Annotated in this window: 32 protein-coding genes, 1 tRNA gene and 1 pseudogene (1 of these 34 cut by a window edge); 11 read left to right on the top strand and 23 right to left on the bottom strand. The window is 69.3% G+C overall.

Features of this window, described 5'->3' with window-relative positions; translation table 11 throughout:
• From PLE19_02245 to PLE19_02265, 5 genes are all read right to left on the bottom strand, one after another.
• On the bottom strand, positions 1 to 15 hold the beginning of the coding sequence (locus PLE19_02245; GenBank protein HPD13741.1) for a hypothetical protein. It extends 2718 nt beyond the left edge of the window; only the first 15 of its 2733 coding nucleotides appear in the window; it begins with the start codon at positions 13 to 15; the stop codon falls past the left edge of the window.
• 8 nt (positions 16 to 23) lie between these two features.
• A complete protein-coding gene (locus PLE19_02250; GenBank protein HPD13742.1) occupies positions 24 to 1952 on the bottom strand; it encodes an aldehyde ferredoxin oxidoreductase family protein in 1929 nt (642 codons plus the stop codon).
• 32 nt (positions 1953 to 1984) lie between these two features.
• Positions 1985 to 2650, bottom strand: a complete 666-nt coding sequence (locus PLE19_02255; protein HPD13743.1) for a type II toxin-antitoxin system VapC family toxin — start codon at positions 2648 to 2650, stop codon at positions 1985 to 1987.
• 279 nt (positions 2651 to 2929) lie between these two features.
• Positions 2930 to 3967: a Gfo/Idh/MocA family oxidoreductase gene (locus tag PLE19_02260; GenBank protein ID HPD13744.1), complete on the bottom strand. Its 1038-nt coding sequence runs from the start codon at positions 3965 to 3967 to the stop codon at positions 2930 to 2932.
• Between the two features lie 38 nt (positions 3968 to 4005).
• Positions 4006 to 4809: a DUF3592 domain-containing protein gene (locus PLE19_02265; GenBank protein HPD13745.1), complete on the bottom strand. Its 804-nt coding sequence runs from the start codon at positions 4807 to 4809 to the stop codon at positions 4006 to 4008.
• Between the two features lie 326 nt (positions 4810 to 5135).
• Between PLE19_02265 and PLE19_02270 the strand changes: the two genes are divergently transcribed.
• A complete protein-coding gene (locus PLE19_02270) occupies positions 5136 to 6320 on the top strand; it encodes a Gfo/Idh/MocA family oxidoreductase (GenBank protein ID HPD13746.1) in 1185 nt (394 codons plus the stop codon).
• Between the two features lie 89 nt (positions 6321 to 6409).
• On the opposite strand, the gene PLE19_02275 is transcribed toward PLE19_02270, so the two are convergent.
• The 13 genes and pseudogenes from PLE19_02275 to PLE19_02335 all read right to left on the bottom strand — a co-directional run bounded on the left by PLE19_02275 (position 6410) and on the right by PLE19_02335 (position 27351).
• The gene (locus PLE19_02275) at positions 6410 to 12226 is read right to left on the bottom strand and encodes an MG2 domain-containing protein (protein HPD13747.1); all 5817 of its coding nucleotides are present in this window, start codon (positions 12224 to 12226) and stop codon (positions 6410 to 6412) included.
• Positions 12227 to 12396: 170 nt separating this feature from the next.
• Positions 12397 to 14490: a DUF748 domain-containing protein gene (locus PLE19_02280; protein ID HPD13748.1), complete on the bottom strand. Its 2094-nt coding sequence runs from the start codon at positions 14488 to 14490 to the stop codon at positions 12397 to 12399.
• A 45-nt stretch (positions 14491 to 14535) separates the two neighbouring features.
• The gene (locus PLE19_02285; protein ID HPD13749.1) at positions 14536 to 15378 is read right to left on the bottom strand and encodes a hypothetical protein; all 843 of its coding nucleotides are present in this window, start codon (positions 15376 to 15378) and stop codon (positions 14536 to 14538) included.
• Positions 15375 to 17345, bottom strand: coding sequence for a DcrB-related protein (locus PLE19_02290; GenBank protein ID HPD13750.1), 1971 nt, complete (start codon positions 17343 to 17345; stop codon positions 15375 to 15377). Before PLE19_02290 ends, PLE19_02285 begins: the two co-directional genes overlap by 4 nt.
• 45 nt (positions 17346 to 17390) lie before the next feature.
• Complete coding sequence (locus tag PLE19_02295) at positions 17391 to 18755, bottom strand: Gfo/Idh/MocA family oxidoreductase (protein ID HPD13751.1); 1365 nt, start codon at positions 18753 to 18755, stop codon at positions 17391 to 17393.
• A 169-nt stretch (positions 18756 to 18924) separates the two neighbouring features.
• Positions 18925 to 20025 carry a ketol-acid reductoisomerase gene (ilvC, locus tag PLE19_02300; GenBank protein HPD13752.1) on the bottom strand — a complete coding sequence of 367 codons (1101 nt, stop codon included), beginning with the start codon at positions 20023 to 20025 and terminating at the stop codon, positions 18925 to 18927.
• 36 nt (positions 20026 to 20061) lie between these two features.
• On the bottom strand, positions 20062 to 20457 hold the full coding sequence (locus tag PLE19_02305; GenBank protein ID HPD13753.1) for a MerR family transcriptional regulator: 396 nt from the start codon (positions 20455 to 20457) through the stop codon (positions 20062 to 20064).
• 94 nt (positions 20458 to 20551) lie between these two features.
• A complete protein-coding gene (locus PLE19_02310) occupies positions 20552 to 21298 on the bottom strand; it encodes a DUF4405 domain-containing protein (GenBank protein HPD13754.1) in 747 nt (248 codons plus the stop codon).
• A gap of 95 nt (positions 21299 to 21393) precedes the next feature.
• Positions 21394 to 22587, bottom strand: a complete 1194-nt coding sequence (alr, locus tag PLE19_02315) for an alanine racemase (GenBank protein ID HPD13755.1) — start codon at positions 22585 to 22587, stop codon at positions 21394 to 21396.
• Positions 22588 to 22601: 14 nt separating this feature from the next.
• On the bottom strand, positions 22602 to 23861 hold the full coding sequence (locus PLE19_02320) for a mechanosensitive ion channel family protein (GenBank protein ID HPD13756.1): 1260 nt from the start codon (positions 23859 to 23861) through the stop codon (positions 22602 to 22604).
• A gap of 12 nt (positions 23862 to 23873) precedes the next feature.
• Positions 23874 to 25733, bottom strand: coding sequence for a cobalamin-binding protein (locus PLE19_02325; GenBank protein HPD13757.1), 1860 nt, complete (start codon positions 25731 to 25733; stop codon positions 23874 to 23876).
• Positions 25734 to 25746: 13 nt separating this feature from the next.
• Complete coding sequence (locus tag PLE19_02330; protein HPD13758.1) at positions 25747 to 26877, bottom strand: NAD/NADP octopine/nopaline dehydrogenase family protein; 1131 nt, start codon at positions 26875 to 26877, stop codon at positions 25747 to 25749.
• Between the two features lie 57 nt (positions 26878 to 26934).
• Positions 26935 to 27351 (bottom strand): annotated as a pseudogene (locus PLE19_02335) (PTS sugar transporter subunit IIA).
• Between the two features lie 212 nt (positions 27352 to 27563).
• Between PLE19_02335 and PLE19_02340 the strand changes: the two are divergent.
• Together PLE19_02340 and PLE19_02345 are read left to right on the top strand one after the other, a co-directional pair.
• Positions 27564 to 27639: transfer RNA gene (locus tag PLE19_02340), tRNA-Thr, on the top strand.
• A 120-nt stretch (positions 27640 to 27759) separates the two neighbouring features.
• On the top strand, positions 27760 to 28611 hold the full coding sequence (locus PLE19_02345; protein HPD13759.1) for a rhomboid family intramembrane serine protease: 852 nt from the start codon (positions 27760 to 27762) through the stop codon (positions 28609 to 28611).
• Between the two features lie 165 nt (positions 28612 to 28776).
• Here PLE19_02345 and PLE19_02350 read toward each other — a convergent pair whose 3' ends face one another.
• The 3 genes from PLE19_02350 to PLE19_02360 all read right to left on the bottom strand — a co-directional run bounded on the left by PLE19_02350 (position 28777) and on the right by PLE19_02360 (position 34994).
• Entirely contained in the window at positions 28777 to 29877 is a 1101-nt protein-coding gene (locus tag PLE19_02350) for a hypothetical protein (protein HPD13760.1), read from the bottom strand.
• A 678-nt stretch (positions 29878 to 30555) separates the two neighbouring features.
• Positions 30556 to 33051 carry a right-handed parallel beta-helix repeat-containing protein gene (locus PLE19_02355; protein HPD13761.1) on the bottom strand — a complete coding sequence of 832 codons (2496 nt, stop codon included), beginning with the start codon at positions 33049 to 33051 and terminating at the stop codon, positions 30556 to 30558.
• The gene (locus tag PLE19_02360) at positions 33048 to 34994 is read right to left on the bottom strand and encodes a right-handed parallel beta-helix repeat-containing protein (protein ID HPD13762.1); all 1947 of its coding nucleotides are present in this window, start codon (positions 34992 to 34994) and stop codon (positions 33048 to 33050) included. Before PLE19_02360 ends, PLE19_02355 begins: the two co-directional genes overlap by 4 nt.
• A gap of 240 nt (positions 34995 to 35234) precedes the next feature.
• On the opposite strand from PLE19_02360, the gene PLE19_02365 reads away from it, so the two are divergent.
• From PLE19_02365 to PLE19_02375, 3 genes are all read left to right on the top strand, one after another.
• The gene (locus PLE19_02365) at positions 35235 to 38084 is read left to right on the top strand and encodes an MMPL family transporter (GenBank protein HPD13763.1); all 2850 of its coding nucleotides are present in this window, start codon (positions 35235 to 35237) and stop codon (positions 38082 to 38084) included.
• Positions 38085 to 38147: 63 nt separating this feature from the next.
• Entirely contained in the window at positions 38148 to 38933 is a 786-nt protein-coding gene (locus PLE19_02370) for an outer membrane lipoprotein-sorting protein (protein ID HPD13764.1), read from the top strand.
• A complete protein-coding gene (locus PLE19_02375) occupies positions 38930 to 40237 on the top strand; it encodes a hypothetical protein (GenBank protein ID HPD13765.1) in 1308 nt (435 codons plus the stop codon). The genes PLE19_02370 and PLE19_02375 overlap by 4 nt, the downstream gene beginning before the upstream one ends.
• Here PLE19_02375 and PLE19_02380 read toward each other — a convergent pair.
• Positions 40210 to 41445: a mechanosensitive ion channel gene (locus PLE19_02380; protein HPD13766.1), complete on the bottom strand. Its 1236-nt coding sequence runs from the start codon at positions 41443 to 41445 to the stop codon at positions 40210 to 40212. The two genes, PLE19_02375 and PLE19_02380, sit on opposite strands and share 28 nt — an antisense overlap.
• Positions 41446 to 41703: 258 nt before the next feature.
• Between PLE19_02380 and PLE19_02385 the strand changes: the two genes are divergently transcribed.
• From PLE19_02385 to ruvB, 4 genes are all read left to right on the top strand, one after another.
• Positions 41704 to 43110, top strand: a complete 1407-nt coding sequence (locus tag PLE19_02385) for a hypothetical protein (GenBank protein ID HPD13767.1) — start codon at positions 41704 to 41706, stop codon at positions 43108 to 43110.
• Positions 43091 to 43579 carry a crossover junction endodeoxyribonuclease RuvC gene (ruvC, locus tag PLE19_02390; protein HPD13768.1) on the top strand — a complete coding sequence of 163 codons (489 nt, stop codon included), beginning with the start codon at positions 43091 to 43093 and terminating at the stop codon, positions 43577 to 43579. The genes PLE19_02385 and ruvC overlap by 20 nt, the downstream gene beginning before the upstream one ends.
• Positions 43580 to 43674: 95 nt before the next feature.
• Complete coding sequence (locus PLE19_02395; protein ID HPD13769.1) at positions 43675 to 44328, top strand: Holliday junction ATP-dependent DNA helicase RuvA; 654 nt, start codon at positions 43675 to 43677, stop codon at positions 44326 to 44328.
• Between the two features lie 124 nt (positions 44329 to 44452).
• Positions 44453 to 45481, top strand: a complete 1029-nt coding sequence (gene ruvB / locus PLE19_02400; protein ID HPD13770.1) for a Holliday junction branch migration DNA helicase RuvB — start codon at positions 44453 to 44455, stop codon at positions 45479 to 45481.
• A gap of 58 nt (positions 45482 to 45539) precedes the next feature.
• On the opposite strand, the gene PLE19_02405 is transcribed toward ruvB, so the two are convergent.
• Positions 45540 to 46337, bottom strand: coding sequence for a site-specific DNA-methyltransferase (locus PLE19_02405; GenBank protein HPD13771.1), 798 nt, complete (start codon positions 46335 to 46337; stop codon positions 45540 to 45542).
• Positions 46338 to 46643: 306 nt separating this feature from the next.
• Here PLE19_02405 and PLE19_02410 point away from each other — a divergent pair, with 306 nt between their 5' ends.
• Positions 46644 to 49229 carry a heparinase II/III family protein gene (locus tag PLE19_02410; protein HPD13772.1) on the top strand — a complete coding sequence of 862 codons (2586 nt, stop codon included), beginning with the start codon at positions 46644 to 46646 and terminating at the stop codon, positions 49227 to 49229.
• The last annotated feature ends 439 nt before the right edge of the window (positions 49230 to 49668 follow it).

Genomic DNA, 49668 nt, shown 5'->3' on the forward strand with positions numbered 1-49668 from the left:
CCGGAAAAGAAGCATGGGCGGGGCTACCTCAGGGGTTCGAGATCGGCGGCAACATCGTCGAGGCCGAGGCGGCGCAGCGTGTCGCGCGTGGGGAAGCCGCGCTCGTCCCAGCCACGCAGGGTGTAGTACTCGGGGAGGAGGCGGGCCATGTCGGGCAGGCTGCCGGCGGCGCCGCCCGTCTGGCGATCCAGGCTCGTGAAGCGACCGGGCAGGCGGTCATCCGTGCCGCGAATGCCGCAGCGGAGGTTGTAGGCGCGCTTGAGGTTGAACAGGCGCTCGCCTGCCGCCATCAGGTCGTCGGCCGATACGACCCAGCCTGTGGCCAGCGAAAGCCATTCGGCCAGCCTGCTCGGCCCCGTGCCGTTGCGGGAGACGAACTTGCACATGCCCAGGGCGTCGTAGGCGGCCATCAGGTTCTGCATGAGCGCGGCGTGACGGGCGGCGCCGTCGTGCTCGTGGGGCTCGACGCTGCCGCGCTCGATGCCGAAGTCGGGCATCGGCCCGCCGAATCCCTGCATGTAGCTGAAGCTCTCCATGTGGCAGGCCCCGCGGCTGCCCGTCGCGTAGTCGGCCGCCATCGAGATGAACGCGCGCGGGTCGTGATAGGGGAACTCGAGCCCCTTGGTCTGGATGGCGAAGGCGGCCGTCTCGGGGCCGAGGGCCTCGGCCGCGCGGCGCACCCCCTCGCCGAGCAGGCGGCCCAGCCCCTCGCGGCGGGCGATCTGGTGGACGAGCGCCAGAATGGCGGCGCCGTTGCCCCAGGCCGGCGCGTGGCAGGAGGACGCCGCAGCGGACTCGTCGGGCCGGTACGACTGGTCCGACTGGCGGCGCGAGAGTTCGGCCCGCGTGGGCAGCAGCCCGCGCTCGGCAGCCTCGAAGGCGAACGCAATCGCGCCCGAGGTCGAGATCGTGTCGAGGCCGTAGCGATTGCACAGCTCATTCGCCGCGGCGATGGTGTCGGGGTCGTCGTTGAGGCACAGCGGCCCGAAGCCGGCCACGGTTTCGTACTCGGGTGCGTGGCCTTCGAGGCCGGCGAACGGCCCGTCGGGGATGCGGATGCGCTTGCCGCAGCGGATCGGGCAGGCGAAGCAGGCGTAGTGGCCCCTGAGGGTGCGGGCGAAGGTCGTTTGCGGCGCGATCCTCCTCGCCCCCTCCTCCCACGAGCCGAGCTGCCAGTTCTTGATGGGCAGGTCGCCGGCCACCTCGACCACGGGCACGCCGCCCGCGGTGCCGAACTCGCGGAGACGCCCCGCGTCGTCGCGGGCCTTGGGATTCTCTGCCCGCATTGCGGCCCGAAGCCCATCGGGCCTTGCCACAGCAATGCTGCCCGTGCCGCGCGCCACGATGGCCTTGAGGCGCTTCGCGCCCATCACGGCGCCCATGCCCGTGCGACCGGCGGCCCGGGCGTCGCGCCCGCCGAACATCACGCAGGCGAATCGCACGAGGGCCTCGCCCGCTGGCCCAATGGCGCCCACTTGAGCCTTCGGGTCGGTCTCGGCGCGGAGCATCTCCGCCGTCTCGAACGTATCCTTGCCCCACACGTGTGTCGCCGGCCGCAGCTCCGCCTGGCCGTCGCGGAGCCACAGGTAGACCGGCTCTTGCGCCTGGCCGCGGAAGAGGATGCCGCCGAGGCCCGCTCGGGCCAGCTCGGCCCCGAAGAACCCGCCCGCCCTCGATTCGCCCCAAATCCCCGTTAGCGGCGAGCGGGCGCACAGGCACACCTTATTGCAGCACAGGACGGGCGTGCCCGTCAGCAGCCCGTTCATCACCACCAGCGGGGACCCGGGAGCAAGCGGGTCAATCGCGGGGTCCAGCTCATCGTAGAGCAGCCTTGCCGCCAGGCCGCTGCCGCCGAGATAGCGGCGCAGGATCTCCTCCGGCACCTCGCGCGGCGCGATGGCGCCTGTGCTCAGGTCAATCTCAAGCAATTCCCCGTGGCGAGTGGGCGGCACCCGTCTCTCCGTGCCTCTGCCTTTGGGCTGTCCTACTTGGCCTCGACAGCCCGCCTCTTGCGGCGCAGGGGCTTGGGTAGAAGGCGACCCTTGCGCCTCGTCTGTGCGGCCATGAGTCGGTCGAACAGCTTGTCGAAGTCGCCCCGGCACTCTGCCAGCATCTGCCGCCTGATCTGGTGGACCTCTTCCACTATGGGGTCTCGGGCCATGGGGTTCCTCCTGCGCATGATTTGCAGGAAGGCTTCCGGTGTAACGATTAAGGGCATGAAACGGTCCTCCTCCCTGTTCACCTCGGCGATCCGGCGGATCACCTTCTCATTCGCGATGTGCGCGCAGTTCCAGGTCACCAGGTAGTCAATCGCGTGAACCACCGGCAGAGCGACGTGCATCAGGTCCACCCGCGCATCGGACGGCAACTCGGTTCGTCTTTGGTAGAGGTCCGCCAGCGTTCGCACGTCCTCGGTCAGGTCGAGGAGTAGCACCCCCTTGATCAGCTCGAGGCGTTGTGCCGCGGCTTCGGGGTCGCCTTTGCGAGCCTCCTGAGCGACCAAATCGGCGGTACAGACCGCGAACCGCTCGTGGGCCACGGCCCACCACTCATGCGTCACCTGCTGGTGGGCGGCGATCAGCAGGTCGCGGCTCGGGCGCGCCGTGAGGTAGCTGAGGACCGAGGTTTCCACGTAGACCCGTGTCTTCATCAGTGGGCATCCCTTGGCTCAGCGGGCGAGAACCGTGCGGGCGCTCTCAATGGCCTTACTTGAGTATACCCGAGGCCCCCCGCTGCTGCAACTGGTTGGGTGCGGGGCTTGCCGGGAGCGGCCCTGGGGCACCAGTTCGCCCGTCGTAGGGCAACATCGGGGGGAGTTGATCTACAGTGGCGCAACTGCCCTGGACGAGCGCTATTGGCCAAGGCGCCCATTGTGGGTCAGGCGCGCGGAGACACGCGGGTTGACCCACAATGGGGGAATGGGCGTTTGTCATAGCGGCAGGTAGACGGCCTTGCCGGTGCGGGAGGATTCGTAGGCGGCCTGGATGATCTCGACGCAGTGGCGGCCTTCGGCGGCGGTGACGGGGGGCTCGGTGCCGTTGGCTACGGCGTCGGCCAGGGCCTCGACCTCTTCGCGGAGGAAGATGGTCGGGTTGTCGGCCTCCTTCCAGGTGAGTTCGGAGAGGGTCTTCCAGTCGTCGCCGTCCCGCCCGTTGCGGAGGGCGAGTTTCTGGTAAGGGCGGAGGAGCATGAGGCCGCGCTCGCCGATCAGCTCGTTGACCTCGTGGTAGTCGGGGAAGGGGGGCCAGGCCTTGAGCTCGTTGGGCATCGAGCAGACTTCCATGAAGGTGCTATAGGCGCCGCTCTCGAAGTCGAGGAAGAGCGCGCCGCAGTTCTCGATGGGGCTGTCGGCCCAGTAGTTGCCGAAGCGGGCCATGACAGCGCGAACCCGCGAGCCGACGAGGTGGAGTGTCATGTCGAGCTGGTGGCAGCCGTAGCCGATGAAGAAGCCCATGGAGAGGCGCGGGTCGCTCATCCAATGGCCTTCCTTGGTGCCGAACGTGCGGGCGTTGTGGCTGAAGAGCTGCCGCAGCATGAGGATGCGGCCTATCGCCCCTTCGTCGAGGAGGGCCTTGGCCTGCTTCACGAGGGGGAAGAAGCGCCGGGAGTGGGCGACCATGAGTTTCACGCCCGCCTGGTCGGCCGCCTTGATCATCTGGTCGCACTCGGCCACGCTCGTGGCCATGGGCTTTTCGACAAGGATGTGCTTGCCATGCTCGGCGGCGAGGACGGCGTGCCGCGCGTGCAGGCCGTGCGGCGTGGCGATGACCACGAGGTCCACGTCCCTTGCCTCGCACAGAGCGCCCACGGTGGGCTCGTGGCGGATGCCGAGCTTCTCGGCATAGGCCGGGGCGCGGCTGCCGCCGGCGACGGCCACGAGCTTGACCTTCTTGGACTCCTGAAGCGCGGCGCCGTAGCGTCCCGCCCATCCGCCCGAGCCCAGGATGCCAACGCGTGTGACAGCCATCGAGGGACCTCCAGGAAGGGGATGCCAGCGCGGCCCGGTCAATGGAAGTGCTTCCGCCACCGCTCGTTGAAGACGGTGCACTGGTCGGGCCTCTCGGGCAGGTAGATCGCCCCGATCGGCGTGCCCGGCTCCAGCCGTTGGGCGAACTTCATGTCGGTGATGAGCGCCCTGCCCGCAGCGGCCGTGCCATCGGCGAGCGAGAAGCGGAAAGCGACGTCGTAGGGGTGGCGATCGTTGATCGTGATGCTCGTGCGCTCTTCTTTCGACTCTACGACGCCGCGCGTCAGGATGCCGTGGGCCAGGAGGCGGGCGGTGCGCCCCGCCGTGCGCGCACACACGAGGAGCAGAATCAGCCCCACGCCGGCGAACAGGAGCGGGAACAGCACGAAAAGCCACGCCAGGCCGCTCGTGCGCTCGCCCAGAAGGCGATTGGTCGCGGGAGACGACGCCAGGTATTGCACCTCGATTGGGTCGCCCGGCTTCAGTGGCTCCCAGCGTTCCTGTGTCGTCTCGCCCCGGCCGCTGTGCGTCGAGCCGTCGGGTGCCGTGAACGTATAAGCCACGCGGTAGTGCGTCGTGCTGATATTGGAATCGCTCGACCGGGTCGCATACGTATCCTTGTCGGTCACGCGGCCGGCTGCCGTCTGGCCCTCGCGGTTGTAGCGGACCTCGAGCAGCACGTAATACCCCGCCACGCCGCCGGCCACCACGCCGATGGCGGCGAAAACGACGCCCATCAGGGTGAGCCACTTCCAGAAGCCGTCGAACATCAGGCGCAGGCGCAGCAGGCTCTTGGGGCGAAGCGCCGCGAGATTCAGCACGCCATCCTGGGTTGCCGCCATCGGGTCTTTCTCCTGCTGCGCGTAAGTCGCTGCTCCGGCCGCGAATCTGTATGCAGCGGCCAGAGCCAGACTGCGTGGGTCAAGGGTTCAGGCGTAGCCGCGGGCGTCCCGCTTGCGGTGGTTTTCGGCAAGCGAGACACTCGCGGCTACGCCGGAGCCTGCAAACAGATTCGCGGCCGGAGCGCCGGGTTGCGCGCGCCTCAGGATATGCGAAAAGGCTGCGGCGCGCAAGGCCGCCTGTGCCTTGACGCTGCCGCGCCGCCCGGGGTAGAATCGCGCTGGCGTCGCACGCGGGCTTCGCACAACCCTTGGCAGGAGGAAGAGCGATGGCCGAGACGACAGAGCGGGCATCGCGTCGCGAGTTTCTGGGCGCGGCGGTGGCGGCGGGCGCACTGGCCGCGGCCACGGCGTCGGGTGCCGAACCGAAGTCCGACCGCAAGATTCGCATGGGCATCGTGGGCGGCGGCTTCGGCTCGGGCTTCCAGTGGCATCTCGACCCCAATTGCCAGGTGGTGGCGGTGAGCGACCTCCAGCCCGGCCGCCGCGCCCACCTCCAGCGCACCTATCGGTGCGAGACGGCCTACGAGTCGCTCGAGAAACTCGTGCTCGACGCCAAGGTTGAGGCGGTGGCCGTCTTCACCGGCGCGCCCGACCACGCGCGCCACGCCATCGAGTGCATGAAGCACGGCAAGCACGTAATCTCGGCCGTGCCCGCCTGCCTCACGCTCGACGAGGCCGCCGCGCTGAAAGAGACGAAGGAGAGGACCGGCCTCAAGTACATGATGGCCGAGACCAGCTATTACCGCGCCCCCTGCATCTTCGCCCGCGAGCTGTACGCCGCCGGCAAGTTCGGCCGCTTCCTCTACTCCGAGGTCGAATACTACCACCACAACGTCCAGCGTGTCGGCGGCGCCAAGGCCACCTGGCAGGGCAAGGAGATCGCCAACTGGCGCTGGGGCCTGCCCCCGATGTTCTACCCCACGCACTCGACCGGCTTCCACATCGGCGTGACCCGCGAGCGCTTCACCGCCGTCAGTTGCCTCGGCTGGGGCACGCCCGACGACCCGATGCTGAAAGACAACCCCTACAACAACCCCTTCAACAACCAGGTCGCCCTCTTCCGGTGCAGCGGCGGCAACATCTGCCGCTGCAACGTGCTGTGGTGGATTCACGCCGACGGCGAGCGCGCCCAGTGGCTGGGCGAGACGCTCTCGCTCTACATGCCCCACTCAGGCGGCCAGGCATTCGCCGTCAGGACCGCCGACAAGAGCGTGCCCACGGCTATGCCCGACTACAACCAGCGGCTGCCCGCCGCGATGGTGGGCGACGGCGGCCACGGCGGCTCGCACCCCTTCCTCACCCACGAGTTCATCACCGCCCTCGTCGAGGAGCGCGAGCCGGCCGTGGACATCTACGAGTCGCTGGCCATGACCGTGCCAGGCCTCGTCGCTATGGAGTCGAGCCGTAAGGGCGGCGAGCAGCTCAAAATAGCGAGCTTCGACAAGGGGTAGTCGGCCACGACGAAGCGGGCGGGCGGCTGGAGAAGCCGCCCGCCCGGGGTGTGCAGGGAAGACCGCCTGAAGGCGGGACTCCAAACGGGTTAGCGAAGCATGCCGACGACGGGGGCCGGACGCTCGCCGATCTTGACCTTCCACTCGTCGCTAAGTCCGCGAATGTCAGGCACATACATCGCATAGCCCGTGGTGGGCAGGGCGTTGAAGGTGCCCGGGACCTCGGCCCGCAGAACGTAGGTGAGCTTGTGCTTGCCCTGGGGGAGGTGGCTGACGAAGAAGGCGGTCTTGACGTCGCGGACCTCCATGTAGGCGCTCAGGCCGCCACCCCAGTGCCAGCCGCTGCGAATCTCGACCGGCTCACAGCCGCTGGCCTTGGGGTCCTCGAAGACCAGGTACTCGTAGTCGTTCTTGGCCTCGATGTCGAGGGTGACCTCGATGCGGTCGCCGCTGGCAAGCTGGGCGCCGTAGTCGAGCGGGGTGCGGACCTCCTTGTTGTCCTTGTCGAGGGTGAGCTTCGCGTAGGTGCGGTTGACGAAGAGTTCGTGGCCGGCGCCGGTGATCTTCTCCTCCTTGGTGTAGAAGTACATGCCGGTGGTGTAGTAGAGGTTGCCGGCGCCCTCCTTCACGATGCGGATCTTGTTCTCGCCGCTCTTGAGGTCGGAGTCGCCCAGGGTGATGCGGCCGTCGAGCTTGAGGGCGTTGTCCTTGTTGACCACGAGTTCCTTGACCGGCTTGTCATTGACGAAGACGGTGACCTTGTAGTTGGGGTCGAGCTCGCGGGTCTGCTGGACGTAGTCGGAGAGGGCATAGACAGCCTTGGCGGTGTCGCGGGTGGACTTCCACTGGTTGCCCTTGCGGTTGTAGACGAGCCATTTCATGCCTTGCTTGACGAGGGGGTTCTTGGGCTCGATGGCGAGGTAAGCCTTGAGGGCGTAAGAGGTTGCCTCGACGGCGTCGTCGCTCCAGTGCCAGTAGCCGTGGGTCTTGCCCCAGCGGGCGGTGCCGTTCTCCTTATCGAGTTCGAGGCGGTCTTCGAGGTTTCGGAGCATGATGCGGGCGCGCTCGTGGTCGCCCAGGTTGTGGAACGTGAGCGCCGCGAGAGCGCGGGTGTAGGCGTTGAGGTTCTCGCGGCGGTTCCACACAGCATCCAAGCGCTTGGCATCGCTGATCTTGTGTTGTGAGAGGACGTAGAGGGCGTAGGCCATCACGTCGTCGCGCTTGTCGAGTTGTACGAGGTTGGCGCGCAGGGCGCCGATGCCGCGCTGGAGGCGACCATCGTCCACGTTCACGCCGGCCTGCTTGGCGAGGGTGAGCGCGTAGCTGGCGTAGGCGGTCATCCAGGGGTCGCTGTCGGGCGCGCCGCCCCACCAGCCCCAGCCGCCGTCGCTGCGCTGGGCGCCATAGATTCGGTCGAGGCCCTTGGTGATCATGTCGGGCAGCTTGGCCTCGAGGGCGGGGTTGCGCACGCCGAGGTCGCGGAGCGTCTTGGCCGTGACGACGGCGGGGACGAAGCGCGAGAGGGTCTGTTCCACGCAGCCATAGGGATACTGCGCCAGGTAATCGAGGGCGCCCAGCATCGTGGAGGCGATGGAGGGGCTGAGGTCAATGTTCAGAACGGTGGCCAGGTTGTTGCGCTCGGCGGGGAGGGTGAGGGTCTCGACCGCCTCGCTCTTGAGCGGCGGGCTCTTCGCGGGGTCGGAGTCGGCGGCGGCCACGGGCTCGCCTACGCTGCCGCTCTTGGCCAGGAACTTCTCGATGCCGTGGGGCAGGACGGCGAAGGTCTTGCCCATCGCATCGGATTCCACATCGGTCTGGGCCATGACTTGTATCTTCGCCTCGCCCGGCTCGGTGACCTGGGCGAGCCAGTCCACCCGCTGCTCGCCGCCCTTGGGGACTTTGACGGTGACGACGGGGGCCTGGGTGATGCTCAGGCCGCTCTGTTTCATCGTCACCTTCACGTCCTTATCCACGTCCAGGTAGTTGTGCACGATGGCCGACAGGGTTACCGAGTCCTTCTCCTGGAAGAAGCGCGGGCACTGGAGGCGCACGATGATGTTCTTCTTCGTCTGCGTGCTGAAGGTCACGTTGCCCACGGCAGTGTCGGGGGTGACGGCGCGGGCGGTGGCGGTCCAGTCGGTGAGCGAGTCGGGGAACTTCACCTGGACGATGGCCTTGCCAGCGGCATCGGTCTTGATGGCGGGTTGCCAGAAGGCGGTCGCGCGGAAGTCCTCGCGCATCACGGCTTCGGCGAGGTCCTCCGGCCCGCCGGCCGGGCCGCCGTCCTTGTCGAAGCTCTTCTTCTCGGCGCGGTCCATGGCGCGGCCGGCCATCGCCCCGTTGGCCGCGAACTCGGCCTCGGGTGCGCCCGGCGCCGCGGCGGCCTTCGCCATCATCGGGGCTGCCCGGCGGGCGTCGGCATAGCCGAATTGCTCATCCATGCCGCCGCCGCCCCAGCCGCCGCGGAGGCGTTGGCCACCCTCCTGAAGCTCGCGGCCGGCCGCCGGCTGCGACTCGGGCTTTTCGTCCTCTTCCCCCACGCGCTTGTGGCGGATCCAGGAGAAGCTGGAGTTGGTGTTGATGGCCAGTTGGCGCTTGCGCCCGTAGAAGAACTGGCGGATGTCGGGGGCATACTCGCTCTGGATGTAGTAGACCGAGCTGTCCACCAGGCCGAGCGACAACTCGGCGGAGACCGGCTGCCCCTTGTGGTTGGTGGCCGTGACCTCGAACTGCGCGGTCTCGCCGGGCAGATAGGTCTTCTTCGCCGTGGTGATCTTCACGTCAATGAAGCGGTCCTCAGGCGGGACCACGATTTCGCTCTGGTGGCGCCAGAGCATGGCGTCCTTCACCAGGTTGGCGGTGAGAAACACGTTGGGCGAGTACTCATCCTTGATCGGCACCGTGATGAGTTTCGAGCGCTCGCGCACGGGCACGAGCTGGCTGTCGTAAATCTGGTCGCCCTCGATGCCCAGCCACACGTGGGCGTCGGGGAACTGCGACACGAGGAGCACCTGGGCGGTCTCGCCCTTCTTGTAGGTCTGCTTGTCGGGGATCACCTGGACGCCGCTGAGGCGGACGCCGAGGTATTGGTCCTTCTTGGAGGCGACCCAGGCCCAGCCCGTGCCGATGACCTTCTCTTCCTTCTCGGTGAGGGCGGTCATCTCGAGGAGCAGATAGCCGGGCTCATCGGGGGTGAAGGCGACTGTGGCCGTCCCGTCGTCCTTCGTGGCCATCTTCTCGGCCTGGAGCTCCTTGAGGTCGTAGACGTCGCGGACGTCGTACGGTTTGCCTTCCTTCTGGAGCTGCTTCTCCTTGGCCTCGTTGTAGGTGGCGCGGAAGACGCGGAACATGCCCTCGGTCTTCACGGGCGCGTCGTTGGCGTTCTTCGCCACCACGTCAATCTCCACGCGGTCGCCGGGCAGGTAGACGTGGTTCTTGGGGTTCACGTAAACGTAGAACGGTTTGACAGTTACGCGGATGCTCTTCGAGCCGGTGATCTCGCGGCGGCTCTTGTCCACCACGCGGGCCTCGACGCTGTAGGTGTAGTCGCGCTGCTGCGCCGGGTCCTCGGGCAACGCGGGCGTCTCGACGGTGAGGGTCGCCACGCCGTGGGCGTCGGTCTTGAGCTTCTCGGTCTTCACCACGGTTTCGCCGCCGCCCCAGCCGCGGCCCCAGCGCCCGCGCCGCATCGCCATCGCGTCCTCGTAGTACCAGGCGTACTTGCGGTAGGGCTGATAGAAGTGCCAGTACTGGCCCTGCTTCACCACGGCCTCGACCTCGGCCTCCTGCACGGGGCCGCCGAAGTAGTAGTTCGCGGCGATCTTCAGCTCGAGCTTGTCGCCCACGCGGTAGGTGTCCTTGCTCGTGGTGATCTCGACCTTGTACTCGGGGAGCTTATACTCCTCGACGCGGAACGCGGCGCTGCCCACATTGCCCTGGTTGTCGGGGCGGCGGATCTGGACGTTGTACTGCCCGAGCTTGGGCTCCTTGGCCAGCTTCACGCTGTCGGCCAGGGTGCCCATGTCGTTCGTGGTGAGCACTTTCTCATAGAGCTTGCCGCCCTGGGGCTCGTGGATGATCACGCGGTACTGCTGGCCGGCAGCGTTCCGGAACACGTTGCCGTCGTAGTTGCGGACGACGAACTTGAAGTGGACCTCTTCCTCGGGCCGGTAGGCGGGCCGGTCGGTGTAGCCGTAGAACCAGAGGCCCGGCTGCATCGGCTGCCACCAGCCGCGGTAACTGGTCGAGAAAGCATACGAGCTGCCCTTGCGGGCGAGCAGATAGTACTGGTGGTGGCGCTGCGGGTCGCCGTGGACGAAGGTGTAGAAGCCGCCGTCGTTGCTCGTGCCCTTCGCGTCGGCCCAGCGCTGGGCGTTGTTCTCCCACCAGGTCCAGGCGATCTGCGCGTCGGCGCCGGCCACGGGCTCGCCGCTCAGCGCGTCGGCCACATAGGCCATCGTCTTGTCGCTCGCGCTCTTGGTCACCACGGCCAGACGGGTGATGAGCACCAGCGTGTCGGCGTGCACGCCGCCGCCGTCGGCGGTGACGAGATAGGCGCCTTCCTCGGCCAGATCGAGCGTCTGCTCGGCGTTGTGATACTCGTGTTCCTTCTTGTTCTCGAGGGGTACCTCCCAACTCTTGACCTCCGCGCCCTTGCCCGCGCGGGCCATCTCGAGCAGGCTCGTGTGATGAGCCTGGCCGAACGGCTCGGTGCGGAAGACTCGGAACGTGGCCTTCTCCTGGTTCCGCCATGAGTAGTTGACGGTGGGCTTCATGCCGGGCATGCAGGCGTACTGGGCGTTGACGCTGAGGACGGGCTTGCGGATGTTCTCGGCCCGCTGCCGCGCCTGACGCGAGAAGCGGCTCTGCTGGTCGTTGAACCGCTCGGTGAGCTTCTCGTAGTAGGCCAGGGCCTCGAGGAACTTGCCCTGCCCCTCGCGGCGCGAGGCCACGTGGAACACGGCCTCGTCCCAGTACTCCGTATCCGCATATTTCTCAATGATTTGCAGCGCGTACTCCTCGGTGCCGCTGCGCTGGGCGACCGTCCATCGGGCCTTTGCCTCCAGGTCCTTGCCCGCGCCCAGAGCGTCAATCTTGGCGACCAGGGCGTCCACCCGCGCATACCATTCGAGGCGCTTCTTGAGCTGCTCTTCCTGCTCTGCGACGGGGCCGGGCCTGGGCCGCGGCGGCACGGGCGCCCGCAGGCCCTCCATCTGGGCCGCGCGACGCTGCGCCGGCGCGGGCGCCGGCGCGGCCGCGGGGGCGGCCGCGGGGGCGGCCACGGGAGCCGGAGCCGCCTGCGCGCCCTGCTCGGCCGCCTTCTTCGCGTCCTCGCGCTGTTTCATCATCTCCTTGACCTGGTCCGGGGACATGTAGCCCAGCTCATTCATCCCCGCCTGGATACGGTCTATGTAAACCTCAGCCAGCTCGCGCTTTAGGGCGACCGGCGAGTCCTTCTTCACCTCCCTCTCGAGGCCCGCCATCGCGGATTCGAAGAGGGCGTTCACCTTGTCGCGGTTGCCCCAGTAGTTCCACTGGGTGTGCAGGCGGGCGAGGCCCGCCTGGGCGCGGGCCTTCCACAGGTCCTCGGTCGGGGCCTCGGTGAGCACCTGATAGGCCTTATCGGCCTTCTCATACGTGGTCTCGCGCCCGAACTGGCGGGCGATGCGGTAGGCCTCGGCGGCGAGATACTGCACCTCGCGCGCGCGGGGCGACTTCGGGAAGCGCTTGAGCAGCTCCTCGAACGCCTCGACGGCCGGCTTGAAGGACTTTTCGCGGAAGCTCTGTGTTCCCTTGGAGTAGAGCTCGTCCTCCGAGGGCAATTGCTGCCCCACGGCCACCAGCACGATGCCTGTCGCAGCCAACAGGCCGGCTGCCTTCACCACCAGCTTGCGGATGGGTGACATTGCCTCCTGCTCCTTCCTCAAAACGGGGCTTGGGCCATGGCCGCGGCGCGGCCTCCTCCTGTCACCACCATTAGACGCGCCGCCGCCCGACCGGTTCCACTTCTCCCGCTCATTTGCCTCTCGCAGAGCGTGTCTGGCGTAAGGCATTAGAGAATAATCACTTACAGCTCTCACGGCCTCCTTCCGAGGCGAAAGGCCAGGATGGACTCAATCGGGATTCGGGCACTGGGCGCCTCCGCCGTGCCCCCGACGTGCATGATGGGCAGGCCCGCCTCGAGGTAATCGGCCAGGCCGGCGGGGATGAAGGCGACCTCCCGCGGCTTCCGCACGAACAGGCTGTAGTGCAACTCGCCGTCGAGGGTGCTGTGCCCTCGGATCACCAGCGCCCCGCCCCCGTGGGGGAACGTGGCGGTGGCCGTCACCTGCCCGCCTGCCAGGGTGAAGGGGACTCTCGAGCGGCCGAACTCCAGGGTGCGGATATCGGGCCTGCCCTTCGCCTCGGCAAGCAGGCGCAGCAACGGGGCTCCCACGACGCGGAGCCGGTCCAGCGACGCCTCGCCCGCGCCCGTCAGGGTGGAGGCGAGGTCGTCGGGCGCCAGGCCACCGGCGGCCAGGACCGCATCCAGGGACGCCACGAAATCCAGCGCCTCGGGCCGGCCGCCCGCCATCGCATAGAGGATGCCGAGGACCGGCACGGGGCTGGTCGCCAGCACGTCCTGGTCGAGCGGCACGCCGTCCATCGCCACGCGCGCGTCGTGGCGCCAGGCGCCGTCCAGGACGCCGCATGCGGCGGCCTCGACGCGGCCGGCGGCCGGGCGATCGCGCGGGAGGCCGACGAGCACCCGCAGGCCCTCGGGCCACTGCGCGAAGTCTGCCCAGCCGCTCAGAGCCGAGCCGCCCGCCATCACGGGGAGTTGGCCATCGGTGCCGATCGCCGCGCGCTGGCCCGCGGCAGGCCGGGCCTCGGCCCTCGCCTCGAACCGCAGGCCGGCCGTGCTCAGCACGCAGCGCGACAGCTCGGCCGAGAGGTCCGCGAGGGAGAACCGCCCGTCGAGGTCGAAGCTTATCGGGGGTACGGGGAGGCTCGAATCGGGGTCGAGCCGGGCCTCCGCCCCGTCGAGTCTGCCGCGCACGGCCACGGTGGCCGCATCCAGGTTGCCGTGGAGTGTGGCCTCGAGCGAGGCCCGGCCGGCGGCCAGGCGCGTGCCCGGCAGGCCGCCGCGGGCCAGATCGGCCGCGGCAGTCACGGTGGCATCGAGCATGTAGTTGCCCATGTGGAACGACGGCTCGCTGCCGTCCGCCACCATCTGCTTGAGCGAGGCAACCAAACGCACGCCATCGCCCGGCGCGGAGGCCGCCGTGAGGTCGAAGTGCGGGTGGAGTGCCGAGAGTTCGCCCGTGAGGGTCGCCGCGAGCGCCCGGGTCGGCCCCACGAAGCCCAGTGGCGGCGCCTCGGGCAGGCCCGTGAGGTGCAGCCGCGCCGTGCCCCGCACCAGCCGCTGGGTGCGCAGGTCGAGGTCGAGGTCCGCATCCAGAGCCGCGCCGCGCAAGGCAGCGGGCAGCGGGCGCTGCGGCATCAGCGCGGCGGCGAGCGGGCCCAGGGCGAGCGAGTGCACGGCCACGTCGAACCGCGCATGGTCAAAGGCCTCGGGCTCGGGCGTGAGATAGATGTCGCCCGCGACAATCGCGGCGCCGCCCGTGGTCACGCGCGCCCCGATGCGCACGGCGCGCTTGTGCCCCTCGAGGGGGCCGATGGCCACGTTGGTGAGGGTAAGCGAAGCCGCGCCGCCGCTGCCGAGGTCGGTGTAGCGCACACGCACATTCGAGGCCGCCAGGCGGCCGAGGCGGGTGGCCTCAGGCGGGCGCTCCGCGAGGTCCTGGGTGTTCAGGCGCCCGTGCCGGTCGCGCACGAGGAGGATTTCGGCGCCGTCGCCCACGAGGACGCTGGCCCCGCCAAGCGTCGCGTGCAACTCAGGGATTCGTGCGAAGGGGCCGTTGCCGAAGCCCGGGCGCTCCTGGACCGTGATGCTGCGCGCCTGGATGCCGGAGAGCAGGCTGAGGCGCGCCCCTTCGACGCGCACCTCGCGCCCGAGGGCCGCCGCCAGCCGGCCCGCGACCAGGCGCCCGACGAACGCCTCGGGCAAGAGGGGCGGCACCAGCAGTGCCCCCGCAATCAGGAGCACCAGGGCGGCTGCGGCGAGGCGCAACGCGCGCCGCGCGCTGGCTCTGGCCGGCCCCTGGTTCGGTGCATTGGCGCTTGACACTGGCTTCTGGCTGCTCAGGGTTGTGCGTGCCGTGGGCGACGCGGTTCAGCCGCTCGAGGCGCCGAAGCGGCGGGTGAGGGCCGCGCCCTCGGCCGCGTGGTCGCCGAAGCGCGGGAAGAAGCCCACGATCACGCCGTCGGTGGCCTTGAGGTTGCGGAAGGCGAATTCGTAGGCGCGCTCGGTCTGCTCGGGGCGCTCGGCCAGGCGGCCGCCACCGAGGATCTTGAAGGCTAGGCACGGGCGCTTGACCGCACGGATCACCTCGCACATGCGCACCGGGTCGCTGGGCAGGAACTCGCCCCAGAGCGGCACCTCGCCCAGCATGGCGTGCAGCTCCTCGGGCGTGCGCGTGAGGCGGTAGAAGCAGGCCATGTAGAGGTCGAGGTCCCACCCGCTGTCCTCCGCGTAGCAGAGGACCTCAGGATTGTGGGCCGACGTGCCGGCGAGCACGCCCAGGTCCTTCACCCGCTTCGTGAAGTCGCGCACCTGGTGGATCTTGCCCTCGCGCCAGAGGCGGTCCGTGACGCCGCCGTGGTGGACCACGGCGATGGGCCGGTAGCGCTTCACGGTGTCTTCGAGGGCCTTGGCGTCCTCGGTGTGGGGCGTGTTGGCCAGGAAGATCCACTGGATGTCGCGGCCCGCGTCGCGCAGGCGGCTGAGGGCCTGGCCGATCTTCTCGTGCCAGGACGTTTGCCAGGTGTTGATCCCCAGGTCCATGCAGTGCGCGATCAGCGCGACCGTGCGGTCGAGGGTGAAGTACTCGTGCATGAAGCGGCTCACGAGGCCGCCCATGTACGAGTAGCCGAGGATGGGGTTGGCGCCGACGACGAGCCGGCTCACGGTGTGCTTGCCCAGGCGAATCGAGGGGAGGGGCGGGGACGTGTTCATCGAGGTCGCACCTGTTCGAAGAGTTGGCGGGTGTTGATCTCCTGCATGTGCCGCGTGACGCTCTCGCCGTACGGCTCGCTGGTGATGCGGTTGCCGTCGGCCGTGTAGAGGCCCGAGGGGTCGCCGCGCACGTAGCCGGAGGCCCCGGCGAGGTAGTCGTACTCGCCCATGATCATGCGGGTGGTGAGGTACGACGTGTAATCCTGCACGCGCCCGCGCTCCATGTGCAGTGCGAGGTTCTCGCGGCGCATCTGCTCGGAGTTGGCGGCGATCTGCGCGCTCACGCGGCGGATGCCCTCGTAGTACCTCCGCAGCCCGTCGGCGATGTACTCGCCCACCTTCTCCTGGTTGAGGCGGTACGAGGTCATGACCTGCGCGAGCACGGGGAGCCAGGCGTCGAACTGGGCGGCGGGGGCCCAGATGGTGAGGTGGCCGAGGCCGAAGCCGGCGTCCATGTAGTTCCCCACGCACCAGCCGAGCGAAAAGCCCTTGTAGGGCGTGCCCTGGCGGTTGAAGGTGTAGACGAAGTGCTCGACGCTGCACGGGCGGCCGCCGGTGATGCCCGCGCGCATCTGCTGCACGAGGTCGGGGCGGTCGGTGACCTCGAAGCGGAAGTTGGTGCCGTGGCCCTGCTTGACGCAGGCCGTGGCCAGCGCCTGGTGCGGGCGGCAGAAGTCCGACACGAGCATCCCCGGCAGGCGCACGAGATGCGCATAGCGAGGGGTCATGAAATCGCAGGTGGCCGCAACGAAGTAGGCCTGTTGCGTGGGGTCGCAGGCGATCACCTGGCCCTTGCCGAGGTCCACCTGTTGCCAGTTCGCGGGCGCCGTGTAGCCGCCCCAGCCGCCGGCCAGGGCGCGCGGGACAAAGGGCGGCACCTGGACGGGTTGCGGGCCCGCCTGCCGGGCGGCTGCCACGCTGCCCTCGTCGAAAGCGAAGACGTTCTTGGCCACGCGCAGGTTGGCGAGGGTCTGGAGCAGCACGGGCGCGATCTGCGCCAGTTGCCCGTCGGGCGCGTCGAGGCGCTGCGTGAGCAACAGCCCTTCGCCGGCCGACACCAGGCAGCGCAACTGGCGCTTCTGGCCGTTGCGGGCGACGTAGGTGCCGTCGAACACCAAGGTCATCTTCTTGCCGGCGGTGCGGCAGCGCGCGGTGGGAGCGAGCTGGAGGTTGACCGTGCGTTGCGACAGGTCGGCCACGAACCACCGCGCCGCCGCCAGGCCGTCGTTGGCTACGGGCACCGCGCCGTGGAAGTTGGCGACCTCATAGAGGCCGTTCGGGGCGACCACGGTGAACGCCCACGCCGGCGGGTCCTGTTGCCAGAACTCGTCCACGCTCCACCCCGCGGGCTTCAGGAGGGTGAAGGTGAGGTGCTTGGAGACGTAGTTCTCCCACCGCACGGCCTGCGTGCTGGGCGGCGGCACGGGGACGGGGCGCGGCGCCGGCGAGGGCGCCGGCGCGGAACCCGCCCCGGCGGGCACTTGCAGGCTTGCCATGAGACGAGCGAACGTGTCCTGATACGCCGCCAGCTCCGCCTGCGGGCAGTTGCACGAGAGCATCACCTGGTGGCGTTCGCTCTTCAGGAGAAGATAGTAGGCGTGCATCGGCACGCCCTGCGTCGCGCTCGTGGCTGAGGCGAGCAGCGCCGGGCGGCCCGACACGGTGAGCGGCTCCGAGCCGACGAGCTTCCACCCGGGCACCTGCTGCTGGAGGACAGCGGCCAGAGACTGGAGCCACTGCTCGGCGGTGCCCGGCTCGAGCGGGCCGGCGAAGATCACTACGTTGGCCCGCGAGTTGGGCGACGACACCATGGTCATCCGGCCCGCGCTCTGCGTCGTCCAGTCCGACGGCGCCGACACCCGCCACACGCCCTCGGGGTCCGTCACCTGCTTGCTTGCCCCCCCGAGCGCTGTGCAAGAGAACGCCGCGACGCCCACCCACACAGACGCCAACCTGCACAACCTCATCGTGCCCTCCTTTCCCGCGTCCCGGAGGCGGGTCCGCCGCGGAGTCTACAGTCCCTCCACCTCCCAGCCCTTGCGATAGGTGCGGCGCAGGAGGCGCTGCGCCTCGTCGCTGTTGGTGACCTTGAGGTTGGCGGCATCCCACTCGAGCAGCGTGTTCGGCACGCGGATGGCCACGGTGCCGAGCAGGATGGCCTCGGCCATGGGGCCGACCTGCATGAAGTGGCTCTCGGTCGGCTCGCCGCCGAGGCAGGCATCCACGAAGTGGTGGTAGTGATCGCGGCCGGGGAGCTTGGGCCGCTCGATCTTGGCGAATTTCTCCTTGGGGAAGAGCTGCGGGCCGGCGCCGTGCTGGAGCAGGAGCGCGCCCTCGGTGCCGATGACCATGGCCGACTCGGGCGGGTAGCCCGGCTTGCCGGCCTCGAAGCCCGCGAGCTTCTGCACGTCGTCGGGCGGGTAGAACTCGCCGTCGAACCACTCGAGCGTGAGGTCGCCCTCGGTGGCCTCGCTGGCGGGGAACACCCAGGTGATGTGGTCGCCCTGGGGCCAGGTGTCGGCGCGGCGCTCGGGGCTCTCGAGCCAGGACTTCTGGACTTCGGCGGTGACGGTCTTGGGCGCGGTGAGGCGGAGGCCCTTCCAGACGGCGTCGAAGATGTGGCAGCCGATGTCGCCCGACCAGCCGGTGCCGAAGTCCTGCCAGGCGCGCCAGCGGACCGGGTGGTAGATTCCGCCGCCGGCATAGGGGCGCTCGGGCGCGGTGCCGAGCCAGAGGTCCCAGCTCAGGTGGGGGGGAGGCGTCTCGCCCTGGGGCGGCCTGGGCCCCTTGAGGCGATAGTGCTCGATGGCGCCGGGGCGGTTGGAGCACAGGATGGCGCGTTTGGCCTTGCCGATGACGCCCTGGCGGAGGAAGGCCACGGCCATGCGGTCGCCGATGCCGCTGGCGGCCTGGGTGCCGAGCTGGGTTGTGACGCCCGCGGCCTTGGCCGCGGCGGCGATCTGGCGGCTCTCGTAGACGTCGTGCGTCAGGGGCTTCTGGCAGTAGACGTGCTTCTTCTTCCGCAGCGCGGTCATCGTGGCCGGGGCGTGGGTGTGGTCGGGCGTGGAGACGTTCACCGAGTCGATCTGGTCGCCTTCCTTGTCGAGCATCTCGCGCCAGTCGGCGTAGGTGCGGGCGCCGACGTACTTGGCCGCCGCGGCCTTCAGCGTGTTGGCATCCACGTCGCACAAGGCGACGATCTGGGCCTTGGGGTGGCCTTTGATCGCGCCCAGGTCGCCGCCGCCCATGCCGCCCGAGCCGATGGCGGCGTGGCACAGCTTGTCATTGGCGCCGAAGACGTTGCGGGCGAGAATCGTGGCGGCCAGCCCGGCCGCCGTGCCCTGGAAGAAGGTGCGACGCGAGATTTGCTCGGACATTGGGGCCTCCTTGTGACGCAGCGCATGCGGAAAGACGCCGCACAGCGCTTCAGGCGCCGGGCGCGCACACAATGATAGCGCGCGCCGCTCGGATTGCAAGCCCCATGCAAAGGCCCCGCGGGGCGAGTGCCCCACGGGGCCCTTGGAGAAGCTGGAAGCGGATGCCGTGTCACACGGCGCGGCCTTTGACGCCCTTGGCCTTGGCCGCGCCCTTCTTGACGCCCTCGCAGGGGCGCAGGGCGCGCACGGCGCGGCCGGCCTGCCAGATTTCCTTGTTGCCCAGGGCCTCGAGCTCCTTGTGCAGGATCTCCTGGTAGTCGGGGCGGCCCAGGCACTTGATCACGCGGCGCGTCTCGGTGCCGTTCTTCACGCTCTCGTAGAGCTGCTTGAAGAGAGGGGCGACGGCCTTCTTGAACTTCGGCGCCCAGTCGAGCGCGCCGCGCTGCGCCGTGCTTGAGCAGTTCGCATACATCCACTCCATGCCGTTCTCGTCCACCAGGCGGATGAGGCTCTGGGTGAGTTCCTCGACGGTCTCGTTGAAGGCCTCGGACGGGTCGTGGCCGCGGCGGCGCAGCTCGTCGTACTGGGCCTCCATCACGCCGGCCAGCGCGCCCATCAGGATGCCGCGCTCGCCCGTGAGGTCGCTGTAGACCTCCTTCTTGAACGTGGTGGGGAAGAGGAAGCCCGAGCCGATGGCGATGCCGATGGCCAGCACGCGGTCGCGGGCGCGGCCGGTGGCGTCCTGCTCGATGGCGAAGCTGGAGTTGATGCCGGCGCCGCTGAGGAAGTTGCGCCGCACGCTGGTGCCCGAGCCCTTGGGGGCCACGAGGATCACGTCCACGTCCTTCGGCGGCACCACGCCGGTCTGGTCCTTGTAGGTGAGGCCGAAGCCGTGGCTGAAGTACAGGGCTTTGCCGGCCGTGAGGTGCGGCTTGATGATGGGCCACACCTTGAGCATGGCCGCGTCGCTGACCAGGAACTTGATGATCGTGCCCTTCGCCGCCGCCTCCTCGATGTCGAAGAGGTCCTTGCCCGGCTTCCAGCCGTCGGCCACCGCGCGATCCCAGTCCTTCTTGAACTTCGGGCTCTGGCCGATCACGATGTTCCTGATGCCGTTGTCGCGCATGTTGAGGGCCTGCGCGGGGCCCTGCACGCCGTAGCCGATGACGGCGATGGTTTCCTTCTGGAGGATCTGGCGCGCCTTGGCGAGCGGGAACTCCTGGCGCGTCACCACCTCTTCCACCACGTTGCCGAACTTGATCTTCGCCATTCTCGACCTCCTGTGCAAAGGGACGCGGCGGCGGGCCTACCGGGCCACGGAACGCTGGAGGAAGGCCTCGAGGCGTTGGAGCAGCCCCTGCTGCTCGGCGATAGCCGCCTTGAGGCGCGCCGTCTTCTCCTGAAGGGCGCGCACCTGGGCGCGGGGGAGCGGCAGGCGGCCGTGCGGCTCGCGCGCCTCGCCCTCGGGGCCGAGCAGCACGCGCTTGAGCGCCATGATCTGCCGGATCTCCTCGAGCGAGAAGCCGAGCTGCCTGAGCTGCGCGATGTGCTGGACCAGCGTGACGTGGAAGGGCGTGTACGCGCGCTGCGCGCCGTGCTTGATCGCCTCGATGAGGCCCAGCTCCTCATAGTAGCGCAGCGTGCGCGCCGTCACCCCTGCCTGGGCGGCCGCCTCGCCGATCTTCATGGGTTTGCTCGGCACGCGCTCGGACCTCCGGCCGGCTCTCAGGAGCCGGGGAGCATCATAGCAGAACTTAACGTTTGCGTCAAGGTGATCTTTTGCGGGACCGGACAGGCTACTGGGCCGCGCCCGCCCTCTCCTGCTTCAGGCGCGTCACGAGCGCCCGAATGTCCTGCATGCTGAAGCCGTGCTGCTGGCGCAGGCGCCCCAGGGTGGCGGCGGACGGCGTGCCGGCGGGCAGCTTGAGTTCGGCCACGATGCGCTCGAAGGGCACGCCCGCCTCCGCGGCCACCTCGGCCAGGGTGGTCGAGCCCTTGATGCCGCCCGGCCCGTGCTCGGGGCCGGATGCGCCCGTCCTGGGCGCCGGCGCGGCCTCGGGCATCGTGGCCGTGGTGGGGCAGAGGCCATCGGTGCAGGTGTCGCAGGCCGACGCGGCCTTGCCCCCTCGGTAGCCCTTGCCCTTGCCGCCCTCGCCCTCGTGGTCGCACGCCGTCCCCGCCCCGACGGGGAGGAGCCAGGGGGCGGCGATCGCGCCGACGCCCGCCAGGCCGAGCGCGAGGAGGAGCAAGGCGCCGCCCGCTCCCGCGCCGGCCTTTCTCACCGCACGCGGCCGCGTGAGCGACCCGAACGTGTTGGTGACCCACTTCCAGTGGAGCGCGACGTGCAGCGTCACGAGCCCCACGAGGCTCAGGGCCAGGTAGAAGTGCACCGTGCCCCACTGGTGGCGCGAGTAGCCCAGGATGCCCATGCTGCCCGAGCCTGGGGGCAGACGGTAGTACAGGATCAGCCCGGTCGCCGCCAGACCGACCATCGCAAGATACGCCAGCACGTTCACAACCAGGTGCAGCTTGTTCTTCGGCATGCGCGCTCTCCCGGCCAGAGAGTGGGGTGCCACGCGCCGCGGACGCCCGATGCGTCCCGACGCCCATTCCAGTATACCACAGCCTGGGGCGGCGCCTAGGGCCGCCGCGAGGCGAAAGACTCGACGAGCCTGCGGCGCACGCGGTCGCCCAGGCGGCACGTGATCTCGTAGGGGATGGTGCCCGCCAGGCGGGCGAGGTTCTCGACGCTGTGCGGGTCCGCGGGATCGGGCGAGATGATTTCGACCTCATCGCCCACGGCGGCCGAGGGCACGTCGGTCAGGTCCACGATCGTCTGGTCCATCGAAATGGTGCCGCGGGCGGGCACGAGCTGGCCGCGCACGCGCATCACCGTCTTGTTCGTGAGGCAGCGGAGGTAGCCGTCGGCGTAACCCACGGGCACGAGGCCCACGCGGCTATCGCGCTCGAAGGTGTGGCGCAGGCCATAGCCGCAGCGGCTGCCGGCCGGCATCGGGCGCACCTGCATCAGGCGGCCCGTCAGACGCAGGCACGGCTGGAGCGGCAGACGCACGTGCATCTCGTCCGACGGCTGGTATCCGTAGACGGCGATGCCGGGCCGGACCATCTCCAGATGGGTCTCGGGGAGGTCCACAAGGGCGGCGGAGTTTGCGGCGTGAAGGAGCGGCGATTTCGCATTTCGGATTTCGGCTCTCGGATCCCTGTGCCCCGCCATTCGCAGCCCGCAATCCGCAATCGCCCGGCGGAAACAGGCCAGTTGCTCGAGGGTGTGGGCCTTGTCGGCGGCGTCGGCCAGGGCGAAGTGGGTGTAGAGGCCCGCCAGCTCGAGGCTCGGCTCGGCGCGCACGCGCTCGGCCAGCGCCGGGACCTGGGCCGCCGGCACGCCCGAGCGGCCCATGCCGCTGTCCACCTTCACGTGCACGGCGGCCCGGGCGTTCACGTGGCGGGCCGCCTCGGCCACGAGGCGCACCTCGGCGGGCGCGGTCAGCGTGAGCCACACGTCGTTGGCCACGAGCTGAGCCAGGGCGTCGCGCAGTTCGGCCCCCTCGCCGTAGGCGCAGGCCGAGAAGAACAGGAGGATCGGCTTGCGGAAGCCGCGGTGGCGCAGGCTCACCGCCTCCTGGGGCGTGGCCACGCCCAGCACGTCGGCCTGCTCGGCCAGCACATCGAGCACCAGTTGGAGGCCGTGCCCGTAGGCGTTGGCCTTTGCGGCGACGCACAGCTTCACGCCGGGCGCGAGGCGCCGACGCAGCATCTGGAGGTTGTGCCGCAGCGCCGCAGCGGAGATCTCGGCGGTAAGGTAGCTCTCCACGGCGATTCCTTCCGTCAGGCCTGCGAACCTCCCGCGGGTTCGGAATCCGCGGAAGGTCGGCGCGCTTCGCGTGCCAGGGGCAGTTCGACCGCCGAGCGGATGTGCAGGCTGCGCTGTGGGAACGGGACCTCGATGCCCTCGGCCTCGAAACGGTCCTTGATCGCCATGTTCACCTCGTCGCGGATGCGGAACTGGTCGTGGTAATCGTTTACCCAGTAGACCAGCATGAGCTCGAGCGCCGACTCGCCGAAGCCCGTGAAGAACACGGCGGGCGGCGCCGGCTCGCGCCGCACCTCGGGGTGCGCGTTCAACACGTCGAGCAGGACGGCCTTGGCCTTGCGCAAGTCGGTGCCGTAGGCCACGCCCAGGGGGGCGCGGATCTTGAACTGGGGGTCGGGCGCGCTGAAGTTCACGATCTGCGCCTTGGCGATCTCGGCGTTCGGCACGGTGATCACCGTGTGGTCGAACGACAGCACGCGGGTGCTGCGCAGGCCGATGTCCAGCACGTCGCCCGTCTGCCCGCTGCCGAACTGAATGCGGTCGCCGGGCTTGAACGGGCGGTCAATCATGAGCACGAAGCCGGCGATCATGTTGGCGATGGTCTCCTGGGCCGCGAAGGCCACCGCCAGCGACATCACGCCCGCCGTGGCCAGTAGGCCCGTGATCTGCACGCCGAAGTGGTCGAACACCACCGTGGCGGCGATGAAGAAGAACACGAACTTCGCCAGCTTGCGGAAGAGGACGAGGAACTGGCTGTCCACATGGGCCTTGGTCCTGGCGGCCACGTCGTGGCTGTACCAGTCCATCACCGCATGCGCCACGCCGTAGGCCAGGCCCGTGATGCCGAGCACGAGCGCGATGTAGAGCGCGCCCTGGAAGAGGCCCCAGGCGGGATGGTCGGTGACGGGGGGCAGGCCGCGGAAGCTCATCTTCGCGCCCATCTCGGTGAGGGCCAGGAACGTGACCCACCGCATCGGGCCGCGCGTGGCCTCCAGGATGCCCACGTCCAGCGTCGTCTTCGTGCGGCGCGCGATGGGCAGGAGCGCGTGGTCCCACACCCAGTGGACCACCTTGGAGGCCACCAGGGCGCCCGCGAGCCAGATGCCGAACGAGATCCAGCCTCTTGCCAGCGGGGAAAGGTTCAGCGTGGCGGCCGCCGGCGCCGCCTCCTGGGCCCGGGCGGCCCGCGCGCCAAGAGCGGCGAGGGCCGCGGCCCCCGTCTTCGCTGCTGCTGGGATCCAGCGGCGCCCTGTGAGCTTGTGTTGGGAGGTCAAAGGCGTCTCCTGTCACCCGGCCCCCACGATCCGCCGCACGCGCTCGTCGGCGGCGAGGGGCTCGCCCTGGTCATCCACCACCTTCACCGCGCCGTGCACCAGGCGCGTGGGCCAGCGCAGGGCCTCGCGGAACTCGTCCCGGCACGCCCACAGGTAGGGCGCAGGCAGGAAGCCGAGGGCGAAGGCGCGGTAGAGGCCCTGCGCAGTGTACGGATTCGACACCGCAGCTTCAATGGCCCGAAGCACGGTGCGGCTCTCGGCCAGCAGGGCCGCCGTGCGGCTCGCCACCTCGGGGTGGCCGGCCATATCGTCCACGTCGCCCTTCGCGCGCAGGCGGCGGTACTCGGCGAGGGCGTGGCGCATGATCTGGATGCTCTCGTTGACCACGGACGGGTCGGCCAGATGCGACGCCTCGGAGTAACTCACCACGTGAATGATGGGCGGGCTCGCGGGGTCGTGGGGCTCGATGTCGTCCATCAGCGCCGTCACCGCCGCGAGCTGGGCCTTGGCGCGCTCGAGGTCGTGCGAGAAGTAGTCGAGTCCGCCGCGGGGCTGAAGCAGGACGCGGAAGCGGCCGTCCTCGAGTTCGCGGGCGAGGGCGAGCAGGGCGCGGGCCTTGGCCAGGTCTTGCACGCCCCAGGTGGCCTTGGGCGTGTTGAGCATGGCCTGGAGCACCAGGGTGCGAATGCCCAGGGCCTTCGCCGTTCGGGCCGCCAGCACGGCGGCGACGACGTAGGTGACGTCGTCGGCCCCGCGGAAGGCGAAGTGGTGCGACACGTTGGGCTCGTAGGGCTTGCCGGCCGCGGCGATCACGCGCAGGGTCTCGACGTGCTGCTCGAGGTTCTGGCGCACGGGATAGGGGCCGCGCCCGTCCACTTGGCAGAACCACCAGAGCGAGAGCGCGTGCCAGGCGGTGTGGATCGTCTCCTCGTACATCCGCGCGAGGTCCGGGATGTCGCGCGTGCCGGCATAGGTGCGCACGAGCATGGGCCGGGCGGCGCGCCAGACGGCGGCGAACTCGTCGGGCGAGTTGAGCGGCACGCCGCCGCCGTTGGGGCGGCCGCCCCAGTCGTCCCCGAACGCTTCTTGTGTGAGCTGCGAGGTGCCGATGGACAACACGTCGAGCAGCCCCGCCGAGGCGAGCTGGCGGGTCCAGTCGAGGAACTGCCGCACGGCCTCGGCGCGGTCCGGCAGGTAGGGGCCCACGTGCGCCCTCACGACCGGCGGCAGCCGGCGGGCGAGGCCGTGATCCACGCGGGCCACCAGCGTGTCGGCCTCCGTGCCGAAGCCGTCGTAGCCGCTGCGGTCCACGGGGCGGACGGCCCGGTAATCGGCCTTGCGCACCAGGTCGCGGCCGAAGGCGAGGCGCGCCTCGTCGTAGGCCATGCCCTCGGCCAGCGCGTGAGGGAGGCGCGAGGCGTCCACGCCCAGGAGGCGGAGGGTCTCGGCCGGCGTCTCGTCGCCGCAGAAGGTGGCGGTGGCCTCGGGCACGGTGCGGCGCACCAGTTCGCAGGCCTGGGGCAGCCCGGCGAAGTAGAGGGCCTTGAGCGGCCCGCCCTGGGCGGCCAGGAGGCGCCGGTCCTTGAGCCGCACGACGAGGCGGCCGAAGAGGGCCGCGCCGTCGTGCGGGTCGAGGCGGTAGCTGAAGCCGAGGACCGTGATGCGGCGGTCGCGCAGCCAGCGCTCGATGGCGGCGAACGCGGCCGGGTCGCCGGGCCGGCCCGCCGCCTCGCAGGCGGCGGCAGGGGCGCTCTCGGCCGCGTGGCCGCAGTCGGCCAGGGCCTGGGCCACGGCCGCGATGCCCAGGGTGTGGGCATCGAGGGCGGGCCGCAGGAGGCCGAAGCGGTCGTCGCGTGTCGCGGCAGGAGGCATGGCGCCCTCTCGATCAGAAGTCGCCCAGGCTGGGTTGCCCGGGGGCGTTGAGCGGCTCAGCCGGCCCGGCGCCGACGACGTAAAACCGCAGGTCCCTAACTGACATGCCTCGGATGCCCAGGCGGTCCACGGTGCGCCCCTCGGCCCAGTAGTCGGCGCCGTGCATGATCGAGGCGAGCGTGATGACGGCGCGGATGGCCGGGGTGGGCACCCCGAACATCTCGCCGATGGCCGCGATGGGCACCAGGCTGAACGGCACGTCCTCGCTGATGTAGCGGTGCTGGACGGTGCCGGGGGCCTTGATGCCGCCGTAGCCGGTGTTGGCGCGCATGGCGTCCAGCAGGGTCTTGCCGGCCGCGTCGTAGGCCAGGTAAAGCCACTCGCGCGCCGTGTTGGCGCGGATGCCGAGCGCGGCGGCCACCTCCACCCGCTCGCGGTCCACCGCCTCGAGCACGGCGGCCACGGCCGGGGTGACGCCCTCGACGTAGTACTCGAAGTCGCCGTGGGTGTCCTCGATGCGCGCGGCATTGAGGACGGTGATGGCCGGGTGGAAGACGGCGCCGATGTTGTCGAGGCTGGTCTTGAGCACGTTGTCGCCCGGCACGAACTGGGGGAGGGCCTTGCGGATCACGGGCAAGACGTCGGCCACCTGGTACGAGGGCAGGGTGGCCAGGGGCACGGAGTTCTTGATGCCGAAGATGCGCACCTGGCCGGGATTGGTCACTCGGGCGGCGTAGAGCAGCGTCTGGGCCTCGGCGATGAAGGGGCGGACGGCGGGGTTGCGCTCGCGGAACACCTGGGCCGCCTCCAGGGCGCCCCCCGTGCGGCCGGGGTTGAGCACGAGAATCTGGCCGTCCTTCACGTGCGGGGCCAGCAGTTCCACCATGCCGCGGTGGGCGAAGGCCGGCACCACGACCATGAGGACGTCGGCCTCGCTCACGGCCTCGGCGGGGTCGTCGGTGACGCCGTGCAGCGCGGCGAAGCCCTCGACCTCGCCCGTCACGTCCAGCCCGCCGCGCTCGCGCACGGGTTCGATCCGCTCTCGGGTGCGGTTGAACAGCGTCACCTTGCAGCCCGTGAGGGCCAGGTGGGCGGCCATGGCCATGCCGCCGTGGCCCGCGCCGGCCACGCAGAAGGAGGGCATCCCCTCGGCGGCGGCGAAATCGCCCAGCGGCTCCTCGGCCGCTCGGATGCACCCGATGACCTCCTGCGGCGTGGCCGCGGCGAGCAGCCCGCTGAGGAACCCCTCGCGCTCGCACAGCCGGGCGAGGCGGCTGAGCACGCGCAGGTAGAGGCCGTGGGTCTCGGGCGGGCCGAGCAAGACGACCACGAGGTGGGCTCTGCGGCCGCGCGCCGAGCGCCACGGCACCCCCTCGGGCGACACACCCACGCCCACGAGGAACTGCTTGCAGGCCGCGGTGGCCCCGTGGGGCACGGCCACGTGGTGCGCGCCCACAGGGAAGATCGTGGGGCTCTTGCGCTCGCGGGCTGCCACGGCCTGGAGGGCCAGAGGCACGTCCACCGGCCTCTCCTGGGCGATGGCCTCGACCAGGCGGGCCACCGCCGCCTCGCCGCTCTCGGCGGCGAGGCCCGGGATCACGGCGCCGGGGAGTAGCATCCCGGTGAGTTGCATGGGCGCCTCCTCCTGGCCTCGGGGCGCTGGCCCTAGGGACGGACTCGCAGCCACGAGCACTGGGTCACAGTCTCACACACCGGCCTGCTGCGATGCGCGAGGAATTTCCTCTATCCTACCCCATCCGGGAGCGCCGGTCAAGCTTGGCTTGCAGTGGACGGCGAATTCGGGTATAAATGAGGGGCGTCGGTGCGCGTGCCCGAGTAGCTCAATCGGCAGAGCACGGCTTTCGTAAAGCTGAGGTTATCGGTTCAACTCCGATCTCGGGCTCCACACGGCCCGTCCTGGGCTCCTCAGGGCGGGCCGTTTCGTTGGGGGGCCGTTTGACCCGCCCGTGGGGCCATGATAGTGTGGCCGGGCCCCTCTCTTGGCTCATGCGAAGGCGACGGTGCGATGCGGTACAATGTCACCCAAAGCGGATACGAGGGCTGGGCGGACCCCCCGCGCCGCGTGGTGTTCCCGCGCCTCAGTCCCGTCGTCAGGTGGCTCATCCTCGCCAACGTGGCCGTGTTCCTGGTGCAGCTCTACTTCGAGTCCGCGCGCCGCGTGAGCCTGTCGCAGTTCCTGGGCGTGGTGCCGCGGGGGGTGATCGAGCGGCTCCAGGTCTGGCAGGTCGTCACCTACATGTTTCTGCACAGCACGTCTGCGAACCACGTCATCCACATCGTGGTGAACATGCTGTTTCTGTACTGGTTCGGGGTGGAGCTCGAGCGGGTGATGGGCCGCGGGCGCTTCCTGGGGCTGTACCTGGCGGGCGGCGTGGCGGGGGGCGTGGCGTATGCGGTGACGCAGTACCTCGTGCGGATGGAGAACCCGGCGATCGGCGCCTCGGCCGCGGTGATGGCCCTGCTGGTGGTCTACGCCTTTCACTTTCCGAACCGCACGGTGTATCTTTTCTACTGCATTCCGCTGGCGGTGAAGTGGTTCGTGCTGGCGGTGATCGCGATGGATGTGCTGTACAGTGCGAACGCGTACGGGGACGGGGTGGCGCACACGGCGCATCTGGGCGGCGCGCTCTACGGCCTGCTCTACTGGCGGCTGGGGCCGCGCCTGGCGCCGTGGTTGGACCGCTTCGGCGACCGGCACCGCGACCGCGAGGCCCGCCGCCGTGCGGCCGACGAACAGCGCGTGGACGATCTGCTGGTCAAGATCAGCCGCGAGGGGTTCGACAGCCTGAGCCGCCGCGAGCGCGACTTCCTCACAGAACAAAGCCGCCGCCGGCGCGAACGCGGCTATCGCTCGTAGATGACACGAGCAGGCAAGAAGAGGGGAACCTTCTTGGAAGACAGGTTCCCCCCTCACCCCCTCCAAGAACTGTCACGTGAACGCCGCCTGTGAAGGTCTTTGGCAAGGAGGGGGGAGGGGAGGAAGCCCTTTCTCCCCAGAAAGGGGTTCCTCCCCTTTGCACGATCACTTCAGCTTCTCGATCAGGGCCTTGGCCTGGTCGGCGAAGACGGTGTCGGGGTGCTTGACGACGATCTGGTCGAGCAGGTCGCGGGCCTTGTCGGGCCGGTTGTTGGCGATCCAGCTTCGGGCCAGGGTGAGCAGCTTGCGGCACTCGGCGGCCGCTGCGCCAGAGTCCGCCTCCGCCGTTGGCTTGGCCTCGTCGGCCGAGGCCATGCGGTCCAGCGCGTCGAGCTCCTCCTCCGTGAAGAAGTCGCTGGCGGGGTCGTTCGCATCGGCAGCGGCCCCGGGCTGGGGGCGGGCGGCCTCTTTCTTCGCGGCCTCCTCGAGGGCGGCCTTGGCCTCGGGCAGGGCGCGGAGCTTGGCCAGCTCGTCGTGCGCCTCTTTGGATTCCGGGAGGGGGCTGAACGTCTCGACCAGGTCGGCGAGCTTCCGGGCCGCGTCGGGGTAGGCCTTGTCGGTGAGGTCGGCCCGCGCCGATTCGAGCTGCTTCTTGGCCAGTTCCTCGATGGTCGCCAGTTCCTTCTTCGCGGTGTCCACGGCGGGCATCTTCACGCCGGCGTCTACGATGCTCTTGTAGAGCTTCGCGGCGCCGCCGTACTGCTTCTTCGCGAGCAGGGCGTTGGCGCGGTCGAGGGACTCCTGGACCTCGCGCGTCTGCTTGGGCGAGGGGGGCACGCCGTGCTTCTTGAGGAGGGTGGCCATCTCCTTGGCCAGGGCCGTGGGGTCCTGCCGGCCGTCGAGCTTCTTGAGGATCTTCTCCTCGCCGTCCACGAAGAAGATGATGGGGAACGAGAGCGCCCCCTCGCCGGGGGGGAACTTCGAGAAGAGGCCGTGCGAGACCGTGCCGTTCTTGGCGGTCATTCCCACGTAGATGTAGACGAACATGCGGTGGAAGGCGGCCAGTTGCTCCTTGTCGAAGGTCTTCTTCGAAAAGGCGCCGTCCTTGTCCTCGTCGAGGCCGAAGACGATGACCATGAGCCGGCCGGCCTTCTTGGCGGCCTCGAGGCCCTCGTTGTAGTCGTCGTACCAGCGGATGGCGGCGCGGCACGGCGCGGCCGCGGCCATCGCCACGAGAAGTCCCGCGAGCATCCAGCGCTTGGGCATGGTGTGCCGCCTCATCTGAGGGTTTCGAGGAGGGCCTGGACGTCGAGCGCGGCCGCCGAGTGGCCCGCCGCGCTGAGCGGCCGCTGGCCCCGGCCTTGTCCTTAAGTATCATAGCTCCCCGGCATGGCCCGGTCAAGGGATTTGCGAAAAAGCGGGAGGCGGTTGCGATGTCTGAAGTTGTTGAATGCAGATCACTTGCGCGCGGCTTCCGAAAACCCACCCTCCCGAAGGTTCCAATACCTTCGGGAGGGTACCAGGGAGGGCGAGTGCTGGGGGGCTTAGTCTCCCGAACGTATTGGAACATTCGGGAGGGGACTTGCGAAGACGCGCCGGGGGGCGCTGGTGTTCCTAAGCCTATATGCGGCAGCGGCTTGCGCCGGCCCCGGGAAAAACCGCGTAGGATGCCCTGTACGCGACCCGGAGCCGCCCCTTTGACCCAGGATACCTATGGCGGATCGGCGGCAGGAAGGGAGTCTGCAAGCCTCTACGTTGCAAGGACATGCAGAGTCGGCCCACCCCCTTGGCTAGCCAGCAGCCAAGGCCGCAAATCGCGTCCGGGCAAGGGCGCCCTACCGGGGCCCGGCGCCGCTGACGTCAATGGGCACGGTGCCGGGCGCGTCCGTGCGCCCCCAGGCCACATCGCGGCCGCGCTGCCGCAGGGCCGCGAGCCAGCCTGCCTCACTCCCTTTCGAACCGTGCGGGGAAATCGGGTTGGAGGCCCACGGCGCGGAGGTCAATGGGCTCGAAGCCGAGCGCGAGGGCGGGGCTGCCGGGCCGCAGGCGGAAGTCGCGCGCTGCGAGGTCGCGGAACAAGGGGTCGGCGACGAGGCTGTGGGCGTCGAACTTGCCGCCTTGCAGTTGCCGCCACTCGTCGAGCGAAATGACCTTGCCCGCCTTCTTCACGAGGATGCGGCCGCTGGGCTTCCAGAACAGGTTGTGGTCGGCGGCCGCCACGCGGTCGTCGCTCCAGTTGTCGAACTGGTAGACGGTGCGGCGGTCGGCGTCGGCGCCGGGGCGGATGTGCGTCTCAGCCTGCACGACGACCAGGTGGTGCCCGGCCGCGGGCGGGCCGAGTTCGATGCCCTGGGGCCTCCACGCCGGGTCGGTGGCGAGCGCGAAGGCGTCCCAGTTCAGCCCGCCGCCCTGGACGTTGGTCCAGGTGAGGGTCTGCTCGCCCTTCTTGAGCGGGAGTGCGGCGCAGGCGGCGGGGCTCCACTTCTGCTCGCCCCAGCCGCCGGTGTCGGGCAGGTTCTGGAGGGTGACCGTTTCGCCGCCGGCGGCCATCGTGAAGCGGCCGTCGAGCCGGTCGCTGCCGTAGGGCTTGTTGAGGGCGGCGTAGCGGAGCCAGACGTGGTAGAGGCCGTCGGCGGGGATGACGATCTTCCAGGTTAGGGTGGTGCCCTTGTCGTGGATGGCGCCCACGCCGCCGCCCCAGGCGCCCCTGGGCGATTCGGCGGCGCCCTCGCACACGATGAGGTTGCGGGCGTACTCGTGCTGGTCGCAGCGCTCGTCGGCCATGAAGAAGGAACGGATGGCGCTGACGTTGGACGGGGCGACGATGAGGATGTTGTTGAGGATGCGGTTGCCGATGCCTTTGGCGTAGATTGGCTGGTCGCCGCCGGCGCCCGTGACGCCGTAGATGACGTTGTTGGAGACGGTGAAGTAGTCGGTCGCGTCGTCGAGGTAGAGGCCGCTCTGGAGGTCGAAGCGGGTGTTGCCCACGTCGTGGATGAGGTTGTGGTCGTAGACGTTATCGCGCCCCGGCCCCCAGCTCTCGAGGGCGCCGGTGTCCTGGCTGTCCTCGTTCACGTGGTGGATGTGGTTGTAGGCGATGAGGTTGTTGCGCGAGTGGAGGAAGTCGTGGCGGTTTTCGAAGGTGACGCCTTTGACCTGCTCCTTGAGCACCTGATAGCGGAGGCCCTTGATGGTGGTGGCGTAGCGGGGCATGTGGTGGATGTGGTTGTGGACGATGCGGTTGTGGCCGCTCTGGGAGATGTAGACGCCGCAGCCGTGGCCCACGAGGCGGCCGCAGCGGTGGATGTGGTTGTTCTCGACGGTGTGGTGATGGTTCACATCGGGCTGGCCCGGGCCGCGGCCCTGGAGGTTGACGCCGTAGAGGCCGTGGCCGCGGATGAGATTGCCGTAGAGGGTGATCCGCTGGGCGTGGCCGTGGAGCGAGATGCCGCACGCCCCGCCGTTCTCCACCTTGCAGAAGCGCAGCGAGCAGTCCTCGGCGCCCGTGATGCCTACCACGTCGCCGTTGGCGATGGAGAGGTCGAGCCCCTCGAAGTGCAGGTTGCGGACGAGTTTGTGCCCCTCGCCCTTGATGGCGAGAAGGCTGGGCGCGCTGGCGGCCACCAGCGTTTGCCGTTCGATGGGCGCCTTGCGCGGCCAGACGTAGAGCCTCCGCTCCTTCAGGCGGATGACGCATTCGCCCGGCGCATCGAGCAGGGCGAGGACGTTCTGGACGAAGTAGCGGTTGTTGGCGCGGATGTCGTAGCCGTCGCTGCCCTTGAGTGTGATCACGCGCTTCTCGGGGTCAACGCCCACGATGGGCTTGTCGGTCGAGAACCAGTCGTGCGTCGGCCACAGGAACACGCGGCCCTCCGCCCAGTCCCAGCCCTTCGGGTCGAGGTCCTTGGCGCGATAGACGAACGCCGTCCTCGGCTGGCCGGGCACGGCGTTCTCGACGTGGAAGCAGCCCTCGTTGGGCGCGCGGGCGAGGGCGAGGCGTTCGCCGTTCTCGAAGAGCTGGGTGGGCTGAATGCCCTCGGGAATGGCGGCCCGCCAGATGCCCGCGGCGTGGGGCGTCCAGCCTGTCACCGGGACGCCGCCGACCAGGATCGGCACCTCGCCCGGCCACGCGGCGTAGGTGATGCGATGCTCCGCGGTGCCCGAGTCCTCGGGGCCGAACGCGATGCCCTGCGGCAGGCAGTAGGTGCCGCCGCGAAGCCGAACCGTCACATCCTTCGCCAGCCCGGCGGCGACGAGTTGGCGCACGGCGTCGCGGGCGCGGGCCGGCGTGGCGAAGGGCTGCGCGGCCGTGCCCGGCCCGGCGTCGTCGCCGTCGGGTGCGACGACGAAGTCGGCATTCGCCTGGCGTGGCGGCTCTGTGGGGCGGGAACAGCTTGCCATGAGCGTGGCTCCCATCAGGAGTGCCGCGAAGAATCTCACTTGGCTTTCTCCTTCGGTGATTCGGGCGGGGGCGGCGGCAGCTTCATCGCGTAGATCGGCGGCGGGGTGGCGGGGATGGGCACGTCCACGTCGCGGAAGGCGGGCTCGAGGCCGGCGCGGGCCGCGGCGTCCCGGGGGAACTTCGGGTCGTCGGGCGGCACGCCCAGGCTGTTGTCTTTCCAGGTGTGATCGTCCTGCTTGTTGCGGTTGAAGCGGATGGGGGCCTGGGCGGTGGAGTGGATGACGTTGCCCTCGATGAGGAAGCCCTTCGAGCCCTCGTCGAGGAAGATGCCGTTGTTGGGCGCGGAGCCCGTGAACTGGCTGCGGCCGATGTGGTGGATGTGATTGCCGCGCAGCACGGTGCCCGGCTGGAAGCCGAGGCTGTAGATGCCGCCGCCGTCGGCCAGCAGCATCATCGCGTCGTGAATCTCGTTGAACTCGACGACGCTCTCGCGGCAGGAGGTGGGCTTGTCGTTCCAGCTCCAGCCGACCGAGAGGCCCGAGTAGGGGAAGCGGCGGATGACGTTGTGGTGAACGTGGGTCTTCTCGGCGATGCCGATCCACACGCCGAGGGCCGAGAAGTGGTCGAGACCGCCGTCCGAGATCACGCAGTTGGCCACCGTGTTGCCCGTGGGCAGGTAGGGGGGCTTGGAGTCGGTCTTCGTGTTGCCGATGAGCACGCCGCCGGCGCCGAGGTCGGCCATGCGGGTGCCGACGATCTGGTTGTCGGAGCAGCCCTGCGCCAGCCGCACCGCGTAGCCGCCCAGGTGGGCGAGGGTGCAGCGCTCGAGGCGGCAGCGGCGCGCGAACTCGGCCTCGATGGCGGCGGGCAGGTTGATCATGCCCTGGCCCGAGCTGTAGCCCTTGGGCGGCAGCGTCCAGTTGGTGTGGGCGAAGGTGAGGCCGCGGAAGGTGAGGTGCTCGACCCACTTCGGCGGCCGCATGACCATGCGAGGGTCCGATTCGTCAATCGGAATGGCCCGCTCGGGCTCGCCCGTGAGGCGGATGAGCTGATCGATGCGGGGCGCGACCACGGTGAGCTTGCCCATCTCCTCGCCCGGCAGCGGGCGGTACGAGAGCACGCCCGTGGGGCGGTCGAGATACCACTCGCCGGGCTGGAGGCCGGCCTCCTTCACATTCTCGACGTAGTAGGGGTTGCGCCCGCCCTTGTACCAGTGGCCGATGCGGTAGACGGGGAAGCCGGTGAAGCGGACGACGTGGTTGGCCAGGTCAATCTCGCGGATGCGCAGGCGCGAGGCGCTCCAGTCGTGCAGCGCGACGACCTCCACGTCGTCGAGGCTCGCCCACTTCTCGATGTCGCCTGGGGTGAAGCGGAACTCGTCCTGGGCCTGGCGGTGACGCAGCGCGTTCTTCAGGGGCGGAGCGTCGGTGAGGCCGGCGATGACGAACGCCCCCTTGCACGGACGATAGCGCCGCTCGAAGAAGGGCTGGCCGGGCCGCTGCACGAAGAGCTGGCGGAAGGCCCACTTGCCCTCGCGCACCTCGGGCAAAGCCACTTGATAGACGCCCTGCTCCTCCTGCTCCCAGCCCGTGATGGGGCGGCCGCCGCTGAGGACGGGCGTTTCGCCGGGATAGGCGGCGTAGGTGATGGGGCCGGCCTCGGAGCCGGTGTCGCGGGCGATGAAGTCCACCGGCTCGGCGAGCCAGTAGGTGCCGCCGCGCAGGAGCACAGTGACGGGCTGCTTGAGGGCGCCGCCTTCGTGGTGGCGGCGCGCGGCCACGGCGTCGCGTGCGCGGGCCAGGGTGGCGAAGGGGCCGTCGGTCCTCTCGGCGTTCGGCGCGGCGAGGGTGCCGCTCCAGGCGTCGTTGCCGTTGGTAGCCACGTAGAAGTCGGCCTTCGCGGCCTCGCCGCCTGCGGCTCCGATCATGCGGCTGCATCCCATGAGGGCGACTCCCAGTGCGGCGAAGAGGGACCACCTCATCTGTGGCGTCTCCTTGGAGGGGCAGGGGGGCTGCTCCGATTGTGCAACATTTGGCGGTGGACGGCAAGCCCGCCTTGCGCCGTGGCTTGACGCTCTGTGCGCGCGGCGCTACACTACACGCACGGCCTGGGCAGAGCCGGGCGGGTCGTTTGCTGCTGCGCCGCGGCTCCGCCCTTCTGCGGCCCGTGTAACCTCGCCCGCCATGCGGGGTCTAAGTGGACAGGAGCAAAGGAGGAACGCATGGCGCTCTCCAGCCGAATCGTCGAGTATTCGCTCGACCACCCAAAGCGCATCACCGCCATCATGATCCTCATCACCCTCGCCCTGGGGGCCATGATCCCGCGGGTGAAGGTGGACACCGACCCCGAGAACATGCTCTCGGAGCACGAGGCCGTGCGCGTGTTCCACCACGAGATGAAGCGCGAGTTCGTGCTCAACGACATGGTCGTGCTGGGGATCGTGAACGAGAAGGACCCCGACGGGGTGTTCAACCCGGCGTCGCTCGCGCGGGTCTACGAACTGACGAAGTTCGCCGAGAAGCTCCGCTGGCCCGACCCGAAGGACCCGACGAGGGAGATCGGCGTCGTGGAGGTGGACCTGCTGGCGCCCTCGAAGGTGGACAACATCGAGCCGGTGCCTGGGCAGCCGGGCACGGTGCGGTTCGAGTGGCTGATGCCCGAGCCGCCGGCGACGCGCGAGGCGGCCCGCGCCATCCGCGAGAAGGCCAAAGCGAATCCCCTGCTCGACGGCACGCTGGTCTCGGAGGACGGCAAGGCCCTCTGCCTCTACCTGCCGCTGACCTCGAAGGACCTGTCCTACCGCGTCTACAGCGCGCTGCGCGCGAAGATCGCCACGTTCCGCGGCGACGAGCAGTACCACATCACCGGCCTGCCCGTGGCCGAGGACACGTTCGGCGTCGAGATGTTCAAGCAGATGGCCATCTCGGCCCCGCTGGCGATGCTGGTGATCTTCCTCCTGCTGTGGCTCTTCTTCCGCAAGCTCACGCTCATCCTCAGCCCCATGATCCTGGCGATGGTGTGCGTGATCATGACGATGGGCCTGCTCATCGGCACCGGGCACACGGTGCACATCATGAGCTCGATGATTCCCATCTTCATCATGCCCATCTCGGTGCTCGACTCGGTGCACATCCTCTCGCAGTTCTTCGACCACTATCAGCGGACTCGCGACCGCCGCAGGACGATGGCGGCGGTGATGCGCGAGCTGTTCCTGCCGATGCTCTACACGTCGCTCACCACGGTGGCGGGCTTCGCGTCGCTGGCCCTCACGCCGATTCCGCCCGTGCAGGTGTTCGGCGTGTTCGTGGCCATCGGCGTGGCCATCGCCTGGGTGTTCACCGTGACCTTCATCCCCGCCTTCGTGATGTTCATCCCCGAGAGGCGCCTCGAGAACTTCGGCACGGCGCACCACGACGAGGCCCCCCAGTCGCTCCTCGCGCGCATCCTCCACGGCCTGGGCGGCTTCGCCTACCGTCGCGCCAAGCTCATCCTCGCGGCGGCCCTGCTCATTGCCGCCGTGGCCGGCTACGGGATCAGCCGGATCAACATCAACGACAATCCCGTGCGCTGGTTCGAGCCGCGCCACCCCATCCGCGTGGCCGACAAGGTGCTCAACGCGCACTTCGGCGGCACCTACATGGCCTACCTCGTCCTCGAGCCCGAAGCCACGGCCCGCCGGGCCGACGACGTGGCGAAGGCCCTCGACGCGCGCCTCGCCAAGGCGGCGGAGAGCCTGAAGGCCGATTTCCCCGAGGCCGCGCCGACCCTCGAGAAGGGCCGAGCCCTCATCGCCGGCCTGGCCAAGGAGGCCCCGACGGGCGACGCGCTGCTCGAGCAGGCCGCGCGGCGCGTGGCCGAGTGGAAGGCCAAGGCGAGCGGCGACGAGGCCGACGCCTGGGCCGAGGTGGCCGGCGCCATCGGCGCCGAGCAACTCGCCAAACAGGTCTTCAAGAACCCCCAGGTCCTCCGCTACATCGAGGGCCTCCAGCGCGCCCTCCTGTCCACCGGCGTCGTCGGAAAGTCCAACTCCCTCGCCGACATCGTGCGCAAGGTCTACAAGGAGCTGATGGAGGGCAAGGACGAGTTCTACCGCATCCCCGACACCGCGGACGCCGTGGCCCAGTGCCTGCTGTCGTTCCAGAACAGCCACGACCCCGACGACCTGTGGCACCTGGTGACGCCCGACTACGGGAAGGCGAACCTCTGGGTACAGCTCCGCAGCGGCGACAACCGCGACATGGAGAAGGTCGTGCGGTTCGTGGACCGCTACATCCACGGCAACCTCGGGCCGCAGCCGCCCGTGCCGCTCCAGCACCGCTGGTTCGGCCTCACCTACATCAACGTGGTGTGGCAGGACAAGATGGTGAGCGGCATGCTCAGCGCCTTCTTCGGCAGCTTCGCGATGGTGTTCGTGATGATGGTCGTCCTGTACCGCTCGGCGCTCTGGGGCCTGCTCTCGATGGTGCCGCTCACGATCACCATCGGCCTCATCTACGGCATCATCGGCCTCGTGGGCAAGGACTACGATATGCCGACGGCCGTGCTCTCGTCGCTCACGCTGGGGCTGGCGGTGGACTTCGCGATCCACTTCCTGTCGCGCTCGCGCGAGCTGGTGGCCGAGCTGGGCTCGTGGAAGGACGTGGCGGCGAAGATGTTCGGCGAGCCGGCGCGGGCCATTGCCCGCAACATCATCGTCATCGCCACCGGCTTCACGCCGCTGCTGGTCGCGCCGCTGGTGCCGTACAAGACCGTGGGCTTCTTCATGGCCAGCATCCTGGCCATCGCCGGCGCCGCCACGCTGTTCGTGCTCACGGCCCTCGTCACCGTGCTGGCGGGGCGGCTCTTCCGCGCCCAGGCCCCGCAGCCCGCCGCCTGCAACTGCGGGCTGTGCATCGCCGCGTCCGTCGGCACGGTGGCCGTCATCGCCCTGAGCATCAACAACTACATCACCTGGCACTGGACCACCCTCACGTGGGCGAGCGCCGTGGGCATCGTGGTCCTCACGGCCCTCTGCGGCATCCTGTCGCGGAGGCAGGCCTGCCGCAGGGCCGAAGCCGCGGCAAAGGAATGAATGCCGAATGTCGAACACCGAGCATCGAAGGGCGAATATCGAACCGAGGAAAGGAGGACACAGATGCGTGCACTGATCGCACTAGGCATCGTGCTTGCGGGGGCCGCGGCCTCGGCGGGCGAGGAGACCCCGACCGTCGAGCAGATCGTCGAGAAGGCCAATCTCGCCGCCTACTACCGCGGCGACGACGGCCGGGCCAATGTGCACATGGTCATCACCGACGCCCAGGGCCGCACGCGCGAGCGCAAGTTCGTCATCCTGCGGCGCGACGTCCAGGACGGCGCCGACCAGAAGTTCTACGTCTACTTCGAGGAGCCGGCCGACGTGCGCAAGATGGCCTACCTCGTGTGGAAGCACGTGGACAAGGACGACGATCGCTGGCTCTACCTGCCCGCCCTCGACCTCGTCAAGCGCATCGCGGCGAGCGACAAGCGCACCAGCTTCGCCGGCTCGAACTTCTTTTACGAGGACGTCTCGGGCCGCGGCACCCACGAAGACACCCACGAGCTGGCTGAGACCACTGCCGAGCACTACGTGCTCCTCAACAAGCCCAAGGACCCCAAGAGCGTCGAGTTCGCCTCCTACAAGGTCTGGGTTGACAAGGCGACCTTCCTGCCGAAGAAGGCGGAATACCTGGACGCCGAAGGCAAGGTCTATCGCGTGGTCGAGGCCCTCGAGGTCAAGGACATCCAGGGCTTCCCCACCGTCGTGAAGTCGCGCGTGCAGGACCTCAAGAGCGGCGGGAACACCGTGAGCACGTTCTCCGACGTCAAGTACAACCTCGGCCTGCCCGACGACGTGTTCAGCGAGCGCTACCTGCGCCGCGCCCCGAGGAAGCACCTCCAGTGAGGCACGTGGCGTCCGCGGCTCTGGCGCTGGCCATTCTCGCCGCCGCCTTCGCCGGCGAGGCGGAGGCGCCGCCTGCCGCCGGCCCCTCGCTCAAGGACCTCCTCGAGAAGCTGCCCTTCGGCCTCCACGGCTTCGTCGAGACCCGCGCCGGCACCCGCGTACGCCGCGACCCCTATATCTCCGAAACCGCCTCCATCGGCGAGGCGCGCCTCCAGCTCGAGGCCACCAAGACCCTCGAGATCGGCGACCACCGCCCCGACCTGCGCCTGAAGGCCGACTTCTACTACGACGCCATCGAGAAGCGCGCCATCGCCGACCTCCGCGAGGCCAACATCGTCTTCTCCCCCGCCGAGTTCCTCGACCTCAAGCTCGGCCGCCAGGTGCTTACCTGGGGCACCGGCGACCTCTTGTTCATCAACGACCTGTTCCCAAAGGACTGGGAGTCGTTCCTCATCGGCCGCGACGACGAGTATCTCAAGGCGCCCTCCGACGCCGCCAAGCTCAGCTTCTTCACCGACGCGGTGAATGTGGACCTGGTGTACACCCCGCGCTTCCGCAGCGACAAGTACGTGGACGGCGAGCGCCTGAGCTACTGGAGCGATGCGCTGGGTTCTCTGGCCGGCGAGAACGCCGTCGTGCGCGACCGCGAGCCCCACCGCTGGTTCCGCGACGACGAGCTGGCCCTGCGGCTCTACAGGAACCTCAGCGGCTACGAGGTCGCCCTTTACGGCTACCGCGGCTTCTGGCGCGCCCCCGCGGGCATGGACCCCATGACGGGCAAAGCCACGTTCCCCCGCCTGTCGGTCTACGGCGGCAGCGTGCGCGGCCCCGTGGGCAAGGGCATCGGCAACCTCGAGGTCGGCTACTACGACTCGCGCGACGACCGCGGCGGCGCCAACCCCCTCGTGCGCAACAGCGAGGCCCGCTTCCTCGCCGGCTACGAGCAGGAGGTCGCGCGCGACCTCACCGCCGGCGTCCAGTACTACCTCGAATGGATGAGGGACTACGGCGACTACCGGCGGACGCTCCCGGCCGGCGTGCGGCCGCGCGACGAGTTCCGCCACGTCGTCACCGCCCGCCTCACCCAGCTCCTGATGAACCAGAACCTGCGGCTCTCGCTCTTCGTCTTCTACTCGCCGTCCGACTCCGACGCCTACCTGCGGCCGAAGGCGCTCTACAAGATCGACGACCACTGGTCGGCCGAGGTGGGCGGCAACCTGTTCTTCGGGGCGCGCGACCACACCTTCTTCGGCCAGTTCGAGGAGAACTCGAACGTCTACGGCGCCGTTCGATTCAGCTTCTGAGGCGGGGGAGGGGGGCCGGCCTCCGTACGGATGACGGCCGGAATGCTCTTCCAGCCAAGCTGGTGGCAGGCGAGGAAGCGGCGGTGGCCGGCCACGATGCGGTAGCGGCCATCCGGCAGCGGCGCCACGACGATCGGCTGGAGCAGCCCGCGCTCGCGGATGTTCGCCACCAGCTTCTCGACCTCGGCCGCCTGCTCGGGCTCGGCGGCCAGGGCCAGGCAGCCCGCCTCGATCAGGCCGAGCGGCACCTCCTTGATCGTCGGGACCCCCTCGGGCAAGTCGCCCCGCATCACCCCGTCGGTGCTCTTGCGGAACGAGTAGACGAACGGGATGGCCATGTCCACCCGCAGATCGCGCTGCACCGCCTTGAAGATGTGCCGCACGATCTCGTGCGTGATGCGCGGGCGGTCCTTGGCCATCGTCATGTAGCGCAGGCGCATCAGGATGCCGTAGTCCCACATATCCGACCGGATGTACGGCTCGTGGCCCGTCTCGCGGATGACGTTGGCTGTCACCTCGCGCGCGGCGTCCAGCAGGATCTTCTCCGCCGCGTCCCAGTCGGAATCATAGGTGATGCGGATGACCACCTCGTCGAGGAAGAAGGCCGCCTCGGCCTTGGGCGTGTAGTTGATGGCCACCTGCTGGAAGAGCATGGCGTTGGGGATCAGGATGTCGCGCCCGATCGCCTCCTCGCTGCCGATGGCCCCGCCCACCTGGTCCAGCGTGGTGTACATGAGGCCCACGCTCTTCACATCGCCGTTGAGGCCCAGCGACGGGAAGAGCACCCGGTCGCCGATGCGGAACGGGCGCTTGAGGGTCACGAGCACCCAGGCCGCGATGCCGCTCACCGGCGCCTGGAGCGACCAGCCGAGCAGCAGGCCGGCGAAGCCCGCCGCCACGCCGCCGATGGTGGCCAGCACGCCCAGCGAGTAGAGGAACGCCCCCAGGATCGCCAGCCAGCACATCACGCCCACGAAGCCCGTGAGCATGCGGCTCTCGCCCTCGGGGCCGCCGCGCCACCTCACGTAATCGCGGATCAGGATCGCAGCCGCGTGGCGAAACGCCATCACCGCGCACACGGTGCCCAGGAAGCCCCACAGCGTGTGCCCGGCGCTCAGCCGCACCGGCCACCACCCGCTGAAGTGCAGCCAGTACATGGCCGCCGAGGCCGCCACAAACACCGTTGCCGCCACCACCCGGTTTTTCATCGGCAGGCGCTTTCCCCGTTCCGTGAACCAGAGGCCACCGATAGGATAGCGCATGGCGGGCAAATGTAAAGAGGTTCGTTCCCACCCTGCCGCCGGGCCGGCCGAGCCGGGATTGCCAAGCCCTGAAGCGCTACTACTCCGGCCCCAATTCATGTTGTGCTTGTTCGTAGTGCGGGCTTTAGCCCGTACGCCCAGATACGGCCTGAAGGCCGCACCACGAGCGTCTTCCGCGTCGCGAGCTCATCCTCCAAATGCTACATGAATTACCGCCCGAGTGGCAAGCCTGCAAGGACTTGCTCCTGGAAATCAGATCAGATAGACTCCGCCCAGCGCCCCGCCGCCGCGCGTGAGCTGCCGCGGCGCGGGGCGCGCGCAGGAGACGCCGCCATTCGAGCCACGCTGCACAAAGCGCTCTCGGGCATCGCGGGCCGCCACTGGATCGTGGCCCTGGCCATGGCCAAGTCGGCCGCCGGCGGCATGCTCATGGTCGGCCTGCCCGTCAAGCTGGACCGCCTGAGCTGGAGCGACTGGTCGCTGGGCCTCTACACCGCCGTGACCTCGGCCACCTACATGGCCGTGTGCATGGGCTACAGCCTGCTGCTGCACCGCATGCCGCTGCGGCGGATGCTGGCCTTCTCGGCGGGCCTGGCCGCGGCGATGGCGGCGGGGCTGTGGGCGTTCACCTTCGGCCCGCTGCTCTTCCTGTTCGGCGCCGGCTTCTCGCTCGCCGCGGCTCTCTACTGGCCCTCGCTCATGGCCTGGATCGGCGAGAGCGAGGAGACGCACCTCGTCGGCGACATGTCGGCCTTCAACTGCGCCTGGACCATCTCGCTCACGGCGGGCGCCGTGGTGGGCGGCCTGGTGGAGTCGCTGGTGCCGGGGCTGAGCCTCGTGCTCGTGGCCGCCGTGCTGGCGGCGCTCATGCTGCTGGCGCCCTTCGCCCACATTCGCGGGCGCGACGCCTTCCCGGCCACCGTGGCCTCGGAGCCGGTGACGCCCGTGCTGCCGCGGCGGTTCCTGGCCGCCGGGTGGCTCGCCGCCATGATCGCCACGCTCGCCACCGCCGTCCCCGCCTCCATCTTCATCAAGCTCAACTCCAGCCTGGGCTACACGGCGCGCGACTTCGGGGCCTTCCTGGGCCTCCAGGGCGCCGTGCAGGCGTTCGTGTTTCTCGCCCTCGGCGTGCTCCAGGGCTGGCGCTATCGGCGCTGGCCGCTGGTGGCGCCCTTGGGCCTCGTGGTGGCGGGCAGCGTGCTGCTGGCCACGCCGACCGGCGGCGGCACGTTCGGCTGGTACGTCTTGGCCCTGGGCTTTGCGCTGCTGGGCGCCGGCATGGGCCTGGGCTACGGCACGGGCTTCTACTACACGGTGCGCGGCAGCCGGCGCCGCAAGCGCAACGTGGGGCTCTTCGAGGCCGCCGTGTCGCTCCAGCACGTGCTGGGCGGCGCCGCGGGCGGCCTGATCGCCACGCTGCTGTGGCGTCGAGCGCCCTATCTGGCCGTGGCCGGCCTCGCCGTCCTGGGCATCCTGGCCCAGGGCAGCCTGTTGCGGGGCCTCGACCCGCCCGCCGCGCGCGGGCCGGGCGAAGGGGCTTTTGACACGCCGCGCGGCGCGCCCTACAATAGCGGCCCGGAAGGCGGACCCGATGCGCGTGCTGGGCATTGACCCGGGGCTTCAGGTGACCGGCTACGGCCTGCTGGCGGTGCGCGGCGCCCGGGTGAGCGTGGTCGAGGCCGGCGTGCTGCGCACGAGCGAGCGCGACCCGCTCGAGGCCCGGCTCCACAGGCTCCACGGCCTGGCCCGCGGCCTCTTCCACGAGCTGGCGCCCGAGGCCATCGCCGTCGAGAACCTCTACTCGCACTACCGACACCCGGTGACGGCGATCCTGATGGGCCACGCGCGCGGGGTGCTCTTCCTGGCCGCGGCCGAGGCCGGCGTGCCCGTCGTGAGCTATGGCGCCACGCGCATCAAGAAATCGCTCACCGGCGCCGGCCACGCCAGCAAGGCCCAGATGCAGCGCATGGTCCAGAGCGCGCTCGGCCTCAAGACCCTGCCCGAGCCGCCCGACGTGGCCGACGCCCTGGCCGTGGCCCTGTGCCACTGCAACGTGGTGGTGAGACAGACCTGGAAGTAGGAGTAGCTGCAAGCCACAAGCCGCACGCCACAAGCTCTCAGAGGCACTGTCTCCTCAGCTTGTTGCTTGTCGCTTGCAGCTTGCGGCTTACGGCGATGATCACAAGAATTCACGGCCTTCTCTCGGGCATGCGCGGCGATTCCGCCATTGTGGACGTTCACGGCCTCTTCTACGAGGTCATGCTGCCCGGCGGCCTCGCCCAGCGCCTCACCCGCAGCCTGGCGCCCGACGAGGCCCGCGAGGTGACGTTCCACACCCTCCACTACATCGAGGGCTGGGGCGGCGGCGGCGCCCAGCGGCCCCGCCTCATCGGCTTCACCGAGGAACTCGACCGCGAGTTCTTCGAACTGCTCACCACCGTGAGCGGCCTGGGCACGAAGACGGCGCTCCGCGCCCTCACCATCCCCATCGCCGAAATGGCCCAGGCCATCGAGGGCGGCGACGTGCGCACCCTCGCCCGGCTGCCCCGCATCGGCCCGCGGATGGCCGACAAGATCGTCGCCGAGCTCAAGGGCAAGGTGTGGAAGTTCACCCTCCTGCCGCCCGGCGCGCCGCTCGCCTCGTCCGCCAAGGCCAAGCCGGCCGAGCAGCCCTTCGTGGCCGAGGCACGCGAGATTCTCCTCCAGGTCGGCTACCGCGCCTCCGACGCCGCGGCCGCCATCGAGAAAGTGCTCAAGGAGCGGCCCGACATCGCCACGTCGCAGGCCCTTGTCCAGGAGGTCTTCCGGCAGAGGGGAGGGAAGTCGTGATGCGTGACACGTGATGCGTGAGAAGAGAGGAATGCCCGATCAGGCCCCTTGACGGCTACTCACGTTTCACGCATCACGCATCACGCAAGTTGCATCGAAGCAGGGAACCAGGAAGCCAAGACCCATGCCCGAGGATCGCGAACGCATCATATCGGCGGAAGCCACGAGCGCCGAGGAAGAGCAATTCAACTGGAGCCTGCGCCCCCAGAAGCTCGACGAGGTGATCGGCCAGCGCGAGCTGGTCGAGCGCCTGCGCATCTCGCTCGGCGCGGCCCGCCAGCGCGGCGAACACCTCGAGCACGTGCTCTTCTACGGCCCGCCCGGCCTCGGCAAGACCACCTTCGCCCACGTCATCGCCAACGAGATCGGCTCGCGCCTCTCGCAAACCAGCGGCCCCGCCCTCGTCCGCCCCGCCGACCTCCTCGGCCTCCTCACCAACCTCCAGCCGCGCGACGTGCTGTTCATTGACGAAATCCACCGCCTCCCCGCCGCCGTCGAGGAGTTCCTCTATCCCGCGATGGAGGACTTCCGCATTGACTTCGTGGTGGACAAAGGGCCGTTCGCCAAGACCGTGCCCGTGCCCCTCCAGCCCTTCACCCTGGTGGGCGCCACCACCCGCGCCGGCCTCATCTCCAAGCCCATGCGCGAACGATTCGGCATCTTCCATCACGTGGACTTCTACCCCGTCGCCGACCTCAAGGAGATCCTGCGCCGCTCGGCCCGCCTGCTCGACGTCGCCGCCGACGACGCGGCCCTCGACGAAATCGCCAAGCGCTCCCGCGGCACCCCCCGCGTCGCCAACCGCCTCCTCCGCCGCGTGCGCGACTATGCCGCCGTCAAGGCCAGGGGAAAGCTCTCCGCCGCCGTCGCCGCCGACGCCCTCGCCCTCGAGGGCGTGGACGCCCAGGGTCTCGACGAACACGACCGCAAGTACCTCCGCGTCATCATCGAGTTCTACAAGGGCGGCCCCGTCGGCATCGAGGCCATCGCCTCCACCCTCAACGAGGACAGCGACAACATTCAGGACCTCGTCGAGCCGTTCCTCCTCAAGCTCGGCTTCCTCAAGCGCACCCGCACCGGCCGCGAAGCCACCGACCTCGCCTACAAACACCTCGGCCTCAAGCCCGGGGGAGGGCAGAGGACGCTGTTTTGAGGAAATGCGACGGGGGGCACTTCTCGCGAAAAGCCCCCCCTACCCCCCTCAAGAGCGCTTACTTCTCACTGTCCCACAGCCCCACCCCGCCCTTCAGCGCCCGGCACGCCTGGGCGAAGTAGTCCGCGCCCAGCTCGAAACCCACGAAGTCCACCCCCAGCCTCTGGCACGCCAGCGCCGTGTGGCCCAGGCCGAGGAAGGGGTCGAGGACGAGCCTCGCCCGCGCCAGGCCGTGGAGCTTGATGCAGCGCTCGGGCAACTGGACGGGGAACGTGGCCGGGTGCGGGCGCTCCCTGTCGCGGCTCTGGATGGTCTGGTAGGGGATGAACCAGGTGTTGCCGCGACACCGCAGGCCGCCGCCCGCCTTGGCCCAGCGGGCGACGTTCGTCTTGTCCTGATACGGCACGCCCACGGCCAGGCGGTCGAGCTCCACGTCGCCGCGCTTCGTCAGATGGAAGACGTATTCGTGGCAGTCGTTGACGAAACGCTTGCTGTTGATCGGCTTGTAGTGGCCCACCGCCACGTCGCCCGCGATGCCGGGGTAGTCGCCCACGTCGGCCTTCGAGATGGCGATGCTCTTGATCCAGTGAATGACGTTCTGGAGGACAAACCGCGCGCGCATCACGCCCAGCACGTCGAACGGCACATAGGGGTCGGAGGGCATCGAGCCGATGTTGAGGAAGAGCGAGCCCTTGTCGGCGAGGACGGCTTTCACCGTGTCGGCCCATTCGCCGAGCCAGGCCAGGTAGTCGGCTCGGGGCGCCGTGTCGTCGTAGCTCTTGTAGCGGATGCCCAGGTTGTAGGGCGGCGAGGTCACCACCACGTCCACACTGCCCGGCGCGAGATGCTCGCGCATCCCGGCCACGCAGTCGCCGGGGTGCAGCACGAGGCGGCACGAGGCGGTCTTGAGCTCGAACACGGCGGCTCCTCGCGGGGCGCGAATGGGGTGAGGGTAACGCCGGAGGGCGCGCCTGTCAAGGCCGCCGGCGGCAAATGGCCGGAGAAAGCATGAAAGGGGTTGACGCGGGCGATGTGGGTGGGTATGCTAGCAGGGACGGCGCTGCCTGTTGCACGGGCGGAGTCCGGCCGCTGGCCCTTGCGCGCAGCGGGGCCGCCCGGTATACTGACGACGCATCACGGCCCCGTATTAGGAGCACGCCGAATGCCACTCCCCCGAATCGCAGCGCTTGTGTGCGCGTTGGCCCTCCCCGGTGGCTCGGCCCTGGCGGCCGGAGAGGCCCCTCCCCCCGAGGCCTACACGGTCGTAAGGCCCGCCGACAACCCGCTGGCGAAGAAGGGCGGCGCCGTGCCCGTCCCCACGATCACGTGGGAGAAGGTCACCGTGCGCCCCGACCACCCGCGCATGCTCTTCACCAAGGAGACCAAGGCGGCGCTGGCCGCCCGCATTGACCAGAGCCCGCTGCGGCCGAAGTTCCTCGAGGCCGTCGAGCAGGGCGAGCCCCTCGCCTGCGCCCTGATGTACCAGTTGACCGGCCGCGAGCGCTACGCCCGGTCGGCGATCCACAGCCTGCTGGCCGGCCGCATCACGTCGGGCACCATGTACCAGCCGATGAGCTACGTCTTCGACTGGACCTACGACGCGATGACCGATGAGGAGCGGCGCGAGGCCATCGAGCGGGTGTGGGCCACGGCCACGGTGGACCGCGCCTCGGGCTGGCCCCGCTGCTCGGCCTACTCGGGCTACCCCGAGGACCCGCTGCCGTCCGAGACCCGGCCCGACCAGTGGCCGCGCTTCTACAACTGGACCTTCCACGACCAGGACTGCGTGCGCCGCTACTCGCCGACCCTGGAGGCCGTGATCGCGCTCGCCGGGCACAAGCCCCGGGCGGCCGAGAGCGTGCGGCACTACTGGGAGTACTCGCTGAAGGACCTGGCCCTGTTCCTCGACTACCTGCGCGACGGCAGCTACTGGCAGGGCTACTACTGGTCGGTCACCACGCGGGCGGCCGAAATCCACCGCGCCTTCGCCCTCATGAGGTCCGCCACCGGCATTGACTACCTCGACCCCAAGGCCCACCCCTACCTGGCCAACCTGGGGCGCTGGATCCTCTACTGCTCCGACGTCGCCCGCCGGCGCGTGATCTACAACTACGGCGACGGCGAAATGGTCAACTTCGACACCACCCGCGTCTTCCCCGTGCTGGCCATGTCGGCCGACCTGTCGAAGGACCCGCGCGTCGAGTGGCTGGCCCGCCAGGTCCAGCCCGAGGGGGCCGACTGGTTCACCGAGTTCTTCTGCCACGACCCCGCGTTGCCCGCGGTCGGGCCGGGCGACCTGCCCCCCGCGCGCGCCTTCCCCGGCACGGGCCTGGCCGTGATGCGCACCGGCTGGAAGGGGCACGACGCGTGGGCCTCCACCCGCTTCTGCGACTGGTTCGACATGCACGGCCACCCCGACGCGGGCTCCTTCATCCTCTACTGCCAGAGCCCGCTCGCCCCCGACACCGGCTTCTACTGCCCCGGCAACTACCACGCCAACGGCTACTACACGCGCACCGTGGCCCACAACACCATCACCGTGCGCGACCCCGCCGCCAAGACCCCGCTCAACGACGGCTGCCAGCGCACCCGCGACAAGCGCACCTGGTCCTTCGCCATCGGCACCGACGCCTGGGTCTACAACCAGGACGAATTCGACCGGGCCAACCTCCTGGCCTTCGAGACCCAGGAACTCTACGACTACTGCGCCGGCGAGGCCACCAAGGCCTACCGCCCCGAAATGGTCAAGGAATTCGTCCGCCAGACCGTGCTCCTGCGCGACGGCTTCTTCCTGGTCTTCGACCGCGTCGAGTCGCCCCGCGCCGAGCTCGAGAAGCGCTGGCTCATGCACTTCGTCGGCGAGCCCGCGATTGACGGCCGCCTCGTGCGCGCCGAGGTCAAGGGCCACATCGAAGACTACGACGGCTCGGTGGCCGTCTCCCGCGGCAAGGAGCGCGGCGTGGTGCGCTGCCAGACCCTCCTCCCCGCACAGCGCGTGATCCGCAAGATCGGCGGCGCCCGGCCCAACATCCCCGTCTCCACCCTCTGCCGCGTGCCGCGCACCGTCCAGCGCATGGGCACCGGCAGCCGCTGGGAGTGGACCGACCCCCTCATCCTCTACTACAACGACCCCCTCACCGGCAAGAAGCTGGGCGCCATCTGCATCGGGCGCGAAACGCCCACCGAAGCCGAATACGAGATCAACGACAAGGAACTCTACCTCAAGCTGCACGCCTACGAACGCGGCAAGACCGACGAGTTCCGCTTCAAACTCGCCGACTACGAGACCCTGCTCGACCTGGCGCGCGACCTCGGCAAGCGCATCCAGTGGCACTCGGCCTTCCACTATCTGCCCGGCTACGAATACTACAACGAGGGCGTGAACTACGCCCCCTCCTACGGCTACCCCGCCTGGGAGAACCCCGCCATCAACGCGCCCGAGCTCATCGGCGCCGCCAACGACGCCGGCTCCTGGCGCATCGAGGTCTACCCCGCCCAGCAGGCCACCCGCGACTACTTCTTCCACGTCATGCGCATCCAGGCCAACGCCGAGGAGGACCCCGGCACGGTCACCCTGGCCCGCGACGAGGCCGGCCGCGCCGAGGCCAAGGTCGTGCTCGGCGGCCGCACTTACCTGGTCGCCTTCAACAAGACGGGCGACATCGGCGGCCACATCCGCATCACCGACGCGGCCGGCCAGGTGCTCGCCGACCGCGACTTCGCGAAGACGATCGAGCAGAAAGACTGACCCCTGGCGGGCGCGCCTCCCCGCGCCTGCGCCAAACCCTCACGCCCTCCCGAACGCCCCGCGACGTTCGGGAGGGCGTTCAGTTTCCGGGCTCCCCTGGGTCTGGCGATCCTGCCGCGGCCGCCGTTGGGGAGCGTGGCACGGGCGTTGCCGCGCCGGCGAGGGCCACCCCATAACCCTCTATGCCCCAACGTCTTACGCCCTCCGGCCATTCCCGCTCGCATGCTTGCTCATCGCGCAGATGAACGAGTATGGCCGGAACCGCGAGAATCGCCCATTCTCGCCCATCTACCCATGCTGTATCACTCTCCCCCTCACAGGGTTGATACAGCATGGGCAGGCGGCGCCCGCCAGCCCATCGGCACAGGCCCTCCCGCGTCCTGTCGCCTCCTCGCGGGGGGCAGAGCCCCCGCCCACAAGCCTGCAACCCCAACCTCCC

Source organism: Planctomycetota bacterium, from assembly GCA_035384565.1.
In the GTDB taxonomy this organism is placed as follows: domain Bacteria; phylum Planctomycetota; class PUPC01; order DSUN01; family DSUN01; genus DAOOIT01.

Coding starts and splice junctions, on each gene's coding strand:
- PLE19_02255 (HPD13743.1), bottom strand. CDS start 2,650: ATGAAGACACGGGTCTACGTGGAAACCTCGGTCCTCAGCTACCTCACG.
- PLE19_02260 (HPD13744.1), bottom strand. CDS start 3,967: ATGGCTGTCACACGCGTTGGCATCCTGGGCTCGGGCGGATGGGCGGGA.
- PLE19_02265 (HPD13745.1), bottom strand. CDS start 4,809: ATGGCGGCAACCCAGGATGGCGTGCTGAATCTCGCGGCGCTTCGCCCC.
- PLE19_02270 (HPD13746.1), top strand. CDS start 5,136: ATGGCCGAGACGACAGAGCGGGCATCGCGTCGCGAGTTTCTGGGCGCG.
- PLE19_02275 (HPD13747.1), bottom strand. CDS start 12,226: ATGTCACCCATCCGCAAGCTGGTGGTGAAGGCAGCCGGCCTGTTGGCT.
- PLE19_02285 (HPD13749.1), bottom strand. CDS start 15,378: ATGAACACGTCCCCGCCCCTCCCCTCGATTCGCCTGGGCAAGCACACC.
- PLE19_02290 (HPD13750.1), bottom strand. CDS start 17,345: ATGAGGTTGTGCAGGTTGGCGTCTGTGTGGGTGGGCGTCGCGGCGTTC.
- PLE19_02295 (HPD13751.1), bottom strand. CDS start 18,755: ATGTCCGAGCAAATCTCGCGTCGCACCTTCTTCCAGGGCACGGCGGCC.
- ilvC (HPD13752.1), bottom strand. CDS start 20,025: ATGGCGAAGATCAAGTTCGGCAACGTGGTGGAAGAGGTGGTGACGCGC.
- PLE19_02310 (HPD13754.1), bottom strand. CDS start 21,298: ATGCCGAAGAACAAGCTGCACCTGGTTGTGAACGTGCTGGCGTATCTT.
- PLE19_02325 (HPD13757.1), bottom strand. CDS start 25,733: ATGCCTCCTGCCGCGACACGCGACGACCGCTTCGGCCTCCTGCGGCCC.
- PLE19_02330 (HPD13758.1), bottom strand. CDS start 26,877: ATGCCCTCCTTCTGCGTGGCCGGCGCGGGCCACGGCGGCATGGCCATG.
- PLE19_02345 (HPD13759.1), top strand. CDS start 27,760: ATGCGGTACAATGTCACCCAAAGCGGATACGAGGGCTGGGCGGACCCC.
- PLE19_02350 (HPD13760.1), bottom strand. CDS start 29,877: ATGCCCAAGCGCTGGATGCTCGCGGGACTTCTCGTGGCGATGGCCGCG.
- PLE19_02360 (HPD13762.1), bottom strand. CDS start 34,994: ATGAGGTGGTCCCTCTTCGCCGCACTGGGAGTCGCCCTCATGGGATGC.
- PLE19_02365 (HPD13763.1), top strand. CDS start 35,235: ATGGCGCTCTCCAGCCGAATCGTCGAGTATTCGCTCGACCACCCAAAG.
- PLE19_02370 (HPD13764.1), top strand. CDS start 38,148: ATGCGTGCACTGATCGCACTAGGCATCGTGCTTGCGGGGGCCGCGGCC.
- PLE19_02380 (HPD13766.1), bottom strand. CDS start 41,445: ATGAAAAACCGGGTGGTGGCGGCAACGGTGTTTGTGGCGGCCTCGGCG.
- PLE19_02385 (HPD13767.1), top strand. CDS start 41,704: ATGAATTACCGCCCGAGTGGCAAGCCTGCAAGGACTTGCTCCTGGAAA.
- ruvC (HPD13768.1), top strand. CDS start 43,091: ATGCGCGTGCTGGGCATTGACCCGGGGCTTCAGGTGACCGGCTACGGC.
- PLE19_02395 (HPD13769.1), top strand. CDS start 43,675: ATGATCACAAGAATTCACGGCCTTCTCTCGGGCATGCGCGGCGATTCC.
- ruvB (HPD13770.1), top strand. CDS start 44,453: ATGCCCGAGGATCGCGAACGCATCATATCGGCGGAAGCCACGAGCGCC.
- PLE19_02405 (HPD13771.1), bottom strand. CDS start 46,337: ATGCGCGAGCATCTCGCGCCGGGCAGTGTGGACGTGGTGGTGACCTCG.
- PLE19_02410 (HPD13772.1), top strand. CDS start 46,644: ATGCCACTCCCCCGAATCGCAGCGCTTGTGTGCGCGTTGGCCCTCCCC.